This window comes from Enterobacter sp. HMSC16D10 (assembly GCF_001807145.1).
GTDB lineage: Bacteria > Pseudomonadota > Gammaproteobacteria > Enterobacterales > Enterobacteriaceae > Enterobacter > Enterobacter roggenkampii.
This window is the reverse complement of record NZ_KV787865.1, coordinates 1-55,640: the sequence shown is the minus strand read 5'-3', so window position 1 is coordinate 55,640 and position 55,640 is coordinate 1. Positions and strand designations below refer to the sequence as shown.

The 55,640-nt window shown below is 56.1% G+C and carries 58 protein-coding genes, 3 tRNA genes and 1 other annotated feature (1 of these 62 running past the window's edge); of the genes, 33 read left to right on the top strand and 28 right to left on the bottom strand.

Annotated features, from left to right (window positions below; translation table 11 throughout):
* From thrA to yjjY, 4 genes are all read right to left on the bottom strand, one after another.
* Positions 1-2,150, bottom strand: partial view of a bifunctional aspartate kinase/homoserine dehydrogenase I gene (thrA, locus tag HMPREF3143_RS09415; protein WP_070532843.1) — the 5' portion only. It extends 313 nt beyond the left edge of the window; 2,150 of the gene's 2,463 nt are visible here — the first part of the coding sequence; it begins with the start codon at positions 2,148-2,150; its stop codon lies beyond the left edge, outside the window.
* Between the two features lie 24 nt (positions 2,151-2,174).
* Positions 2,175-2,292 (bottom strand) — a sequence feature (Thr leader region).
* The gene (gene thrL / locus HMPREF3143_RS24700) at positions 2,231-2,299 is read right to left on the bottom strand and encodes a thr operon leader peptide (RefSeq protein ID WP_015572623.1); all 69 of its coding nucleotides are present in this window, start codon (positions 2,297-2,299) and stop codon (positions 2,231-2,233) included. Its footprint overlaps the feature before it by 62 nt.
* A gap of 211 nt (positions 2,300-2,510) precedes the next feature.
* Entirely contained in the window at positions 2,511-3,197 is a 687-nt protein-coding gene (locus HMPREF3143_RS09410) for a tRNA/rRNA methyltransferase (RefSeq protein WP_008502053.1), read from the bottom strand.
* Between the two features lie 399 nt (positions 3,198-3,596).
* Positions 3,597-3,737 carry a YjjY family protein gene (yjjY, locus tag HMPREF3143_RS25585; RefSeq protein ID WP_085928893.1) on the bottom strand — a complete coding sequence of 47 codons (141 nt, stop codon included), beginning with the start codon at positions 3,735-3,737 and terminating at the stop codon, positions 3,597-3,599.
* A 95-nt stretch (positions 3,738-3,832) separates the two neighbouring features.
* Here yjjY and arcA point away from each other — a divergent pair, with 95 nt between their 5' ends.
* Entirely contained in the window at positions 3,833-4,549 is a 717-nt protein-coding gene (gene arcA, locus HMPREF3143_RS09405; protein WP_003856501.1) for a two-component system response regulator ArcA, read from the top strand.
* Positions 4,550-4,595: 46 nt separating this feature from the next.
* Here arcA and creA read toward each other — a convergent pair whose 3' ends face one another.
* Positions 4,596-5,069 carry a protein CreA gene (creA, locus tag HMPREF3143_RS09400; RefSeq protein WP_023293322.1) on the bottom strand — a complete coding sequence of 158 codons (474 nt, stop codon included), beginning with the start codon at positions 5,067-5,069 and terminating at the stop codon, positions 4,596-4,598.
* Between the two features lie 211 nt (positions 5,070-5,280).
* On the opposite strand from creA, the gene robA reads away from it, so the two are divergent.
* Positions 5,281-6,150: an MDR efflux pump AcrAB transcriptional activator RobA gene (robA, locus tag HMPREF3143_RS09395; protein WP_008502056.1), complete on the top strand. Its 870-nt coding sequence runs from the start codon at positions 5,281-5,283 to the stop codon at positions 6,148-6,150.
* On the opposite strand, the gene gpmB is transcribed toward robA, so the two are convergent.
* Positions 6,147-6,794 (bottom strand): 2,3-diphosphoglycerate-dependent phosphoglycerate mutase GpmB, encoded by a 648-nt coding sequence (gpmB, locus tag HMPREF3143_RS09390; RefSeq protein WP_008502057.1) that lies wholly within the window; start codon positions 6,792-6,794, stop codon positions 6,147-6,149. The genes robA and gpmB overlap by 4 nt on opposite strands.
* Positions 6,795-6,844: 50 nt before the next feature.
* On the opposite strand from gpmB, the gene yjjX reads away from it, so the two are divergent.
* Positions 6,845-7,360 (top strand): inosine/xanthosine triphosphatase, encoded by a 516-nt coding sequence (gene yjjX / locus HMPREF3143_RS09385; protein WP_008502058.1) that lies wholly within the window; start codon positions 6,845-6,847, stop codon positions 7,358-7,360.
* Here yjjX and trpR read toward each other — a convergent pair.
* Both trpR and sltY read right to left on the bottom strand, forming a co-directional pair.
* Positions 7,357-7,683 (bottom strand): trp operon repressor, encoded by a 327-nt coding sequence (gene trpR, locus HMPREF3143_RS09380; protein WP_021240574.1) that lies wholly within the window; start codon positions 7,681-7,683, stop codon positions 7,357-7,359. The genes yjjX and trpR overlap by 4 nt on opposite strands.
* 55 nt (positions 7,684-7,738) lie before the next feature.
* Positions 7,739-9,676: a murein transglycosylase gene (sltY, locus tag HMPREF3143_RS09375; protein ID WP_070532840.1), complete on the bottom strand. Its 1,938-nt coding sequence runs from the start codon at positions 9,674-9,676 to the stop codon at positions 7,739-7,741.
* A 227-nt stretch (positions 9,677-9,903) separates the two neighbouring features.
* Between sltY and ettA the strand changes: the two genes are divergently transcribed.
* Positions 9,904-11,571, top strand: a complete 1,668-nt coding sequence (gene ettA, locus HMPREF3143_RS09370; RefSeq protein ID WP_021240576.1) for an energy-dependent translational throttle protein EttA — start codon at positions 9,904-9,906, stop codon at positions 11,569-11,571.
* Positions 11,572-11,663: 92 nt separating this feature from the next.
* On the opposite strand, the gene HMPREF3143_RS09365 is transcribed toward ettA, so the two are convergent.
* Positions 11,664-12,563, bottom strand: a complete 900-nt coding sequence (locus tag HMPREF3143_RS09365) for a LysR family transcriptional regulator (protein WP_070532837.1) — start codon at positions 12,561-12,563, stop codon at positions 11,664-11,666.
* 108 nt (positions 12,564-12,671) lie between these two features.
* Here HMPREF3143_RS09365 and HMPREF3143_RS09360 point away from each other — a divergent pair, with 108 nt between their 5' ends.
* Complete coding sequence (locus HMPREF3143_RS09360; protein ID WP_070532834.1) at positions 12,672-13,673, top strand: zinc-binding alcohol dehydrogenase family protein; 1,002 nt, start codon at positions 12,672-12,674, stop codon at positions 13,671-13,673.
* Positions 13,674-13,737: 64 nt separating this feature from the next.
* On the opposite strand, the gene nadR is transcribed toward HMPREF3143_RS09360, so the two are convergent.
* The 3 genes from nadR to serB all read right to left on the bottom strand — a co-directional run bounded on the left by nadR (position 13,738) and on the right by serB (position 17,434).
* Positions 13,738-14,970, bottom strand: a complete 1,233-nt coding sequence (gene nadR, locus HMPREF3143_RS09355) for a multifunctional transcriptional regulator/nicotinamide-nucleotide adenylyltransferase/ribosylnicotinamide kinase NadR (RefSeq protein WP_032643997.1) — start codon at positions 14,968-14,970, stop codon at positions 13,738-13,740.
* A 35-nt stretch (positions 14,971-15,005) separates the two neighbouring features.
* Complete coding sequence (gene radA / locus HMPREF3143_RS09350; protein WP_070532831.1) at positions 15,006-16,391, bottom strand: DNA repair protein RadA; 1,386 nt, start codon at positions 16,389-16,391, stop codon at positions 15,006-15,008.
* A 74-nt stretch (positions 16,392-16,465) separates the two neighbouring features.
* On the bottom strand, positions 16,466-17,434 hold the full coding sequence (gene serB / locus HMPREF3143_RS09345) for a phosphoserine phosphatase (RefSeq protein WP_008502066.1): 969 nt from the start codon (positions 17,432-17,434) through the stop codon (positions 16,466-16,468).
* Between the two features lie 117 nt (positions 17,435-17,551).
* Between serB and HMPREF3143_RS09340 the strand changes: the two genes are divergently transcribed.
* A complete protein-coding gene (locus HMPREF3143_RS09340; protein WP_008502067.1) occupies positions 17,552-18,196 on the top strand; it encodes a YtjB family periplasmic protein in 645 nt (214 codons plus the stop codon).
* A gap of 39 nt (positions 18,197-18,235) precedes the next feature.
* Positions 18,236-19,252 (top strand): lipoate--protein ligase, encoded by a 1,017-nt coding sequence (gene lplA, locus HMPREF3143_RS09335; RefSeq protein ID WP_070532829.1) that lies wholly within the window; start codon positions 18,236-18,238, stop codon positions 19,250-19,252.
* Between the two features lie 85 nt (positions 19,253-19,337).
* On the opposite strand, the gene deoD is transcribed toward lplA, so the two are convergent.
* From deoD to deoC, 4 genes are all read right to left on the bottom strand, one after another.
* Positions 19,338-20,057, bottom strand: a complete 720-nt coding sequence (gene deoD, locus HMPREF3143_RS09330) for a purine-nucleoside phosphorylase (protein WP_003856538.1) — start codon at positions 20,055-20,057, stop codon at positions 19,338-19,340.
* A 103-nt stretch (positions 20,058-20,160) separates the two neighbouring features.
* On the bottom strand, positions 20,161-21,384 hold the full coding sequence (gene deoB / locus HMPREF3143_RS09325) for a phosphopentomutase (RefSeq protein WP_070532826.1): 1,224 nt from the start codon (positions 21,382-21,384) through the stop codon (positions 20,161-20,163).
* A 53-nt stretch (positions 21,385-21,437) separates the two neighbouring features.
* Positions 21,438-22,760, bottom strand: coding sequence for a thymidine phosphorylase (deoA, locus tag HMPREF3143_RS09320; RefSeq protein ID WP_021240582.1), 1,323 nt, complete (start codon positions 22,758-22,760; stop codon positions 21,438-21,440).
* 101 nt (positions 22,761-22,861) lie between these two features.
* On the bottom strand, positions 22,862-23,641 hold the full coding sequence (gene deoC / locus HMPREF3143_RS09315; protein ID WP_003856543.1) for a deoxyribose-phosphate aldolase: 780 nt from the start codon (positions 23,639-23,641) through the stop codon (positions 22,862-22,864).
* 262 nt (positions 23,642-23,903) lie between these two features.
* On the opposite strand from deoC, the gene HMPREF3143_RS09310 reads away from it, so the two are divergent.
* The gene (locus HMPREF3143_RS09310; protein WP_021240583.1) at positions 23,904-25,451 is read left to right on the top strand and encodes a YjjI family glycine radical enzyme; all 1,548 of its coding nucleotides are present in this window, start codon (positions 23,904-23,906) and stop codon (positions 25,449-25,451) included.
* Positions 25,426-26,286 carry a YjjW family glycine radical enzyme activase gene (locus HMPREF3143_RS09305; protein WP_070532823.1) on the top strand — a complete coding sequence of 287 codons (861 nt, stop codon included), beginning with the start codon at positions 25,426-25,428 and terminating at the stop codon, positions 26,284-26,286. Before HMPREF3143_RS09310 ends, HMPREF3143_RS09305 begins: the two co-directional genes overlap by 26 nt.
* Here the strand turns inward: HMPREF3143_RS09305 and HMPREF3143_RS09300 are convergent.
* From HMPREF3143_RS09300 to HMPREF3143_RS09265, 8 genes are all read right to left on the bottom strand, one after another.
* Positions 26,281-27,063: a TatD family hydrolase gene (locus tag HMPREF3143_RS09300; protein ID WP_139145861.1), complete on the bottom strand. Its 783-nt coding sequence runs from the start codon at positions 27,061-27,063 to the stop codon at positions 26,281-26,283. The two genes, HMPREF3143_RS09305 and HMPREF3143_RS09300, sit on opposite strands and share 6 nt — an antisense overlap.
* Positions 27,060-28,112, bottom strand: coding sequence for a patatin-like phospholipase family protein (locus HMPREF3143_RS09295; protein WP_008502074.1), 1,053 nt, complete (start codon positions 28,110-28,112; stop codon positions 27,060-27,062). The genes HMPREF3143_RS09300 and HMPREF3143_RS09295 overlap by 4 nt, the downstream gene beginning before the upstream one ends.
* A gap of 120 nt (positions 28,113-28,232) precedes the next feature.
* Positions 28,233-28,394, bottom strand: a complete 162-nt coding sequence (locus HMPREF3143_RS09290) for a DUF1328 domain-containing protein (protein WP_003856556.1) — start codon at positions 28,392-28,394, stop codon at positions 28,233-28,235.
* A 127-nt stretch (positions 28,395-28,521) separates the two neighbouring features.
* Positions 28,522-29,139 (bottom strand): molecular chaperone OsmY, encoded by a 618-nt coding sequence (gene osmY, locus HMPREF3143_RS09285; protein WP_008502075.1) that lies wholly within the window; start codon positions 29,137-29,139, stop codon positions 28,522-28,524.
* A gap of 299 nt (positions 29,140-29,438) precedes the next feature.
* Positions 29,439-31,028, bottom strand: a complete 1,590-nt coding sequence (gene prfC / locus HMPREF3143_RS09280) for a peptide chain release factor 3 (protein WP_008502076.1) — start codon at positions 31,026-31,028, stop codon at positions 29,439-29,441.
* A 91-nt stretch (positions 31,029-31,119) separates the two neighbouring features.
* Complete coding sequence (gene yjjG / locus HMPREF3143_RS09275; RefSeq protein WP_070532817.1) at positions 31,120-31,797, bottom strand: pyrimidine 5'-nucleotidase; 678 nt, start codon at positions 31,795-31,797, stop codon at positions 31,120-31,122.
* A 20-nt stretch (positions 31,798-31,817) separates the two neighbouring features.
* Complete coding sequence (rimI, locus tag HMPREF3143_RS09270; RefSeq protein ID WP_008502078.1) at positions 31,818-32,261, bottom strand: ribosomal protein S18-alanine N-acetyltransferase; 444 nt, start codon at positions 32,259-32,261, stop codon at positions 31,818-31,820.
* The gene (locus tag HMPREF3143_RS09265; RefSeq protein ID WP_021240586.1) at positions 32,230-32,643 is read right to left on the bottom strand and encodes a DNA polymerase III subunit psi; all 414 of its coding nucleotides are present in this window, start codon (positions 32,641-32,643) and stop codon (positions 32,230-32,232) included. The genes rimI and HMPREF3143_RS09265 overlap by 32 nt, the downstream gene beginning before the upstream one ends.
* Positions 32,644-32,745: 102 nt before the next feature.
* On the opposite strand from HMPREF3143_RS09265, the gene rsmC reads away from it, so the two are divergent.
* From rsmC to HMPREF3143_RS09245, 4 genes are all read left to right on the top strand, one after another.
* Complete coding sequence (gene rsmC, locus HMPREF3143_RS09260) at positions 32,746-33,774, top strand: 16S rRNA (guanine(1207)-N(2))-methyltransferase RsmC (RefSeq protein ID WP_008502080.1); 1,029 nt, start codon at positions 32,746-32,748, stop codon at positions 33,772-33,774.
* Positions 33,775-33,946: 172 nt separating this feature from the next.
* Positions 33,947-34,032 (top strand) — tRNA-Leu (locus HMPREF3143_RS09255).
* Positions 34,033-34,074: 42 nt separating this feature from the next.
* Positions 34,075-34,160, top strand: a tRNA-Leu gene (locus tag HMPREF3143_RS09250).
* A gap of 28 nt (positions 34,161-34,188) precedes the next feature.
* A tRNA-Leu gene (locus tag HMPREF3143_RS09245) sits at positions 34,189-34,274 on the top strand.
* 39 nt (positions 34,275-34,313) lie between these two features.
* On the opposite strand, the gene HMPREF3143_RS09240 is transcribed toward HMPREF3143_RS09245, so the two are convergent.
* The gene (locus tag HMPREF3143_RS09240) at positions 34,314-34,583 is read right to left on the bottom strand and encodes a DUF1435 domain-containing protein (RefSeq protein WP_175441116.1); all 270 of its coding nucleotides are present in this window, start codon (positions 34,581-34,583) and stop codon (positions 34,314-34,316) included.
* 215 nt (positions 34,584-34,798) lie between these two features.
* On the opposite strand from HMPREF3143_RS09240, the gene HMPREF3143_RS09235 reads away from it, so the two are divergent.
* Both HMPREF3143_RS09235 and fhuF read left to right on the top strand, forming a co-directional pair.
* Positions 34,799-35,863, top strand: a complete 1,065-nt coding sequence (locus HMPREF3143_RS09235; RefSeq protein ID WP_023293335.1) for a GGDEF domain-containing protein — start codon at positions 34,799-34,801, stop codon at positions 35,861-35,863.
* 95 nt (positions 35,864-35,958) lie between these two features.
* Complete coding sequence (fhuF, locus tag HMPREF3143_RS09230; RefSeq protein WP_021240589.1) at positions 35,959-36,747, top strand: siderophore-iron reductase FhuF; 789 nt, start codon at positions 35,959-35,961, stop codon at positions 36,745-36,747.
* A gap of 81 nt (positions 36,748-36,828) precedes the next feature.
* On the opposite strand, the gene HMPREF3143_RS09225 is transcribed toward fhuF, so the two are convergent.
* On the bottom strand, positions 36,829-38,175 hold the full coding sequence (locus tag HMPREF3143_RS09225) for a PTS cellobiose transporter subunit IIC (protein ID WP_008502084.1): 1,347 nt from the start codon (positions 38,173-38,175) through the stop codon (positions 36,829-36,831).
* Between the two features lie 328 nt (positions 38,176-38,503).
* On the opposite strand from HMPREF3143_RS09225, the gene HMPREF3143_RS09220 reads away from it, so the two are divergent.
* Complete coding sequence (locus tag HMPREF3143_RS09220; protein WP_008502085.1) at positions 38,504-38,962, top strand: YbaK/EbsC family protein; 459 nt, start codon at positions 38,504-38,506, stop codon at positions 38,960-38,962.
* A gap of 38 nt (positions 38,963-39,000) precedes the next feature.
* Here the strand turns inward: HMPREF3143_RS09220 and bglJ are convergent, their stop codons facing one another.
* Together bglJ and HMPREF3143_RS09210 are read right to left on the bottom strand one after the other, a co-directional pair.
* Complete coding sequence (gene bglJ, locus HMPREF3143_RS09215; RefSeq protein WP_070532814.1) at positions 39,001-39,636, bottom strand: DNA-binding transcriptional activator BglJ; 636 nt, start codon at positions 39,634-39,636, stop codon at positions 39,001-39,003.
* A complete protein-coding gene (locus tag HMPREF3143_RS09210) occupies positions 39,633-40,370 on the bottom strand; it encodes a helix-turn-helix transcriptional regulator (protein WP_008502087.1) in 738 nt (245 codons plus the stop codon). The genes bglJ and HMPREF3143_RS09210 overlap by 4 nt, the downstream gene beginning before the upstream one ends.
* Before the next feature lie 417 nt (positions 40,371-40,787).
* On the opposite strand from HMPREF3143_RS09210, the gene HMPREF3143_RS09205 reads away from it, so the two are divergent.
* The 17 genes from HMPREF3143_RS09205 to HMPREF3143_RS09125 all read left to right on the top strand — a co-directional run bounded on the left by HMPREF3143_RS09205 (position 40,788) and on the right by HMPREF3143_RS09125 (position 55,606).
* A complete protein-coding gene (locus HMPREF3143_RS09205) occupies positions 40,788-41,564 on the top strand; it encodes a threonine/serine exporter family protein (RefSeq protein ID WP_021240591.1) in 777 nt (258 codons plus the stop codon).
* The gene (locus tag HMPREF3143_RS09200) at positions 41,555-42,028 is read left to right on the top strand and encodes a threonine/serine exporter (RefSeq protein ID WP_020885295.1); all 474 of its coding nucleotides are present in this window, start codon (positions 41,555-41,557) and stop codon (positions 42,026-42,028) included. Before HMPREF3143_RS09205 ends, HMPREF3143_RS09200 begins: the two co-directional genes overlap by 10 nt.
* Positions 42,029-42,095: 67 nt before the next feature.
* Positions 42,096-42,737 (top strand): TetR/AcrR family transcriptional regulator, encoded by a 642-nt coding sequence (locus tag HMPREF3143_RS09195; protein WP_008502090.1) that lies wholly within the window; start codon positions 42,096-42,098, stop codon positions 42,735-42,737.
* Between the two features lie 41 nt (positions 42,738-42,778).
* Positions 42,779-43,231 (top strand): MarR family winged helix-turn-helix transcriptional regulator, encoded by a 453-nt coding sequence (locus HMPREF3143_RS09190; RefSeq protein ID WP_008502091.1) that lies wholly within the window; start codon positions 42,779-42,781, stop codon positions 43,229-43,231.
* Positions 43,232-43,315: 84 nt separating this feature from the next.
* Positions 43,316-43,744 carry an organic hydroperoxide resistance protein gene (locus tag HMPREF3143_RS09185; protein WP_008502092.1) on the top strand — a complete coding sequence of 143 codons (429 nt, stop codon included), beginning with the start codon at positions 43,316-43,318 and terminating at the stop codon, positions 43,742-43,744.
* A 148-nt stretch (positions 43,745-43,892) separates the two neighbouring features.
* Positions 43,893-44,438 (top strand): primosomal protein DnaT, encoded by a 546-nt coding sequence (gene dnaT, locus HMPREF3143_RS09180; protein WP_008502093.1) that lies wholly within the window; start codon positions 43,893-43,895, stop codon positions 44,436-44,438.
* Positions 44,435-45,172, top strand: coding sequence for a replicative helicase loader DnaC (gene dnaC / locus HMPREF3143_RS09175; RefSeq protein ID WP_008502094.1), 738 nt, complete (start codon positions 44,435-44,437; stop codon positions 45,170-45,172). Before dnaT ends, dnaC begins: the two co-directional genes overlap by 4 nt.
* An 83-nt stretch (positions 45,173-45,255) precedes the next feature.
* On the top strand, positions 45,256-45,738 hold the full coding sequence (locus HMPREF3143_RS09170; protein ID WP_084832164.1) for a YjjA family protein: 483 nt from the start codon (positions 45,256-45,258) through the stop codon (positions 45,736-45,738).
* A gap of 270 nt (positions 45,739-46,008) precedes the next feature.
* Complete coding sequence (gene opgB, locus HMPREF3143_RS09165) at positions 46,009-48,300, top strand: phosphatidylglycerol--membrane-oligosaccharide glycerophosphotransferase (protein WP_063616380.1); 2,292 nt, start codon at positions 46,009-46,011, stop codon at positions 48,298-48,300.
* A gap of 180 nt (positions 48,301-48,480) precedes the next feature.
* Positions 48,481-49,293: an EAL domain-containing protein gene (locus tag HMPREF3143_RS09160; protein ID WP_252909238.1), complete on the top strand. Its 813-nt coding sequence runs from the start codon at positions 48,481-48,483 to the stop codon at positions 49,291-49,293.
* A 4-nt stretch (positions 49,294-49,297) separates the two neighbouring features.
* Entirely contained in the window at positions 49,298-49,792 is a 495-nt protein-coding gene (locus HMPREF3143_RS09155) for a Csu type fimbrial protein (protein ID WP_023293340.1), read from the top strand.
* 2 nt (positions 49,793-49,794) lie between these two features.
* Positions 49,795-50,571 carry a fimbrial biogenesis chaperone gene (locus HMPREF3143_RS09150; RefSeq protein ID WP_070532808.1) on the top strand — a complete coding sequence of 259 codons (777 nt, stop codon included), beginning with the start codon at positions 49,795-49,797 and terminating at the stop codon, positions 50,569-50,571.
* Positions 50,492-52,780 (top strand): fimbria/pilus outer membrane usher protein, encoded by a 2,289-nt coding sequence (locus HMPREF3143_RS09145; RefSeq protein ID WP_254668427.1) that lies wholly within the window; start codon positions 50,492-50,494, stop codon positions 52,778-52,780. Before HMPREF3143_RS09150 ends, HMPREF3143_RS09145 begins: the two co-directional genes overlap by 80 nt.
* Positions 52,771-53,727, top strand: a complete 957-nt coding sequence (locus HMPREF3143_RS09140; RefSeq protein ID WP_065102012.1) for a Csu type fimbrial protein — start codon at positions 52,771-52,773, stop codon at positions 53,725-53,727. Before HMPREF3143_RS09145 ends, HMPREF3143_RS09140 begins: the two co-directional genes overlap by 10 nt.
* A 126-nt stretch (positions 53,728-53,853) precedes the next feature.
* On the top strand, positions 53,854-54,594 hold the full coding sequence (locus HMPREF3143_RS09135) for a winged helix-turn-helix domain-containing protein (RefSeq protein ID WP_039023930.1): 741 nt from the start codon (positions 53,854-53,856) through the stop codon (positions 54,592-54,594).
* A gap of 2 nt (positions 54,595-54,596) precedes the next feature.
* A complete protein-coding gene (locus HMPREF3143_RS09130; RefSeq protein WP_032635519.1) occupies positions 54,597-55,070 on the top strand; it encodes a hypothetical protein in 474 nt (157 codons plus the stop codon).
* Between the two features lie 29 nt (positions 55,071-55,099).
* The gene (locus tag HMPREF3143_RS09125) at positions 55,100-55,606 is read left to right on the top strand and encodes a GNAT family N-acetyltransferase (RefSeq protein WP_070532977.1); all 507 of its coding nucleotides are present in this window, start codon (positions 55,100-55,102) and stop codon (positions 55,604-55,606) included.
* Positions 55,607-55,640: the final 34 nt, after the last annotated feature.

The window sequence follows — 55,640 nt, the reverse complement described above, 5'->3', positions numbered from 1 at the left end:
GCGCTGACGTCACCGCTGCTGTCAAATTCTGCCGGCAGGAACGGCTCAATCACGATATCGGAAAGCTCAAGCTCACGGCCCGTTTCGCGCGCGAGGATCAGCAGCTTGCGCGCCACGTCCATACCGGAAAGGTCGTCACGCGGATCCGGCTCGGTATAGCCCAGCTCGCGCGCGGCGCGGGTGGCCTCCGAGAGGCTCATTCCCTCATCCAGCTTGCCGAAGATAAACGACAGCGAGCCGGAGAGAATGCCGGAGAAACGCTGCAGCTCATCGCCCGCGTTAAGCAGGTTCTGCAGGTTCTCGATAACCGGCAGGCCTGCCCCCACGTTGGTGTCGTAGAGGAACTTGCGGCGCGACTTGCTCGCTGCCAGACGCAGCTGGTGATAGTAATCCATCGACGAGGTGTTGGCCTTTTTGTTCGGCGTCACCACGTGGAAACCTTCGCGCAGGAAGTCCGCGTACTGGTCGGCCACCGCCTGGTTCGAGGTACAGTCGACGATGACCGGGTTAAGCAGATGATACTCTTTTACCAGACGGATCAGGCGACCCAGGTTGAACGGCTCTTTTGCCTCATTCATCTCGGCCTGCCAGTTTTCCAGGTTCAGGCCGTGGACGTTGGTCAGCAGCGCTCTGGAATTCGCGATCCCGCAGACGCGCAGGTCGATGTGTTTCTTCTTAAGCCATTCCTGCTGACGCTTCACCTGCTCCAGCAGCGCGCCGCCGACGCCGCCCACGCCAATCAGGAACAGCTCGATGACCTGATCGGTGTTGAACAGCATCTGGTGAACCACACGAACGCCGGTGGTGGCATCGTCGTTATCCACAACAACAGAAATTGAACGCTCTGACGAGCCCTGGGCAATCGCCACGATATTGATATTGGCGCGCGCCAGCGCGGCAAAGAATTTGGCGGAGATACCGCGCAGGGTGCGCATACCGTCGCCCACCACGGAGATGATCGCCAGACGCTCCTGAATCGCGAGCGGCTCCAGCAATTCTTCTTTCAGCTCCAGATAGAACTCTTCCTCCAGCGCGCGGCGGGCGCGAAGGCAGTCAGCCTGCGGCACGCAGAAGCTGATGCTGTACTCTGAAGAAGACTGGGTGATCAGCACCACCGAAATACCGTTGCGGGACATGGCCGCAAACACGCGTGCCGCCATGCCGACCATCCCTTTCATCCCCGGACCCGAGACGCTGAACATCGCCATATTGTTCAGGTTGGAGATGCCTTTCACCGGCAGTCCGTCCTCATCGGTACTCGCGCCAATCAGCGTACCCGGCGCCTGCGGGTTACCGGTGTTTTTAATCAGGCAAGGGATTTGGAACTGGGCAATCGGGGAGATAGTACGCGGGTGAAGTACTTTGGCGCCGAAGTAGGAAAGCTCCATCGCTTCCTGGTACGACATCGACTTCAGCAGCCTGGCGTCCGGTACCTGGCGCGGATCGCAGGTATACACGCCGTCAACATCAGTCCAGATCTCACAACAGTCTGCGCGTAAACAGGCGGCCAGCACGGCGGCGGAGTAGTCGGAGCCGTTACGGCCCAGCACCACCAGCTCGCCCTTCTCGTTACCGGCGGTAAAGCCAGCCATCAGGATCATGTGGTCAGACGGAATTTTGCTGGCGGCGATACGGCGGGTTGATTCGGCAATATCAACGGTGGATTCGAGGTAGTGGCCCACCGCCAGCAGTTTTTCAACGGGATCGATCACGGTCACGCTATGGCCGCGCGCTTCCAGCACGCCGGCCATGATGGCGATAGAGAGTTTTTCACCGCGACAAATCAGCGCTGCATTGATGCTGTCCGGGCATTGGCCGAGAAGGCTGATGCCGTGCAGGACGTGTTTAATTTGCGCGAATTCTTGTTCAACAAAAGACTTCAGCTGCGCATGCGGGAAGCCAGGCAGCGCTTCTGCCAGGCCTTGCAGTAAGTCAGCGAAGATACGCTCTGCGTCGCTGATGTTCGGAAGTGCATCCTGGCCACCGATGGTTTTTTCAATCATCGCCACCAGATGGTTCGTGATTTTTGCCGGGGCAGAGAGCACGGTCGCAACCTGCCCCTGCCTGGCGTTGCTTTCCAGGATATCGGCAACACGCAGAAAACGTTCTGCATTTGCCACTGATGTACCGCCGAACTTCAACACTCGCATGGTTCTACCTCGTTTCCTTTAGCCGAAAAAAAAGCCCGCACTGTTCAGGTGCGGGCTTTTTTCTGTTTTTCCTGTACGCGTCAGCCCGCATCGTTACCTGTGGTAATGATGATGGTTGTGGTAATGGTGGTGATGCTGATGCGTTTCATGGATGTTGTGTACTCTGTCATTATTATCTGTCTGTGCTGTATTCTTTTAGGGTTAAAGGATCGGGCCCCTTAAGTCAATGGATTTTTAATTTGATCACATTTTGGGAGACTCTCAGGTCCCGCTGCGTGCCGCTTTATTTTCATCCGATTACCCCAAACGCAACCCGTTCAGACAGACTTATTCGCCATAGTAAAAACTTATGGCAGTATTTTACTCGGCCAATTTTTTTTCAATATCGTGCAGCAAACGATGCAACATGGCGGTGTCCCGTTGCTCAAGACGACCAAGACGCTGCTGCAGCCAGTCGGCCATTTTCTGATCGTCCGCGACGCCAAGGCTCGATAACAGCCCCTGCACACGAGTTCGCAGCGCGGCCAGCTGATTTTCATTTGCCGCTTCTGGCTGAGGTTGAGGGATTTGCATTAGGGAGGCTAATTGATAGCAATAGACCATGACCGCCTGGCCCAAATTCAGGGAAGGATAATCGGCCACCATCGGCGCACCGGTAAGAACGTCCGCCAATTCCAGCTCTTCGTTGGTTAATCCGGAATCTTCACGTCCAAATACCAGCGCGGCTTTCTCCAGCCACTGGCTTTTCTCTTCGAGCATGGGTACCAGTTCAGCAGGCGTGGCGTAATAGTGGAACTTCGCCCGGCTGCGCGCGGTGGTTGCAACGGTAAACGAAATGTCATGCAGCGCGTCGGCAAGCGTAGCGTAAGTGGTTATATTATCGAGAATATCTCCCGAACCGTGCGCCACCCACCGGGCGGCTGGCTCCAGATGGGCCGTGCTGTCCACAATACGTAAATCGGTAAAACCCATGGTCTTCATCGCACGCGCCGCTGCGCCTATATTTTCTGCTCTGGCTGGTGCAACCAGTACAATCGACAGATGCATTTATGCTCTCTTTTTAATCAGTTAGCCGGTAAAAATGTGATGCACTTCAACATATTACGCAGCGCGAATTTACAAAATTGCAACACAAATCACCGAAATAGCGTTTCATAACAAATTAAAAACGCTAAACTATTCTGTGTCTGAACAATCAGTTAGAATGTTAACAGAACACTATTATCCCTATGTTTTATAATGATAATAGTAACATGAATACTCTATTCTGATTGGATTCGCTTCGTTTATAAATCAATGTCCGCAACTAGTTGGTTTATTGAAAAATTGTGACAAAGGCTAGCATTCGGCTACGATGATTTCATCAAACTGTTAACGTGCTACAATTGAACTTGATATATGTCAACGAAGCGTAGTTTTATTGGGTGTCTGGTGTCACTTAGCCTGTTATGTTGCTGTTAAAATGGTTAGGATGACAGCCGTTTTTGACACTGTCGGGTCCAAAGGGAAAGTACCCAAGACCAAGCTAATGATGTTGTTGACGTTGATGGAAAGTGCATCAAGAACGCAATTACGTACTTTAGTCACGTTAAGCCGATCATGTTAATTTGCGACATGCATCAGGCAGGTCAGGGACTTTTGTACTTCCTGTTTCGATTTAGTTGGCAATTTAGGTAGCAAACATGCAGACCCCGCACATTCTTATCGTTGAAGACGAGTTGGTAACACGCAACACGTTAAAGAGCATTTTCGAAGCAGAAGGCTACGATGTCTTTGAAGCGACCGATGGCGCAGAGATGCATCAGATCCTTTCTGAAAATGATATCAACCTGGTGATCATGGATATTAACCTGCCGGGCAAAAACGGTCTTCTTCTGGCGCGCGAACTGCGCGAGCAGGCGAACGTCGCGTTAATGTTCCTGACGGGCCGTGACAACGAAGTTGATAAAATTCTTGGCCTGGAAATCGGTGCGGATGATTACATCACCAAGCCGTTCAACCCTCGCGAGTTAACCATTCGTGCACGCAACCTGCTGTCCCGCACCATGAACCTGGGCACGGTCAGCGAAGAGCGTCGTAGCGTCGATAGCTACAAATTCAACGGCTGGGAACTTGATATCAATAGCCGTTCGCTGATTAGCCCGAACGGCGAGCAGTATAAACTGCCGCGCAGTGAATTCCGCGCGATGCTGCACTTCTGCGAAAACCCGGGCAAGATCCAGTCCCGTGCAGAGCTGCTGAAGAAAATGACCGGCCGTGAGCTGAAGCCGCACGACCGTACCGTAGACGTCACCATCCGTCGTATTCGTAAGCACTTCGAATCTACGCCAGATACGCCGGAAATCATCGCCACGATCCACGGCGAAGGGTACCGTTTCTGCGGTGACCTGCAGGAGTAATCCCGCAGTTAACGCATTAAAAAACGGCGCATTTGCGCCGTTTTTTTTATTCCCGCCACGGCATAATCGGCACCGCGCTAATCGCGTTTTTCGGTGAACCTTCTACCACTTTATCGGAATAGGCCAGGTAAGCCAGCGTATTGCGTTTGGCATCATAGAAACGCACAACCTGCAGCTTTTTGAACACCAGCGAGGTTCGTTTCTGGAATACCACGTCGCCCTGCGCTTTGCCGTTTTTAATTTTATCGCTCAATTCAACCGGGCCCACCTGCTGACAGGAGATCGCCGCATCGGAGGTGTCTTCCGCCAGCCCCAGACCGCCCTTGATACCGCCCGTTTTCGCACGGCTGACATAGCAGGTGACGTTTTTCACGTCCGGATCGTCAAACGCCTCCACCACGATTTTGTGGTCCGGGCCAAACATTTTGAACACGGTGTCGACAGAACCAATCTGTTCCGCCTGTGCGACGCGCCCGGCCATCAACATCAGCGCGGTGAAGAGCAAAGTCTTGTATTTCATATTGTTACCATTCTTTAAAATTACACTGAGCGATTATTCAACACTTTAGACAAAAATGTAGCAAGATCACAGGATTAGAATATATTTACCCATAATGCCCTACAAAAAGCATGAAAGCGCAAAAAAAACACTGAATGCTAAAACATCAAAAAATGCTATTATCCGCTAACCTGTTATCAGGCACCTGCTGTTTTAAGGATGAGGATAGTATATGGATCAGGCTGGAATTATTCGCGACCTGCTCACCTGGCTGGAAGGTCATCTCGACCAGCCTTTGTCACTGGATAATGTGGCGGCTAAAGCAGGCTATTCCAAGTGGCATCTGCAAAGGATGTTCAAGGATGTCACCGGTCATGCTATCGGGGCCTATATTCGCGCACGTCGTTTATCGAAATCTGCTGTGGCTCTGCGCCTGACCGCGCGCCCGATTCTGGATATTGCCCTGCAATATCGTTTCGATTCGCAGCAGACCTTCACCCGCGCCTTTAAAAAACAGTTCTCGTTGACGCCAGCGCTGTATCGTCGCTCGCCTGACTGGAGCTCGTTTGGCATGCGTCCGCCGCTGCGTCTGGGCGAGTTCGCGATGCCGAAGTATGAAATTATTACCCTGCCGGAAACCCATCTGATCGGCACGACGCAGAGCTACTCCTGTTCGCTGGAGCAGATTTCCGAGTTCCGTCATCAGATGCGCGTCCAGTTCTGGCGCGACTTCCTGAGCCACGCACCGGCGATCCCGCCTATTCTGTATGGTCTCAACGAAACGCACCCAAGCCAGGAAAAGGACGACGAGCAGGAGGTGTTCTACACCACCGCGCTGACTCCAGAGATGGCCAATGGCTACATTCAAGGTTCAAAACCTGTCGTGCTGGAAGGCGGTGAATACGTGATGTTCGCCTATGAAGGGCTGGGAACGGGCGTTCAGGAGTTCATCCTGACCGTTTACGGAACCTGCATGCCGATGCTGAATCTGAATCGCCGTAAAGGTCAGGACATTGAGCGCTACTACCCGGCGCAGGATGCCAAACCGGAAGAAGGCCCCATCAATCTGCGTATGGAATTCTTGATTCCAATACGTCGTTAACGCTGCAGTTCGTCAAGCGCAGGGGCATCGAGATGCGAAATGTCCCCTGCCATCTCCACCACCCAACCTGACGCCAGCCATGCGCTCTCCTGATAATCAATTCGGGAAATAGAGCAGTTGCGCAGACGCAAACGGCGCTCAGCGTAAGCCGGTAGTCCCAGAATGGTGCTCACCAGGCATCCCAACGCAATCCCATGACTCACCAGCAGCGGACGGCTTCCCGCCGGGAGCTTCAGGCATTCCGCCAGGGCGGCATGCATACGTACGCTGAGCTCCTGCATGGATTCGCCCTCAGGAATACGGCCATCTTCGGTACCGTTTACCAGCGTGCGGCGCCAGCCCTCTTCCGTTTCCGTCAGCGTATCGATATGGCGTTTTTCCAGCACGCCCATATCCAGCTCGCGCAGGCGCGGCTCAAGCATGACGTCACAGCCGCAGGCGTCCGCGATGATGCGCGCCGTCTGTTGTGTGCGACCTAAATCGCTGGTAATCACGTGGGTAATGCCCAGCGTTCTGGCGCGTTCCGCCACCTGCCACGCTTGCTGCACACCCTTCTCAGTGAGAGGACTGTCTGACTGGCCTTGAATACGTCGCTCGGCGTTCCACTGCGTTTCACCGTGGCGAACAAGGTATACCTGTAACATGCTTTTTTTCCGTTATACTGCGATGAATTTTTTTTGAATCGAGCTTAATTATGCACCATGTTGTCTCTGCTACCACTAATCCTGCCAAAATTCAGGCAATTCTAAGGGCATTTGACGAGATCTTCGGCGCAGGATCCTGCCATATTGAGGCCATCGGCGTCGAGAGTGGCGTTCCTGAACAGCCGTTTGGCAGCGAGGAAACGCGCGCTGGCGCACGAAATCGCGTGGCAAATGCCAGAGCTGCGGCCCCGGATGCGGACTTTTGGGTGGCGATTGAAGCCGGTATCGACGAAGGCGCAACCTTTAGCTGGGTGGTGATCGAAAGCCGCGAGCAGCGCGGCGAGGCGCGTTCGGCCACCCTGCCCCTGCCGGAGATCATTCTGGAAAAAGTGCGTGCGGGTGAAGCGCTCGGGCCGGTGATGTCGCAGTACACCGGCATTGATGAGATTGGCCGTAAAGAAGGAGCGATTGGCGTCTTTACCGCCGGTGCGCTGACGCGTTCAGGCGTTTATCACCAGGCGGTGATCCTGGCGTTAAGCCCGTTCCATAACGCGATCTATCGTTAGGCGTTTTTCAACAACACCGCTTCCAGCCACTGGCGCAGCTCAACGGGCGCCGACTTTAGGCTGTTCGATCCGCGGGTAATCGTCGCGATGCCCGCGCCGAGCTCATTTTTCAGCTCGCGCTGGCTCATCTCGCCGCGCAGCAGCTCTTCAATGATGCGCACGCGCGTGCCCAGCGCCTCACGCTCGTCTGGCGTGAGCATTAGCTGCATCAGGGGTAAATGCAAATCCTGCTCGTAAGACTGGCGAAGCAGCTCCACAAAACGAAGCCACTCCTGATGACGTTGTTCGGCCATTGCCGAGGAATACGGGGAATGCTGGGTCATGTTATGCTGCCTCTTGTACTCTTTAGCGAGTACAGCATAACACAACCCACGCCGATCAGTAACGTCTCTGCCACTCGGCATCGCTCATCAGGGTGTCTTTCTGCCCCATGAAGTAGCGATAGTAGGCGTCATAAGCCAGCACGTTCTTCACGTAGCCGCGCGTTTCCGAGAACGGGATGCTCTCGACAAACGCCACGGCGTCGATGCGTCCGGCGCTGTTGCCGAGCCAGGTGCGCACGCGACCCGGCCCCGCGTTATACGCCGCCGACGCGAAGATGCGGTTATTGCCGAACTGCTGATACACATACTGCAGGTAGCTGGTACCGATGTTGATGTTGGTATCCGGATCCAGAAGCTGTGACGGACTGCTGTAGCCAGGAATATTAAACATCTTCACCGTGTGCGTCGCCGTGCCCGGCATAATCTGCATCAGGCCGCTGGCGCCCACCGGGGAACGGACTTTCGGGTTCCATGCGCTCTCCTGACGGGCAATTGCCATCGCGTAGCTTTGCGGGATATCTTTGCCGCTGGTGTAGCGATCGAACAGATCCTTGTAAGCCAGCGGGAAACGCTCTTCGAGATGATCCCAAAGCTTACCGGCGATCGTCGCCTGCACGCTCAGATCCCACCAGCGATTATCAAACGCATAGCGGGCAAGCTGAGCTTTTTCATCGGTAGTGCGGCTGGTCACCAGATTCGCCCACTCGCTGCGCGCGGTGTTGTCCATATTCCAGTACATCAGCTCGCGAACGCGCGCCATTTCTGGCCCCTGGGTCAGCGCCGGATTCGCGTTAGCGGGCGCTTTATCGATGCGGAAGGTGTACTCCTCGCCCAGGCGCTGCGCGGCCGCCATCGGGTAGAACCCGCGCTGCTGCATCAGCGTATGAAGAATTTCTTTGGCCTCATCATCACGACCGCGCTCCAGCAGCAGATCGGCCTGCCAGTAACGCCATTCATCTTTCTCTTTGGCCTCCATAGGCAACCGGGCGAGCCAGGTATTGAGCCCACGACGGTCGCCCGTACCCAGCGCCATTCGCACGCGGCGCTCCACCAGCGACGTGGAGTTCGAACGCATAATCGCATCGTCTCGCCAGCGCGCCTGCTCGTCGGTCACATCGGTGCCCATCAGTCGCCACGCCACGATATCGCGCAGCTCCTGCGTTTGCTCCTCATTAAGCTGCTGCGCCTGCACCAGCTGCGGGATCATCAGCCGCGCGTTTTCCACATCGTCACGCGCCACGCTGGCAAAAGCCACCGCCGCCATCTGGCGGGTAAAATCGGTCGCGCCCGTACTGCGGGCAAAGGTCAGCACGCTGTTGGGATCGTTTGCCAGCGAAATAACTGCCGTGGAGATCGTCTGGTAATCGGACGGCATCTGCCCCGCCAGCGCAGTCACCAGACGCGTATTACCGGCTTTCATCGCCAGGCGGATACGCTCAAGGTAGGACAGCGGATCCTGCTTGCCGGAAGCACGCCACGCGCCGAACAGGGAATCACAGGCGTTCGGCTGGTTTTTCCCGGTCAGCCAGAGCTCTTTCGCCCCGGCCCAGGCCTCTTCCTGCTGGCCGGTCGCCCATTTTGCGTAGTAGTAGTTACACTGCGCTTCGGTGGTATTCGGCTTTTCAGGGCTAAACGCCAGCAGCCCGCGCCAGTCTTCGCGACGCGCCAGTTCGTTCACAAAACGAGACTGAAGATTCCGGGCTGGCGGCAGGGTCGGGTTCGCCTGAATGAAGTTATTCACGGTAACGGTGGGTTGATTCATGAGATCGTCCGTAATTTGACGATACTCCAGATACGGATACAGCGGATAATCCTTGAGCGTCGGCATCAGCGCCTGCACGGTATCCATCTGCTTGTTGTCCCATGCCTGTTTAATCTGGGCATACCGGTTACGTTGTTCATCCAGTGAATCGGCATGCACCGCCTGGCTTACCGCCATTACGCATACGCTGGCAGCCAGCAGACGCCAGACCACCCGTTTGGCTTTTTCCACAAGCTCTTCCTCATTGTTTTTTCGTCAATTGCAGCGTCTTGCCACGTCAAAGTCTCATTAACTTATGCTAACCAGGCATCCTGCAACGCGCCACGTCATGGACACTTTTTTACCTTTCTTGCGCGTTTTAACACTCCCGACGTTCCTGGCTGGGATTAGGGCGGGAAAAAGGCTACACTTCGAGGCTGAAATTCCTTCTCATTACGATAAAAGAGGCGAAGTCCAACGTGGCTCAATTCGTTTATACCATGCATCGTGTCGGCAAAGTTGTCCCGCCGAAACGTCATATTCTTAAAAATATCTCGCTGAGCTTCTTCCCGGGCGCAAAAATCGGTGTTCTGGGTCTCAACGGTGCCGGTAAGTCCACCCTGCTGCGCATCATGGCCGGCATTGATACAGACATCGAAGGTGAAGCCCGTCCGCAGCCTGGCATCAAGATTGGCTACCTGCCGCAGGAACCTCAGCTGAACCCGGAACACACCGTTCGCGAATCCGTTGAAGAAGCGGTGTCCGAAGTGGTTAACGCCCTGAAAGGTCTGGATGAAGTGTATGCCAAATATGCCGAACCGGATGCGGACTTCGACAAGCTGGCCGCACAGCAGGGCAAGTATGAAGAGATCATCCAGGCGCACGACGGTCACAACCTGAACGTGCAGCTGGAGCGCGCGGCGGATGCCCTGCGTCTGCCGGACTGGGATGCAAAAATCGCGAACCTCTCCGGGGGTGAACGCCGCCGCGTGGCGCTGTGCCGCCTGCTGCTGGAAAAACCAGACATGCTGCTGCTCGACGAACCGACTAACCACCTGGATGCGGAATCCGTGGCGTGGCTGGAGCGCTTCCTGCACGACTTCGAAGGCACCGTTGTGGCGATTACCCACGACCGTTACTTCCTCGACAACGTCGCCGGCTGGATCCTGGAGCTGGACCGCGGTGAAGGTATTCCGTGGGAAGGCAACTACTCCTCCTGGCTGGAGCAGAAAGATCAGCGTCTGGCTCAGGAAGCGTCTCAGGAAGCGGCGCGCCGTAAGTCTATCGAGAAAGAGCTGGAGTGGGTGCGTCAGGGCACGAAAGGCCGTCAGTCTAAGGGCAAAGCCCGTCTGGCACGCTTCGAAGAGCTGAACAATACCGAATACCAGAAACGTAACGAAACCAACGAACTGTTTATTCCACCTGGAGCTCGTCTGGGGGATAAAGTGGTTGAAGTGACCAACCTGCGTAAGTCCTACGGCGACCGCGTGCTGATCGACGATCTGACCTTCTCCGTACCGAAAGGCGCTATCGTGGGCATCATCGGTCCGAACGGCGCGGGTAAATCGACCCTGTTCCGCATGATGTCCGGTCAGGAACAGCCAGACAGCGGCTCTATCACCCTGGGTGAGACCGTGAAGCTGGCCTCCGTTGACCAGTTCCGCGACGCGATGGATAACAGCAAAACCGTGTGGGAAGAAGTCTCCGGCGGTCTGGATATCATGCGTATCGGCAACACCGAGATGCCAAGCCGCGCCTACGTTGGCCGCTTTAACTTCAAAGGCACCGACCAGGGCAAACGCGTGGGCGAACTGTCCGGCGGTGAGCGCGGTCGTCTGCACCTGGCGAAGCTGCTGCAGGTGGGCGGTAACGTTCTGCTGCTCGATGAACCAACCAACGACCTGGATATCGAAACCCTGCGCGCGCTGGAAAACGCCCTGCTGGAGTTCCCGGGCTGTGCAATGGTTATCTCGCACGACCGCTGGTTCCTCGACCGTATCGCGACCCACATCCTGGACTACCAGGACGAAGGTAAAGTGGAGTTCTTCGAAGGTAACTTCACCGAATACGAAGAGTACAAGAAACGCACGCTGGGCGCCGACGCGCTGGAGCCGAAGCGTATTAAGTACAAGCGTATTTCTAAATAAGTGCCCAAAAGCCGGGTGGCGCTAACGCTTACCCGGCCTACGGTTCTGCGCTGTTTGTAGGCCGGGTAAGGCGAAGCCGCCACCCGGCTTTTTTATTTACCCACGTAATACCGCTTCACCTCGTCAAACTGCATTGCAAAGTCGATATAGCTCATCAGCGCGGGTGAGTTGAGCTTACGGCTCGGATAGGCCAGCCACAGGTCGTTTCCTTCAACATTCCACTCCGGCAGTACCTGCACCAGCGCCCCTTTCTCGACCTTATCTTCCAGCAAAAAAGCCGGAAGGAGCGTAATCCCCGCACCGGCAATCGCACATTCGCGGGCGTATACCAGGTTATCGGTCATGTGCGCGTTATCCGGCAGGTAGCGATAGTCCTCATTCTCGCTTCGCAGAAGCCACTCCGACCAGGCTCTGTGCGTAATGCTGCGGTGCTCCACCAGCTGACGGGGATGCGTTAGCGGCCCACGGCGCGCCAGATAGTCCGGCGAGGCCAGCATGTAGCGCGGACAGTGCCCGATCATGCGGCCAATCAGGGAGGAGTCCTGCGGCTTGCCGGTACGCAGCGCCACGTCAAAGCCGGCCTCGACCAGATCCACCACGTCATCAGAGATCGACACGTCCAGCGAAACCTCGGGATAGCGAAGCTGGAACTCGGCATTCATATGCGCCAGCAGCGTCGCGCCAATCCCCGCCGGGCAGGTGATGCGCAGCCGCCCGCTGGGGTTTTCGCGCAGGCGCTGGATGGCGTACTCCGCCCGCTCGCTGGCCGCCAGCATTTCACGGCAGTGCACCAGATAGTGCTCGCCCGCAAACGTCAGGTTCAGCCTGCGGGTGGTGCGGTTCAGCAGGCGGATACCCACCTGCTGCTCCAGCTGGCTAATCCGCTGGCTCACGCTGGATTTTGGCAGCTCCGCCTTCTGGGCTGCCGCGGTAAAGCTGCCCATCTCGGCCACCAGCGCGAATAGCGCCATATCCTGCAGCTGTTTAAACATGATTGTTCATCCTGTACGAACGCTGAGTTCTTGATTGTCCATCTTATCACGCAGATGGCCACTTAATAGACTAGCCTCAACAAAACGCATGCCATTGAGGAGCACACCATGTCAGTTAAAGCCATCGCAGTTAACCCTGAAAATCCCTCTACTTTCATTGAAATCACTCCACCGATGCCGCAGCCCGGCGAGCACGATCTGCTGGTGGAGGTGAAAGCCGTCTCCGTTAACCCGGTCGATACCAAAGTCCACACGGGCATTGCTAAGAACGGGCTGAACGAGCCGCGTATTCTCGGATGGGATGCCAGCGGGATCGTCAAAGCCGTTGGGGCTGGCGTGACCGGATTCAAACCGGGAGATGAAGTGTGGTACGCAGGCGACATCACCCGTCCGGGCAGCAACGCTACGCATCAGCTGATCGATGCGCGCATTGTCGGGCACAAACCGTCAAGCCTCAGCTGGGCGGCTGCCGCTGCGCTACCGTTGACCGCGCTCACCGCGTGGGAGGGACTGTTTGAACGGCTGAATATTCAGGATGCCGGTACGGACAAAACCCTGCTGATCATCGGCGGTGCGGGCGGCGTGGGATCGCTGGCGATCCCGTTTGCGAAGCACAACAGCAAGGTAAAGGTCATCGCAACGGCGTCCCGTGAAGATTCCGCCCGGTGGTGCCGCGATCGCGGTGCAGATGTGGTGGTGAACTACCGCGATCTGAAAGGCGAACTGGCGAAGCACGGGCTGACCTTTGTGGATTACATTTTCATCCTCAACGACACCGACGGGCACTGGGATGCGGTCAGCGACCTGATTGCACCGCAGGGGCATATCTGTTCTATCGTGGAGAATGAACACCCGCTGAACCAGGACAAGCTGAAGTCCAAATCCGCCGCGCTGCACTGGGAATTTATGTACACCCGCAGCATGTATCAGACGGCGGATATGGCGCGTCAGGGTGAGATCCTCAATGAGGTGGCGAAGCTGGTGGATAACGGCGTGGTGGAAAGCTCACTGAGTGAAACGCTGCATGGGCTGAGCGTGGAAAGCATTACCGAGGCGCACCGTAAGGTGCTGGACGGGCATATGCGCGGAAAAGTGGTGGTGGAGTTCTGAGTGGACTGATTCCCTCATCCCGGCCCTCTCCCATTGGGAGAGGGTTAGCGTGAGGGGAAAGTTATTAACCCTGCTCCCCCATCATCTCCTTCACCAGCTCGACGCAGCGCAGGAAACGGGAGTCGTAGTCCGACTCTTCCACGTGCACAAACTCAACGTTGTTTTCGTTGAGCATATCCACCAGCATGGTCTGGAATTCACGCCTGTCGACGGAGCTGCCGAGGCTGCGCATGCCGTCGGCCACCCACGGGGTGTTGTTTTCCAGCAGGATCACCAGGTCAAAGCGATATTCGTCAATCAGCGCCTGCACGAACGGGTGCTCGCGCCCTTCGTATTTTTTGCAGAACGCCTGGGTGGTGACAAAATCGGTATCGATGAACGCCACCTTGTTGGCGTATTTCACCGCGAAATCAATGTACTGAGCGTGACCGAGCGCGATTTTGTCGTAGTCGGAATACTGCAGCGCCATCTCGTCGCCGCCCAGGTGCGAGAAGACATAGTCACGGCCGTACTCCCACGCGCTGGTGGTGTTGAAGATGTTAGCGAGCTTGTTGACCAGCGTTGATTTACCGCTCGACTCGCCGCCCAGAATAGCTACCGTGCGCACGAAGAACGGCTTCACTTCGGTCGGAATGTAATCCCAGTAGCGGAACGGGTTTTCGCGGATCTGCGCTCCGCTGATGTTCATGAAGGTGCGTTTCGGATCGATCAGCACCGTCTCGATGCCCAGATGCTCGCGGAACTGCGGCGCGTCGGACTCTTCAGAGGTGTAGATCCAGTTAGGCGCAATGCCCTTCTCTTCCATAAACGCTTTGATGCCGTTGCTCCACACGTCCCAGCCGTGCGGGTACGGCTCCATACCCTCTTCGTTAAAGGCATGAATGCGAATGTTTTTCTGGTACTTGAAGGTCTGAAGCAGCCAGCGCAGACGGTCCGGCACGGTCGGCTGCTGCGACATGGCGCTGTCTTCAAACAGCTGACGATCGCGGGTTTCGTCGTACCCCATGATGATGTGCAGCTCGTCCACCTGGCTACAGGCGCGCTGGATCAGATAGATATGCCCGGTATGCAGCGGGTAAAACTTGCCGAACACCACGCCGATGTTCTTTTGCATACGCGGGAATTCCAGCCCCAGAAAGCGGTGCAGCGCTTCCAGCTTCTGCGCGCTGGGGCTTTTGATTTTGGCGTTCAGCAGTTGGCTCAGGTAGCCTTTGGTCATGCCGCTGGCGTCTGCCACCTGCTGCAGCGTGCAGCCTTTCTGGCGGATAGCGGTCTTGATGTAGTCAAATGATGACATAAATTACGGTGCCTCCTGCAAAATCGAATACGTAATTATAAGTCGTCAAAGACATTTAACGCATCTGCGAGTTTCTTCACGCCAAAAACCTGCATCCCTTCCGGGATTTTTTTCGGCACGTTGGCAGCGGGAACGATAGCCCGACGGAAACCGTGTTTTGCCGCCTCGGAGATTCGCTCCTGCCCGCTCGGCACCGGACGGATTTCCCCGGCAAGGCCCACTTCGCCGAAGACGACCAGATCCTGCGGCAGCGGTCTGTCGCGCAGGCTGGAGACCATCGCCAGCAGCAGCGCCAGGTCTGCGCTGGTCTCGGTGACTTTGACGCCGCCGACCACGTTCACGAAGACGTCCTGATCCGCCATCTGCAGCCCGCCGTGACGGTGCAGCACCGCCAGCAGGATTGCCAGGCGGTTCTGTTCCAGACCGACCGCCACGCGCCGCGGGTTGCCCATCATCGAGTGATCCACCAGTGCCTGAATTTCGACGAGCAGCGGGCGCGTCCCTTCCCACAGCACCATCACCGAGCTGCCGGAGGTGATCTCATCTCCCCGGCTCAGGAAGATGGCCGACGGGTTGCTGACTTCGCGCAGCCCCTGTTCGGTCATGGCAAAGACGCCTATCTCATTCACCGCCCCAAAGCGGTTTTTATGGCTGCGCAGGGTACGGAAGCGAGAGTCCGCGTCGCCGTCGAGCATCACCGAGCAGTCGATACAGTGTTCGAGCACCTTCGGTCCCGCCAGCGAGCCGTCTTTGGTCACGTGCCCCACCATCACAATCGCCACGCCGCGCGTTTTGGCAAAGCGCGTCAGGTAGGCCGCGGTTTCACGCACCTGCGCGACGCTGCCCGGCGAGGACTGGATGTCCGCCATGTGCATCACCTGGATGGAGTCGATCACCATCAGCTTCGGCTGCTCTTCTTCGGCGATCATGCAGATCTGCTCGATGCTGGTTTCCGACAGCATATTCAGGTTGCCGGTCGGCAGGCCGAGACGGTGCGCGCGCATCGCCACCTGCTGGAGTGATTCTTCGCCCGTGACGTACAGGGTTTTCATCTGTTCGGCGAGCTTGCAAAGCGTTTGCAGCAGCAGAGTCGATTTACCCGCGCCCGGGTTACCGCCGATCAGGATCGCGCTGCCCGGCACCACGCCGCCGCCGAGCACGCGGTCAAATTCCTTGAAGCCGGTGGAGAAGCGCGGCAGCGCCTCCAGGCTGATGTCTGAAAGTTTTTGTACCTTCGACACGCCTGCATTGCCCGCATAGCCACTCAGGCGTTCATTGCGCGCCACGCTCGGCGAAGCCGCCACACCACGCACTTCGGTGATGGTGTTCCAGGCATGGCAGGCGCTGCATTGCCCCTGCCAGCGCGGATAATCCGCACCACATTCATTACAGACAAATGCGCGTTTTGGAGCTTTCGCCACGGTTTACCTCGTTATTTCTCTGCGGCCTGCGAGCCGGGTGGCGCTTACGCTTACCCGGCCTACAAAGCAGACCGTTATTTCTGATTAAGGCTGCCGGAGAGAATGCAGAACACCCCCATCAGGTCAGCGTGACGGATAGTCACTTCCGTCTTTTCATTCACTTTTGGCTTGGCATGGTAGGCAATGCCCAGGCCGGCCGCTTTGATCATCGGCAGGTCGTTCGCGCCGTCACCGATGGCGACGGTCTGGACAACCGGAATTTCATATTTTTCCGCGAGGCGCGTCAGCGTATTGGCTTTGTACTGGGCATCCACAATATCGCCGATCACCTGGCCGGTCAGCTTGCCGTCCATGATCTCCAGCTCGTTGGCCACCACCGTGGTCAGATGCAGTTTTTCCCGCAGATAATCCGCGAAGAAGGTGAAGCCACCGGAGGCGATCGCCACCTTCCAGCCGAGGGACTGCAGCTTCAGCACCAGCTGCGTCAGCCCGGGCATCAGCGGCAGCACGTCGCGCACCTGGCGCAGAATGTTGGCATCGGCCCCTTTCAGGGTCGCCACGCGCTGTCTCAGGCTGGCGGTGAAATCCAGCTCGCCGCGCATCGCACGCTCGGTGACTTCCGCCACCAGCTCGCCGCTGCCCGCCAGCTTCGCAATTTCGTCGATACACTCGATCTGAATGGCGGTAGAGTCCATGTCCATGACCAGCAGGCCAGGCGTTTTCAGGTGCGGAATTTTACCCAATGGTGCGACATCCAGCCCGGCGTCATGCGCCAGGCGCGTGGCGCGCTGGGTCAGAGATCCCGCCAGGCGAATGACCTGGTAGTCTTCCACGCACCAGGCGGCGACGATGACCATCGCGGCTCCCAGTTTGGTTTGATACTGGGTCAGGCGTTGCTTATCCAGACCGCGTCCATACAGCAGCCAGCCGCTACGACCGGCGTGGTAATCCAGAGGCATCACCTCATCGCCACTTAAAGAGAGCGGCAATCCTGGCCATAAAGAGACATCCGTTGGCAGGTCACACCAGGTAATGTTCGGCATTAAAGCTCCTGTAATTTCGTTCGCGCCGGAAGGTTGCAGAGGGAAAATAACGCATGAGGCTACCCTGTAACCATCACTTCTGGCAACATTAAGCCGTAAATTTTCAGCAGGTGGAATATGGCTCGCGCAAAACTGAAATTCCGGCTCCATCGCGCCGTGATTGTCCTTTCCTGTCTCGCACTCTTAGTGGTGCTGATGCAAGGGGCATCGTGGTTTAGCCAGAACCATCAACGGCAACGCAACCCGCAGTTTGAAGAGCTGGCCCGCACGCTGGCACGCCAGGTCACGCTCAACGTCGCGCCGTCCATGCGTAACGAAACGCCTGACGAGAAGCGGATAGGCCAGGTTTTACGCCTGCTCACGGAGAACAGCCGCATTCTTGATGCCGGTGTCTATGATGAGCAAGGCAACCTGATTGCCCGCGCGGGTGAGCACGTCGACGTGCGCGACAGGCTGGCGCTGGACGGCAAAAAAGCCGGCGGCTACTTCAACCAACAGCTTGTTGAACCTATTCAGGGGAAGAATGGCCCGCTGGGCTATCTGCGCCTCACCCTTGATACCCACACCCTGCCCACTGAAGCCAAACAGGTCGATAATACCACCAATATTCTGCGCCTGATGCTGCTGCTTTCACTCGCCATCGGCGTTGTGCTGGCACGCACTCTGCTTCGGGGCAAGCGCACGCGCTGGCAGCAATCCCCGTTCCTGCTGACCGCCAGCCGGTCAGTCCCCGAAGACGAAGAGAGCGAGAAGAAAGAATAGTGATAAAGTAGGCGGATGATTCGGAAAAGGAACTCTGCCATGTCGACGTTACGCCTGCTTATCTCTGACTCTTACGATCCCTGGTTTAACCTGGCAGTGGAGGAGTGCATCTTCCGCCAGATGCCTGCCACCCAGCGCGTACTGTTTCTCTGGCGCAATGCCGATACGGTGGTTATTGGTCGTGCGCAAAACCCGTGGAAAGAGTGCAACACCCGCCGTATGGAAGAGGACAACGTCCGTCTGGCGCGCCGCAGCAGCGGCGGCGGCGCGGTATTCCACGATCTGGGCAATACCTGCTTTACCTTTATGGCGGGCAAACCGGAATACGACAAAACCATCTCAACGTCCATCGTCCTCAACGCGCTCAATTCGCTCGGCGTGACGGCGGAAGCCTCCGGACGTAACGATCTGGTGGTCAAAACGCCCGACGGCGACCGCAAGGTATCCGGCTCTGCCTATCGCGAAACGATGGATCGCGGATTCCACCACGGCACCCTGCTGCTGAACGCCGATCTCAGCCGTCTGGCTAACTACCTTAATCCAGATAAGAAAAAGCTACAGGCTAAGGGCATCACCTCCGTGCGCGGGCGCGTGGCGAATCTGGTGGAACTGCTGCCCGGGATTACTCACGAGCAGATTTGCGATGCGATTCGTGAAGCCTTCTTCGAACATTACGGCGAGCGGGTAGAAGCTGAAGCGATCTCCCCTTACAAAACACCGGACCTGCCCAACTTCGCGGAAACCTTTGCGCGCCAGAGCAGCTGGGAGTGGAACTTCGGTCAGGCCCCTGCCTTTTCCCATCTGCTGGACGAACGGTTTACCTGGGGCGGCGTGGAGCTGCACTTCGACGTGGAGAAAGGCCATATCACCCGCACGCAGGTCTTTACGGATAGTCTCAATCCGGCACCGTTAGAGGCGTTAGCCGCTCGTCTGCAGGGCTGTTTGTATCGGGCGGATATGTTGCAGCAGGAGTGTGATGCGCTGATCGGCGATTTTCCGGAGCAGGAAAAAGAGTTAAGGGATTTGTCAGCATGGGTTGCACAGGCCGTGCGCTAGTAAAAAAGCCCGCTTGCGCTGCGCTTAGCGGGCTTACAAAACCGTAGGCCGGGTCAGGCGAGGCTGCCACCCGGCACAACAGCGCTTACTCTTTATCGCCCAGCAGAACGGATTCCAGCGCGATTTTGATCATGTCGTTGAAGGTGGTCTGACGCTCGGCAGCGGTAGTCTGCTCGTGGGTACGGATATGGTCAGATACGGTGCAGATGGTCAGCGCTTTCGCACCGAATTCAGCCGCTACGCCGTAGATACCGGCCGCTTCCATTTCCACGCCCAGGATGCCGTATTTTTCCATCACGTCGAACATGTCGCCTTCTGGCGAGTAGAACAGATCGGCAGAGAACAGGTTGCCCACGCGCGCGTCAACGCCCAGCGCTTTTGCCGCGTCAACCGCGTTACGCACCATGTCAAAGTCAGCGATGGCCGCAAAGTCATGATCTTTAAAGCGGATGCGGTTGACTTTAGAGTCGGTACACGCGCCCATGCCGATCACCACGTCACGCAGCTTAACGTCCATACGCACCGCACCGCAGGAGCCTACGCGGATGATTTTCTTCACACCGAAATCGGTGATCAGCTCTTTGGTGTAGATGGAGCAGGATGGGATACCCATGCCGTGGCCCATAACGGAGATTTTGCGGCCTTTATAAGTACCCGTGAAGCCCAGCATGCCGCGAACGTTGTTCACTTCACGCACGTCTTCCAGGAAGGTTTCTGCAATGTGCTTCGCGCGCAGCGGGTCGCCCGGCATCAATACGACGTCAGCGAAATCACCCATTTCTGCATTAATGTGAGGAGTTGCCATCTTCAGTTCCTTTTAACTTGTTTTTTTTGCCGGGTGGCGGCTACGCCTTACCCGGCCTACAAAACCGTAGGCCCGGTAAGCGAAGCGCCACCGGGCAATGACATCAGAACATGGCCTTGCCATATTCCATGTCAGACGTACCAAAGTATTTCGCCAGGGTCTGGCCAATGTCCGCGAAGGTTTCACGATGACCCAGCGAACCCGGCTTCACTTTCGGGCCGTACACCAGCACCGGAATGTGCTCACGGGTGTGGTCGGTACCGGTCCAGGTTGGATCGCAGCCGTGGTCCGCGGTCAGGATCAGAATGTCATCTTCACCCACCAGCTCCATCAGCTCCGGCAGGCGGCGGTCGAACAGCTCAAGACCCGCAGCATAACCCGCGACGTCGCGACGGTGACCCCAGGAGGAGTCGAAGTCGACGAAGTTGGTGAAGACAATGGTCTTGTCGCCCGCTTCTTTCATCTCTTTGATGGTGGCATCGAACAGCGCATCGAGTCCGGTCGCTTTGACCTTTTTGGTGATGCCGCAGTTAGCGAAGATATCCGCGATTTTGCCCACGGACACCACGTGGCCGTCTTTCTCATCGACCAGCTTCTGCAGCACGGTTGGCGCCGGCGGCTCAACGGCCAGATCGTGACGGTTACCGGTACGCTGGAAGTTACCCGCTTTGTCGCCGATAAACGGACGCGCGATCACGCGGCCAATGTTGTAGCCGCCTTCGGTCAGCTCTTCACGGGCGATTTCGCACAGCTCGTAGAGTTTATCCAGGCCAAAGGTCTCTTCGTGGCAGGCAATCTGGAACACGGAGTCAGCAGAGGTGTAGAAAATCGGCTTGCCGGTTTTCATATGCTCTTCGCCGAGCTGATCCAGAATTACGGTACCGGAGGAGTGGCAGTTGCCGAGGTAACCCGGCAGGTTGGCACGCTTCACCAGCTTATCGAGCAGCTCCTGCGGGAAGCTGTTCTCGTGATCGGAGAAGTAACCCCAGTCGAACAGCACCGGCACACCGGCGATTTCCCAGTGACCGGACGGGGTGTCTTTACCGGAGGAGAGCTCGTGCGCCCAGGCGTAGGCGCCCACGACTTCCGCGTTAGCATCCATACCGGCTGCGATTTTACCGGTAGAACCTTCATGCGCTTTCACCAGCCCAAGGCGGGTCAGGTTGGGTAGAGTCAGAGGGCCTTTACGACCGTTATCCGCTTCGCCTTTCGCACAGGCTTCCGCGATGTGACCCATGGTATCGGAACCCACGTCACCAAAACGTTCTGCATCTTCGGTTGCGCCGATGCCGAATGAGTCCAGCACCATAATAAATGCACGTTTCATAATTGTTCTCCGTACGTAGTGCTTCAAAAATTATCGATCAGATCAGTATACCGCTATTCGGTGATACGGCGATAGACAGTCGGTGTGGTTTCCGGCGCTTTATTGTCAAGCGTAATAGCCGCCTTCACCGCTTTCGCCGCTTCCTGCCAGCTGGCTTCATCTTTGGCGTGGATCACCGCCAGCGGACGTTGGCCGTCAACGCTGTCGCCCAGACGGGCCATATCGGTAAAGCCGACGCTGTAATCAATAGTATCTGATGCCTGACGACGGCCGCCGCCCATAGACACGACCGCCATACCCAGCGCGCGGGTATCCATTGCCGAGACAAACCCTTCGCTGTCGGCATACACCGCTTTGCTGAGCGTCGCGGTCGGCAGGTACTTCGCATAGTTTTCGACGAAGTCGGTCGGGCCTTTCTGCGCCGCCACCATGCGGCCAAAGATCTCCGCCGCTTTGCCGTTGTCCAGTACCGCCTGTAGCTTCGCGCGGGCGTCGGCGTCGTCTTTGGCAAGCTTGCCGGAGATTAACATCTCCACGCACAGCGCCATGGTGACGTCGAACAGACGCGGGTTGCGGTATTCGCCCGTCAGGAACTGGACGGCTTCACGCACTTCGACGGCGTTACCGGCGCTGGAAGCCAGCACCTGGTTCATGTCGGTGAGCAGTGCGGTAGTGCGCACGCCCGCGCCGTTGGAGACGCCAACGATCGCTTCGGCCAGCGCCTCAGAGAGTTCATAGGTTGGCATAAACGCGCCGCTGCCTACCTTCACGTCCATCACCAGCGCGTCCAGCCCTTCTGCCAGCTTCTTCGCCAGGATAGAGGCGGTGATCAGCGGGATGGAGTCAACGGTCGCGGTGATGTCGCGGGTCGCGTAGAAACGCTTGTCTGCCGGAGCAAGAGAGCTGGTCTGGCCGATAATCGCCACACCAACGTCTTTAATAATGTCGCGGAAGCGGTTGTCATCCGGGAAGATATCGAAGCCCGGAATAGCTTCCAGCTTGTCGAGCGTACCGCCGGTGTGGCCCAGGCCGCGCCCGGAGATCATCGGGATATAACCGCCACAGGCGGCCACCATGGGGCCAAGCATCAGGGAGGTCACATCGCCCACGCCGCCGGTGGAGTGTTTATCCACAATCGGGCCGTTAAGGTTGAGGCTTTTCCAGTCCAGAACGGTTCCTGAATCTCGCATCGCCATGGTCAGCGACACGCGCTCAGGCATCGACATATCGTGGAAGAAAATGGTCATCGCCAGAGCCGCAATCTGCCCTTCTGAGACGGTGTTATCACGAATGCCGTTGATGAAGAAGCGGATCTCTTCGTCGCTTAATGCATGACCATCACGTTTTTTACGAATAATTTCTTGTGCGAGAAACACGGTAACCCCCATGAGGAATCGGGTGAATGGTGGCGGGTACGGTTTACCCGACCACGATCCGGGTAGGCCGGGTAAGCGTAGCGCCACCCGGCAATTCAAACTTAATAGCTGCTTGCGCTCTTACCGTCGCCGTGACCCAGCGCTTTCAGCAGGCTGGCCAGCAGGCTGGAGGCGCCGAAGCGGTAGTGACGGGAATCGGCCCAGTCGGCGCCAAACAGCTCGTCGGCAATCGCCAGGAACTGCTGCGCGTCTTCCGCGGTACGCACGCCGCCCGCAGGTTTGAAGCCCACGGTTTTGGACACGCCCATGTCGCGGATCACTTCCATCATGATGCGCGCGCTTTCCGGGGTCGCATTTACCGGTACTTTACCGGTAGAGGTTTTAATGAAATCCGCACCGGCTTTGATGGAGATTTCAGAGGCTTTACGAATCAGCGCCTCTTCTTTCAGCTCGCCGGTTTCGATGATCACTTTCAGCAGCACGTTTGCCGCCGCACACGCGTCTTTACAGGCCTTCACCAGGTCAAAACCGACCTGCTCGTTGCCGGCGATCAGCGCGCGGTACGGGAACACCACGTCCACTTCGTCTGCGCCGTAGGCAATCGCCGCGCGGGTTTCTGCCAGCGCAATCTCGATATCATCGTTGCCATGCGGGAAGTTAGTGACGGTTGCAATGCGCACGTCCGGGGTGCCCTGCTCTTTCAGCGTCTTACGGGCAATCGGGATAAAGCGCGGGTAGATACAGACGGCTGCGGTGTTGCCCACCGGCGTTTTCGCCTGATGGCACAGAGCGATGACTTTCTCATTGGTGTCGTCATCGTTCAGGGTAGTCAGGTCCATCAGTTTCAACGCGCGCAGGCTGCTTGCAGTTAAATCGGTCATAACATTCTCCAACGGCAGTGCCGTATAAATTTTACCTTGCGGGTCTGTGAGTATTCTAACATCCACCCGCATCCACACATCGACATTCATCACAGTTAATGAAAACTGCGTGCAAATTTGCATTACTGTAATGAGATCTTCTTCAAACTTTAGCGCGCATATTGCCGACTAAAGCAGCGATACCCCCTGTCGGATCAAAAGTGCCGACAGGCAGGCTTTCTACAATCCGTTCATCATCCGCAGAACACTCAAGGAAGCGAACATGTCCCACTCCAGCCCCGACGCCCTGCAGCAACGTTGCCAGCAGATTGTGACAAGCCCGGCGTTATCCCCGGAACAAAAACGTCATTTTCTGGCGCTGGAAGCGGAAAACAACCTGCCGTATCCGGCACTTCCTGAAGCTGCGCGCGCCGCGCTGGACGAGGGGTTCATCTGCGACATGTTCGAAGGCCATGCGCCTTACAAACCCCGTTACGTTCTGCCGGATTACGCAAAATTTCTGGCTAATGGTTCAGAATGGCTGGAGCTGGAAGGGGCAAAAGATCTCGACGACGCCCTCTCACTGTTAACCATCCTCTACCACCATGTTCCGTCCGTCACATCGATGCCGGTGTATCTCGGTCAGCTTGATGCGTTGCTGCAACCTTATGTTAGAATTCTAACACAAGAAGAAATCAATAGCCGAATAAAACGTTTCTGGCGCTATCTCGACCGTACGCTGCCCGATGCCTTTATGCATGCCAATATCGGGCCGGAAGATACCCCCGTCACGCGCGCCATTCTGCGTGCCGATGCAGAGCTGAAGCAGGTCGCGCCGAACCTGACCTTTATTTATGATCCAGCGATCACCCCGGATGATTTGCTGCTTGAGGTGGCAAAAAACATATGTGAATGCAGCAAACCGCATATTTCTAATGGCCCGGTGAATGATAAAATTTTCACAAAAGGCCATTACGGCGTAGTGAGCTGTTACAACTCCCTGCCTCTGGCAGGCGGTGGCAGCACCCTGGTGCGCCTCAACCTCAAGGCCATCGCCGAACACAGTACGTCAATGGAAGACTTCTTCAGCCGCGCCCTCCCGCATTACTGCCAGCAGCAAATGGCCATCATCGATGCCCGCTGCGATTTCCTGTATCAACAATCCGGCTTCTTTGAGAATAGCTTCCTGGTGAAAGAGGGGCTGATTGATGCCGATCGGTTTGTGCCGATGTTTGGCATGTACGGCCTGGCAGAAGCGGTAAACGTGCTCTGTGAGAAAGCCGGGATGACTGGACGTTACGGCAAAGACGAGCAGGCCAACGCGCTGGGCTATCGCATCAGCGAACAGCTTGCGGCGTTTGTCGAAAACACGCCGGTGAAACACGGCTGGAAGCAGCGCGCGATGCTGCATGCGCAGTCGGGGATCAGCTCCGATTCGGGCACCACGCCGGGCGCGCGCCTGCCCTACGGCGACGAGCCGGATCCCATCAGCCACCTGCTGGCGGTGGCGCCGCACCACAAGCACTACGCTTCCGGGATCAGCGATATTTTGACGCTGGATGAGACGGTAAAACGTAACCCGCAGGCGGTGGTCCAGCTCTGTCTCGGCGCGTTCAGGGCGGGGATGCGCGAGTTTACCGCCAACGTCGCGGGTAACGATCTGGTGCGCGTCACCGGTTATATGGTGCGGTTGTCGGATCTGGAGAAGTACCGGGAAGCCGGATCGCGCACCAATACCACCTGGCTGGGTGAAGAAGCCGCGCGCAATACCCGTATTCTGGAACGTCAGCCGCGCGTGATAAGCCATGAACAGCAGATGCGCTTTAGTTAGTCAGGTCATCCCTTTTTCCTGCGTGGACGGGCCGGGCAGCCGCCTGGCCCTGTTCCTGCAGGGCTGCAACCTGCGCTGTAAAACCTGCCACAACCCGTGGACGATCGGCCGCTGCAACGACTGCGGGGACTGCGTGCCCCACTGCCCGCACGACGCGCTGACCATACAGGCGGGACGCGTCTGGTGGCAGGAGAGTGACTGCCAGCAGTGCGACACCTGCCTGCACCTGTGCCAGCAGCAGGCAACGCCCATGGCGCACCGCCTGAGCGTGGAGGAGATCCTTTCACAGATCCGCAAATCCGCACCGTTTATCGAGGGGATCACAGTGAGCGGCGGTGAGGCCACAACGCAATTACCGTTTTTAGTGACGCTGTTCACCGCGATCAAAGCCGATGCCGCCCTGAATCATCTGACCTGCCTGGTCGACAGCAACGGTTTGTTAAGCGAAACCGGCTGGCAAAAGCTGCTGCCGGTACTGGATGGCGCGATGCTGGACCTGAAAGCATGGGGGAACGAACACCACCGCTTCCTGACCGGGCGCGAAAACCCGCAGATCAAGCAGAGTATCCGCTGGCTGGCAGATCGTAATCGTTTAACGGAGCTCCGCCTGCTGGTGATTCCGGAACAGTGTGATTATCTGGAACATCTGAAGCCGCTGACGGCGTTTATCCACGGGCTGGGAAACGTGCCGGTGCGCCTCAACGCGTTTCATGCGCATGGCGTGTACGGCGAGGCGGCGTCATGGCGCAGCGCCACGTCGGAAGACGTTGAACCGCTGGCGCGGGCGCTGGAAAAACAGAAGATAACGGTGATTCGCCCGGCGCTTTATCTATAGCGTGATGCCAAATACCGAACGCGTATTTTCCAGCAGCGCACTGGCTATGGCCTCTTCAGTCTCTTTTCGCAGTTCGCACAGGGTGGCAAACACGCGCGCCGCCTGTTCCGGACGATTCGGCTGGCCCTGAAAACCGTTCAGCGGCATGTCCGGCGCGTCGGTTTCCAGCAGAAGCGCCGACAGCGGCAGCTGTGCCATCACGTCCCGGGTTTTGCTGGCGCGCGGATAGGTGATGGTGCCCCCAACGCCGATTTTGTAGCCCAGCGCGATAAAACGCTGCGCCTGCTGCAGGCTGCCTGAGAAACCATGAACGACGCCCTTACGCGGCAAATCGATACGCTTCAGATGCATTGCCAGCTTATCGTGTGTGCGTCTTGAATGAAGGATCACCGGCAGATCGTGACGCTTCGCCAGCCTGAGCTGCGCGTCGAGGATCGTCTGCTGGCGCTCAAAATGCGGATCCTCGCGATAAAGATCGAGGCCGATCTCACCGATGGCGACAAGCTTGTCGCCTGCGGTCTGCACTATCTCATCAAGTCGCTCAATGTCCTCATTCCGATGCCGCTCAATCACGATCGGATGCAGGCCGAGCGCCGCATAGAGCGCAGGGTGACGCGTGGAAAGATCCAGCACGCGGGAAAAGTAAGCCGCTTCCACTGAAGGCACAATAATGGCCTGAACGCCTGCCTCGGCCGCTTTCGCAATGCTTTGCTCTTCATCTCCCGTAAACGGCGGGAAATCAAAGTGGCAATGGGTATCGACAAAGCGGTGCATCACGCCAGATCCTCGTTATCCAGTAAAGCGTCATTCGCCTGCGGAATGTCCACCAGGGGCACCGTCAGGGCGTCGTTGGCGACAATCGCAGGCGGCGTAATAATGCGTTTATGACGATGAAGCGGCGGCTGCTCCGCCAGCATTTTACCCACCGTCGCCAGGAAGTAGCGCCCACACAGCCGCCCCGTTTTGTAATCCATGCGCAGCGCAGGAACGCGACTGCCCAGCGCCATGCTCAGCAGCGGCTTAGGCGGATAGATTTCAAAAATACGCAGCTTGCCCGGCGGTTTCTCAATGAAGCGCTGCATCGCGCCGTAGGTGGTTTCATGCTGCTTCGCGATGTTCACCAGCGGCTGCAGGCTGCTGTCGCCCAGCCAGCGCTCCATCCGCTTAAACCACTGCGGGGTGTAATACATTTGCGACGGTACGGTACGGATCACCACAATGGTTTTCGCCCCGCGACGGGCGGCTTCCTGCACCGGCACCGCGTCACTGATCCCCCCGTCCAGATAGCTAATGCCGTCCAGCAGGGCGCCGGTACGATAAAAGCCGGGGATCGCGCTGGAGGCGCGGATGATGTCCAGCCAGTTCTCTTTCTGAGGCGAAAAATAGCCCGGGGAATAGTCATCGCCCCGGCTGGCGCACATCCAGAATTCTTTACCGCTATCAAACAGACGGGCGGCAGTATCCATGGCCAGCGGCATCTGGCTGGAGGTTGACTCCAGCAGCCAGTCGAGATCGATCAGGTTGCCGCCGCGCACAAACCGCACCGGGTTAAAAAATTCTTTCGCCGTGGTGTAGCGCATGATGACCTTTCGCGCGTAGCCGGGCTGGTTACAGACATAGGCAGAGAGGTTCTGCGCCCCGGCAGAGGTGCCGAAGTAAAGGTCAAAGGGGTTGAACTGCGCGCGCATAAATTCGTCCAGCACGCCAGCGGTGAAAATGCCGCGCTGTCCGCCACCCTCGCAGACCAGCGCGAGTTGACCCGCGCGAAACGGTTTTAACGTCAGCGGCGCAATATTGCCGAGCGTAACGGGAATTCGTTGCCCCACCTCTGCTTTCCTGTTTTGATTATTTTATAACACCACAGTAACGCACCCGACCTGTTACGCAAATAAGAAAAAGCCAGTCACAGTGACTGGCTTTATTTTGTTGACGGAATATTGCGTTTGCTATGGACGTCGACGCCCTGTAAACAGGCTGACCAGGAACAGAATAATACCCACAACGAAGACAATTTTAGCTGCCCATGCCGCTGTACCTGCCAGTCCACCAAAGCCCAATGCGGCGGCAATTAACGCGATAACCAGAAATATAATGCCCCAACGAAACATAAGCTTCTCCTTTACCATAGTTAATGTCGGCCGCTAAACGTGAGCGCTCAGGTCACTCACCGGCGTTTTTCCAGAGTCGTTCTTATTTCGCCCGCAGGGTTTAGCCAGACGGGCGAATGGTCGAGATTTACTTCGTTTTCAGATCGTTTTTAACGCTTTTCACACCATCAATCGCCTTCGCGATGGACTCGGCACGTTCACTTTGCGCCTGCGAATCTACCGTACCGGAAAGCTGAACCACGCCATCGGTGGTTTCCACTTTCACCTTACGGGACGGCACGATGTCATCTGCTAAAAGTTTAGCTTTGATTTCGCTGGTGGTGGCTGCATCACCGGCATAACCTTTCACCGACGCGTTTTTGCCGTCACGGACGTGCAGCTTATCGCTGACGGAGGCGACGCCTTCGACGCCTTTCGCCACTTTCACCGCCTGTTCAGCCTGAGCCTGGCTTTCAACAAAGCCGCTCAGCGTGACCACTTTCTTGTCGGTCTTAACGGAAATATCGGTGCTCTTGATGGCTTCATCATCCACCAGTGCGGCCTTCACTTTTGCTGTGATAGAGCTGTCATCCATGAAATTGCCGACTTTATTCATAGAGCTATCGATTTTTTGCCCTGCGCTATCGGCCGTGGATTGTGCTTTATCCATGGTGCTGCTTTCCGCCAGGGCGGAGCCGCTCACCAGAACGCTACCCAGTGTTACAGCCAGCAGAGTTTTAGAAATCTTCAGTCTTGTCATATTCATCGATCTATTCCTGTGTTGACCCGTTATTCGGGCTACATACTTCCTTAGTAGTGATATATATTGCGAATAAACACACGGGCAAAACGGATAACCTAAAGTCATGCATTGAACAGTTAATTTATCCACACCCGGTGTTAAACACTGAGTTAAATATAGATCACTCTCACAGAGCCGCTTTCAGAATTGGGTAAAAAATGGGCGAATAGCGTGAAATTGCGTTGAATTAAGAACATTCCGCAAGGGATTAATAAGACAGGAAATAAAGAAGAGCACGGCGAATGCCGTGCTCTGAGAGGGGATTAGTGCTCGCGGGTTTTACGGAACTGAACGTCCGGATAACGTTCCTGCGTCAGGTTCAGGTTGACCATCGTTGGCGCGATATAGGTCAGGTTATCGCCGCCATCCAGCGCCAGCTGAACTTCATTCTTACGCTTAAATTCTTCGAATTTCTTCACGTCAGAACACTCAACCCAGCGCGCGGTCGCGACGTTCACCGATTCGTAAATCGCTTCTACGTTGTATTCGCTCTTCAGGCGCGCAACGACCACGTCAAACTGCAGCACGCCGACCGCACCCACGATCAGATCGTTGTTCGCGATTGGGCGGAAGACCTGCACGGCGCCCTCTTCGGAGAGCTGAACCAGGCCTTTCAGCAGCTGTTTCTGCTTAAGCGGATCGCGCAGACGAATGCGACGGAACAGCTCCGGCGCGAAGTTCGGAATACCGGTGAACTTCATCATTTCGCCCTGGGTGAAGGTATCACCGATCTGGATGGTGCCGTGGTTGTGCAGCCCGATGATGTCGCCCGGATAGGCCTCTTCAACGTGCGAACGGTCACCCGCCATAAAGGTGAGCGCGTCGGAGATGACAACGTCTTTCCCGATACGCACCTGGCGCAGCTTCATGCCCTTTTCATACTTACCGGACACCACGCGCATAAAGGCCACGCGGTCACGGTGTTTCGGGTCCATGTTGGCCTGAATCTTAAACACGAAGCCGGTGAACTTCTCTTCTTTCGCTTCCACTTCACGGGTGTCGGTTTTGCGCGGCATCGGCTGCGGCGCCCACTCCACCAGACCGTCGAGCATGTGGTCAACGCCGAAGTTACCCAGTGCGGTACCGAAGAAGACCGGGGTAATTTCGCCGCTCAGGAACAGCTCTTTGTCGAATTCGTGAGACGCGCCCTTGACCAGCTCCAGCTCGTCGCGCAGCTGCGCGGCCAGCTCTTCGCCGACCGCCGCGTCCAGATCCGGGTTGTCCAGACCTTTCACGATGCGCACTTCCTGAATGGTGTGGCCTTTACCGGTCTGATACAGGTAAGTTTCGTCTTTATAGAGGTGATAAACCCCTTTGAACAGCTTACCGCAGCCAATTGGCCAGGTGATTGGCGCACAGGCGATCTTCAGCTCGTTTTCCACTTCATCCATCAGCTCCATCGGATCGCGGATGTCACGGTCGAGTTTGTTCATAAAGGTGAGGATCGGCGTATCGCGCAGACGGGTAACTTCCATCAGCTTACGGGTACGATCTTCTACACCTTTCGCGGCGTCGATCACCATCAGACAGCAGTCCACCGCCGTCAGGGTACGGTAGGTATCTTCGGAGAAGTCTTCGTGACCCGGGGTGTCCAGCAGGTTCACCAGGCAGTCATGATACGGGAACTGCATCACGGAGGTGGTAATCGAAATACCACGCTGTTTTTCCATCTCCATCCAGTCGGATTTTGCATGCTGGCTGGAGCCACGGCCTTTAACGGTACCCGCAGTCTGAATCGCCTGTCCGAACAGCAACACCTTCTCAGTGATGGTCGTTTTACCGGCATCCGGGTGCGAGATAATGGCAAAAGTGCGGCGCTTGGCCACCTCTTGCAGATAAGGAGACAACGTCATAATTAAATCTTCTTTTATAAGCGCGGCAGCACGCCACGCATCATGGAATACAAAATTGCGGCTATTTTACCCATCAACGGGGGGCAGGCAATCATTGTTTACACAGGAGTTGCTCCAGTTCGTTCAACGACGTCACGGTCCAGGTCGGCTCGATGCCTTCAGGCTTCACGCGGCCATGTGCATTGAGCCAGACGGTCGACAGACCAGCCTTCATGCCGCCCAGAATATCTGACTCTGCGGTATCCCCCACCATCAGGACACGATCGCGGTCGGGATTGCCAGCCTGCGCCAGCGCGTAGTCGAAAATTCGCGGATCCGGCTTCGGCACGCCCACATCTTCCGAGATCACCAGCGCGTCGAAATGATCGCGCAGGCCGGTGCGCTCAAGGCGGATCTGCTGCAGGGCGGTAAAACCGTTGGTGATGATCCCCAGTTTCACCTTACCTTTCAACGCATTCAGCAGGGAAACCGCGCCCGGCAGGGGCGCACAAATATCGGCCATGGCGTTGAGAAAAGCCTCGTTCAGCGTTCCCGGACTGACCTTTAAGCGTTCCGCCCAGACGTCAAAGCGCTGGTGCTGAAGCTGTAACGCGGTGATGGCACCGTTCTGGTAATCCACCCACAGCGGTTTGTTGACCGCCTGATAGTCCTGAAAATCTTCAGCGGTGAAGGTTACGCTATAGTCGAGAAACATCCGCTGCAGGCCGCCGAACGAGTCGAACGTAAACAGCGTTTCGTCGGCATCAAAGAAAATCCAGTCCCATTTCATCGTTACAACCTTATTTTTTATTATCCAATCGGCAGAGCCATTATGATGGCGTCTTCACGTCCCTCTGCGGTGGGGTAGTAGTTACGGCGGATTGTCGCCTCGTTAAAGCCTAAGCTTTCATAGAGCGCGATGGCGGCGACATTCGACGCGCGCACCTCCAGCCACAGGGTGAAAACGTCACGGGTTTCGAGCTCACGGATGAGGTGCTCAAGCAGTTCTCTTCCCAGCCCGCGGCGCTGAAACGCGGGATCAACCGCGATATTAAACAGCGTCGCTTCATCAAGAACAACCTGCGTGATCGCGAAAGCGGCCATGGTGCCGTCAACGTCCAGGCGGTAGTTCAGATACCGTTCGCCCTGATTGCTGGCGAAGGTTTTTTCGCTCCACGGAAACGCGTGGGCGCGTGTTTCAATCGCGAACGCGGTGGACAGGTCAGGCGTCGTGAGGGAAGAAATCGTGTTCATATTCGCAGATTTGTTGCCATAGCGCGCTGCGCGCTTTTGGGTTGGCTTTCAGTTCGTCCAGAGCTGGCGTGCAGATCTGGCTCCCCTGAAGAGAGATCTCATTTGCCTCTCCGATACGCCAGCTGTTACAGCGGCTATCAGGAGGCAGCATCGCGACACGCTCTGGCGTCAACGGTAAAACCTGGTCGGCCGTCAGCTTCAGGCTGCGAAGAACATCACCGATCAGGGGGTCATTCAGGGCAGGCAGTTCTTCCGCCACCATCACCAGGCGAACGTGCGCCGGGATGGAGATAGCGATTTCGCCCTGCAACGCCGTCGGGCGACGCAAAGCCCACTGGGTAATGCCCAGCTGCTGCAACTGCCAGTCTCGTCGGGATGTCATAGGGAAAACTCCTGTCTCTCAGGCGCGCAAATATAGCAAATGTGTCGAAAGTGCGCCATCTACCTACTATAATCCCCGCCTGAGTTTATTGAGGAACAATTCATGTCTGCATTTACCCCGGCAAGTGAAGTCTTGCTGCGTCACAGTGATGATTTCGAAGAAAGCCGTATTCTGTTTGCCGGAGATATGCAGGATGACCTGCCCGCGCGTTTCGACTGTGCTGAAAGCCGTGCCCACACCCAATACTACCACCACTGGCAGGTGCTGAGCCGCCAGATGGGCGAGCGCGCGCGCTTTAGCCTGGTGGCAGAGCAGAGCGATATCGCCGACTGCGATACGCTGATCTACTACTGGCCGAAGAATAAACCGGAAGCCCAGTTCCAGCTGATGAACCTGCTCTCCCTGCTGCCGGTCGGCTGCGATATTTTCGTGGTCGGTGAAAACCGCAGCGGCGTGCGTAGCGCAGAACAGCTGCTGGAAGGCTACGCGCCGCTGAATAAAGTCGACAGCGCTCGCCGCTGTGGTCTGTACCATGGCCGTCTGGAAAAACAGACAACGTTTGATGCGCAGGCATACTGGGACGAGTACCAGCTTGACGGCCTGACCATCAAAACCCTGCCGGGCGTGTTCAGCCGCGATGCGCTGGATACGGGCAGCAAGCTGCTGCTTTCCACCCTGACGCCGCACACCAAAGGCAAAGTGCTGGACGTGGGCTGCGGCGCGGGCGTGCTCTCTACCGTGCTCGCCAGCCATTCGCCAAAAGTGCGCTTAACCCTGTGTGACGTGAGCGCCCCGGCGGTTGAAGCCAGCCGCGCAACGCTTGCCGCAAACGGCATTGAAGGCGAAGTCATTGCCAGCAACGTCTTCTCCGACATCACCGGTCGCTTCGACATGATCATCTCTAACCCGCCGTTCCACGACGGTATGGAGACCAGCCTGGAAGCGGCACAAGCGCTGATCCGTGGCGCAGTTCGTCACCTCAACAGCGGCGGTGAGCTGCGTATCGTCGCGAACGCCTTCCTGGCGTACCCGAAAGTGCTGGATGAAACTTTTGGCTTCCACGAAGTTATCGCCCAGACCGGCCGCTTTAAGGTCTACCGCACCGTGATGACGCGTCAGGCCAAAAAGTAATCGCCTCCCTTGTAGGCCGGATAAGCGAAAGCGCCATCCGGCTATACACGGCGCGTCCATCGGACATTTTTGCATCAATCAAGGCATCACGCGCACTTTTCTGTTGACGTAAAGCTGAAAACATCTAGAATGCGCCTCCGTGGTTACGATACTTTTACAGTATCGATGGTATGCGAAGGTGGCGGAATTGGTAGACGCGCTAGCTTCAGGTGTTAGTGTCCTTAGGATGTGGGGGTTCGAGTCCCCCCCCTCGCACCAACGAGGCGATATCAACATAGCAATAAAGAGTAAGATGACTGTGCGAAGGTGGCGGAATTGGTAGACGCGCTAGCTTCAGGTGTTAGTGTCCTTAGGATGTGGGGGTTCGAGTCCCCCCCCTCGCACCATACATCACGATGATATTGCTCGCACTGGGCGAAGGTGGCGGAATTGGTAGACGCGCTAGCTTCAGGTGTTAGTGTCCTTAGGATGTGGGGGTTCGAGTCCCCCCCCTCGCACCAATTATCTTACAACCCCTCTGAATTTCTTCTTTTTTCCTGTTATTTCAAACTCATCAGTATCACCAGAATTCCGCTGACCAGCGCGACACAGGATGGCAGTAAAACAAAGTGACGCAGTTGCTTATGCCAGATCATGCCTGACGTGACTAACAGTCCTGACGCGATGATGACTTTCCAGGTATCGAGAGAGAGATCGGCAAACGTCAAACCGCCGAGAATGGCTCCCGGTAGCAGTACCCCCCAACCACTGCCCAGCGCTCTGTTCAACATGCTTTTCCCTCTATCAACGATAATGATAACCAATATCATATAACAAAAATTATCATTTGCCAGCTGAATGAATCAAAATCCATCGACCTTTACCTTTCCCGTAATGACAGGAATTGTCTAAGGTGATAAATTGCGCACCTGTTAACAACGTCTAAAGATTTTCTGATAATTACTCTTTGAGTTTTTTGCATATTTTATTGCGAAATAACACCTATTTATCTGTTTTAATTAAATTTTAATAAAAACACGCGACTATGACATCACAATCCTGGCGGTCTTTGGTTCACAGAAAATATCAATTATCGTTACGTTTATTTTTATTTCTGAACGCAACCTCGGCAGTGTTCTCGGTAACAAATCCGCTCAATTCTGTACGCCTGTTTTCCGCCCCTCTGATTGCTATTTTCGCCATCAGTACTGGCCTGTTCGTCTGGCACTGGAGAAAGCGCGCGCGGAAGATAAATATTCCTGTCGTTTCAGCGATCTTCGGTATTTTATGGGCCTGGCAAATTGTCTCCAAATTCGCCTTAATTACTCAGGACCATGCGACGTATTTGCTAATTGCTCTTTTAACGGTACTTTTTATCGGCACGCTGGCGTTCGCCAGTAATATCAAAGCGTTTACGCTGCATTCATTGCCCACCTTTATTGTCTGCCTGTGGTTAAGCGATCACGATATATGGCTGCGAATGACCTATTCTTTCGCACTTCCTGTGGTGGCAATTGCTATTCATAACATTTTGCAAAGACGCAACGACCGTTTCGCTCAGGAGCTGCTCTCTCGCCTTCTGGAAGAACGAGAAACCCTTACCGACCTCAGTATGATGGACCCGCTTACCGGGCTCTATAATCGTCGCGGTCTGCAAAGCCGTCTGGAGAATCTGCCCACGGTAGAAAATGGCGAACACTTTGTCCTGCTGATGGATATCGACCACTTCAAAGCCTATAACGACCATTACGGCCATATGATGGGCGACCAGGCGCTGAAGCGCGTCTCTGCGGCAATCCGCGACGCCGTGCGTTCTCGCGATATTGTGGCGCGTTTTGGTGGGGAAGAGTTTATGGTGCTGCTGACCAACATTTCACTCGAACACGCTCGCCAGACGGCCGAGCGGATCCGTCAGAAAGTGTATGATTTGAAAATCCCGCATCTGTTTAACGAAAGCGTCGCGACAAACGTCACTATCAGCATTGGCATCGCCATTTTTGAGGATGAAGACGTGGAAGGCGCGCTGGAAAAAGCGGACAAAGCCCTCTATGAAGCAAAGCATATGGGACGCAATAACATTCTGTTAAGCGAAGAGATTCAGACGGCATAAACCTACCGACGAGGTCACCAGGACAAAAGTCTTGCCATTGGTATGAGCAATAGTTAGGATTGGCAATCATTATCATTTAGATTTCTATCTATACTATGGCCACGCATACCGCACACATCGTCGAACCTCTCCTCTGGCGAGCGCCGCTCACCAGCGGGAATGCTTCGCTTGCAGATGCGATACGGGAAAAGATTGCGGAAACGCGCGCCCACCTGCTGGACTTTATCCGGCTTGATGAAGCGCCCCCGTCCCACGCGATGACGCTCTCAGAGTGGCGCCAACCGTCTAAGCTACAATCGCTGCTGGCCACCTATTCCGACCATATCTATCGCAACCAGCCTACCCTTACGCGGGAAAATAAACCCCTGCTCTCCCTCTGGGCGCAGTGGTATATCGGGCTGATGGTGCCTCCGCTCATGCTGGCGCTGTTAACACAGAAGAGCATGCTTGAACTTTCGCCGGATAATTTCCACGTCGAGTTTCACGAAACCGGACGAGCGGCCTGCTTCTGGATTGATCTCCACGAAGACCACAGCGCTGAACGCCTCACTGCTCAGGAACGTATGGAGCGGCTCATCACGCAGGCTCTGATCCCGGTGGTGGAAGCGCTGGAAGCGACGGGAGAGATTAATGGGAAGCTTATCTGGAGCAATACGGGCTATTTAATCCACTGGTATTTAACGGAAATGAAGCCGCTTCTCGGTGATGAGAACGTTGAGGCCCTGCGTCAGTCCTGTTTCTTTGCAAAGCAGCTTTCCGATGGCCGTGACAACCCGCTATTCCGTACCGTCGTGCTCCGTGATGGGCTTCTGGTTCGCCGCACCTGCTGCCAGCGCTATCGCCTGCCGGACGTTAAGCAGTGTGGGGATTGCACGCTGAAGTAGAGCAGTGATTTGCCCGGTGGCGCTTCGCTTACCGGGCCTACAAAAACAAAACGGCAACCTTCGTTGCCGTTTTGCTTTTACCTAGGCCACCTGCTGATTGTCCTCTTCCGCGCTACGCTGCGCTTCTTCCGCTTCCTGCTCCAGCAGCTGCTTCTCATACACTTTGAAGAACGGGAAGTAGATGATCGCCGATACGCAGGCCAGAACCACAACCAGAATCGCCGCGCGGAAATCCCAGCCCAGGGCCCACGCTGCGCCTATCGGTGCCGGTGCCGTCCAGGGAACCACGGAGATGACGCGTCCAATCAAATCAAAGGTCATCGCCGCCCACGCCAGAACGGCGTTAACCATCGGTGCCAGCAGGAACGGGATAAAGAACACCGGGTTCATCACGATTGGCGTACCGAAAATGACCGGCTCGTTGATGTTAAAGAAGCTGGGTACCACGCTCAAACGCCCGATAGAGCGTAAATGCGCTGAACGGCTGCGCAGATAGCAAATCACCAATCCCATCGTGGCGCCCGACCCGCCAATCACGATAAAGAACGTCCAGAACGCTTCCATAAAAATATGCGGCAAAGGCTGACCGGCGGCCAGCGCGGTCTGGTTTGCGCCCAGGTTCGTCAGCCAGAACATCTGCAGCATCCCGGAGACGATAGCGGCACCGTGGATCCCGGCGAACCAGAGCAGATGACCAATCAACACGGCCAGCAGGATCGCAGGCAGGGAATCTGCCGCGGAAACCAGAGGTTTAAAGACCGACATAATGGCCTGCGGGATCAGCATGCCAAACTGAGACTGAATCACCAGGCTCAGAGGATAAAGGGTCACCACCACCACCAGCACCGGGATCAGCAGATCAAAAGAGTTTTTGATCATCGGCGGGACCTGGTCCGGCAGACGAATGCCGATGTTATGCGCTTTGAGGAAACGCATCATCTCAACGCAATAAATCGCCACCAGAATCGCGGTAAAAATGCCCGTTCCCCCCAGACTGTCGACAGGGAGCGTGCCTTTGGTTTTCGGTGCCGCGACCAGCAGAAACGCCATCAGCGACAGCATGGCGCACATAAAGGGGTCCAGCTGGTGAGATTTGACGTAGTGTTTGCCAAGGTTATAGGCAATGGCGGCACAGATATAAATGGACATGATGCCCATCGTCATATCAAACGGCGTCAGGATTTGGCCTTCAAACTGCTTCGCCATATCCAGCCAGGCGCGGGCGAAACCCCAGGTGGTATCAGGCGAAAAAGGTGGGTAAGCGAACACTAACAAAAACGAACCCACAATCATAAACGGCATCGCGGAGATGAACCCGTCACGAATCGCCATAACGTGACGCTGGGAAGAGATCCGCCCGGCTATCGGGCTGACGTAATTTTCGACGAAACGGAATATCAGATTAAACGCAGCATGGTTGGCAGACATGGCAGATCTCCTGTCAGACGTTTGTTACGGGCACATACGCGCCGCACGTTGTTCCATACATCAGCTTCACAACCTTGCTGGCTTGCCAACCAGCGGTACTGCTCAGACGAAATGGTTTCATATTTGGCTCTTATTATTGGATACAGGGGACGTTACGTACTCAGTATTAATCTACGCTCCGCGCTCTGCAACCGGTTACTGTAACCGGTTTCTGTGATTGTGAAGAGGATCCAGAAATCAGCCGTTTGGGGTATTTGTTACTCAAGAGATATTTACAGAGCATAAATTCTTATGACAGATTACGCAGGATATTTGTCAGGAGGAAACAATGAGTTTGCAGTCTGTACAGCAGTTTTTTGCCGACAACGCGCCGGATATAGACGTTATTGAGCTTAGTCAAAGTACTGCTACCGTTGCGTTGGCTGCTGCCGCCCATCGTGTCGAGCCGGGACAAATCGCCAAGACCCTGTCACTCAAGGTTAAAAATGAGGTGATCCTGGTGGTGGCGAAAGGCGACGCGCGTCTGGATAACAAAAAGCTCAAAGACACGTTCGGTGCCAAAGCGCGCATGCTCAGCAGTGATGAAGTGGTGACCATTACCGGTCATCCCGTTGGCGGTGTATGTCCGTTCGGACTGGAAAACCCGCTCGCGGTATATTGCGATATCTCTTTGAAGCAGTACGCCGAAGTGCTGCCCGCCGCAGGCGCAATTCACAGCGCTGTGCGCATTTCACCTGACAGAATGGCAGAACTGACTTCCGCAAAATGGGTGGATGTCTGTATCTGATTGACGCGCCAGAGTGTATCTGGCGCGCAAAAGACGGGTTATAAAAATGTGGGCGTGAGGAGAGCCAAACATTGCGGCTCTCTTGCAGGAAGATGCGTAATAATATCCGCCGCATCAAGCAACCCTACGTCTGAATTCACGCCCAGTTTCACCATCGCATTAAACTTATGTGCCCGAATGGTCTTAATATTCCGTTCAAGCTGTGCCGCGATTTCAGGGATGGAATACCCGCAGGACATATAACGCAATATTGCCCGTTCTGTGGGGCTTAGCATCCTGTTCTGACTCCGGTACCAGTGATTCAGCATATTGTCATTGATGCGCAGCGTTTCGCTGAGCAACTCCACAAGTTCCTTCTGCAGATGCTCAAGCGTCACCGATTTACTGACTACTCCGTGCAGGCGCGATGGCGAAAGATGGCTAATTAACCGTGCTTCCATCTCGTCAGAAACCAAAATGATGCGCTGGATATGACCGTGCGAAAACGCCAGATCCCGCAGGTGCGCCAGGCAGTTACGGCGCTCCTCTCGCGCATCGGAAAGGGAGTAGATCAGCGAGAAAAAATTAACGTGATGAAGTGCATTCTTAAAACTGTCAAATTCACTAAACAGGTGTAGCTGATAATGGCTCAGGCCGGGCATCGCAAAAAGATGCTGTAGCCCGACGGCACTCATCGCGCAATTTTCGATGATGGCGATATGTCTTGTTGAATCGGTTTTTTCCATTCCTCGAACTCTCCATAGGCTGATAGCAAACTCAGCTCTCTCATTCCCTGTGTACTGTTGATCCAGGCATACATATCCGCATTACTTCGTAATGACAGCCGTCGCATCGCACTGTTTTTCTGCGCACTGATGGTTTTATTGCTCTTCTTGAGCAATGTGGCGATTTGGTTAATCCCCCATCCTTTCCCTAACAGACGCAGGACCTTACGTTCGGAGTGCGTGAGCGCGATGACGTGTTCATTTTCATTCTCCGTACTCTGAGGTTCCGGAGTTAATAACGTCTGGCTAATCCGCTCTGCCCGCTCGCTACCGGCCCGAATAGCGTTAACCACGCCTTCAATAGGCTCCATGTCAGAAAGCAACGTGCTTTCCGGGCGCATAAGTAACTCAACCGCAATAGGGTAAAGCGGCCGCGAGACTAAAAAGATCCAGTGAATATCCCGGTATTGATTCAATAAACCGTAATACTCTTCAAGCGCACCCCGAGGGTTTCTGTATTCGCCTGAAATATCGGCAATAATGACGTCCGCGCGGCGCAACTGGAGCAGCGTTAATTCCTGCAATGAGCGGCAATAGCTCAATTCAAATTCGGGGAAATGACGTGCCATCAGGCCCCCTAACCCGTTTTGCATCACGGGCATCCGGCTAATGACAACGCCATGCTTACCATGCAATGACAACATAGACCCTCCGTGTCCATTTTTCATTTGATGAGTAACGTTAAAACGCATCAACGTATGAGTATTTTCGTCCCTGAGTGTAAGACTGGTTAATACAAGCAGAAGATGAGATGTATGCTTAGTTTAAGAAATGCCTAAACAGCAGTAATATCTCACAAAGCGAAACAAAAATTAATTGTGGATACATTAAAATAACGACAATATAAAATTAGAATAACTAAATATAAATATTTTATATTTTGGTATTTATAATTCATGGTATTGATAAATTAATCCCTTCCCCCTTCCCCCTTCCACGACACGGACTGCAACTGTTTGCACAAACCTTGATCTGGCCCACAGCAAGAGGGACTGCACTCTGTGCTAAAAGTACCCACTATGGGTTAACAGATTGCTATCCATCTTTTTTCAGGACAATACATGCAGGCAGAGCGGTCAACGCAGCGTGCTATCACGCGGCTATGTATTCAGTGCGGTCTTTTTCTGCTCCAGCACGGCGCGGAAAGCGCGCTGGTTGAGGAGCTTTCCACCCGGCTGGGGCTGGCGCTAGGGATGGACAGCGTCGAAAGCGCAATCTCATCCAACGCCATTGTGCTGACCACAATCAAGGACGGTCAGTGCCTGACCTCCACGCGCAAAAACCATGACCGCGGCATCAACATGCACGTCGTGACCGAAGTGCAGCATATTGTCATCCTTGCAGAACATAAGCTTCTCGATCTCAGTGACATTGAAAAACGGTTCAACCAGATCAAGCCATTACGTTATCCGCGCTGGCTCGTCGTGGTGATGGTAGGGCTCTCGTGCGCCTGCTTTTGTAAGCTCAACAAAGGCGGCTGGGACGGTGCAATCATCACCTTTTTCGCCAGCAGTATCGCCATGTATGTTCGCCAGCTGCTGACGCATCGGCAGCTGCATCCGCAAATTAACTTCTGCATTACCGCATTTGTCGCCACCACGGTTTCCGGTCTGCTGCTGCGCCTGCCGCAGTTTGCCAACACGCCGACCGTTGCCATGGCCGCCAGCGTGCTTCTGCTGGTCCCGGGCTTTCCGTTGATCAACGCCGTCGCCGACATGTTTAAAGGGCACATCAATACCGGCCTGGCTCGCTGGGCTATCGCCAGCCTGCTGACGCTGGCGACCTGCATCGGCGTGGTCATGGCCATGACACTTTGGGGGTTACGCGGATGGGCGTGATCGATTTTCTGCTGGCGCTGGCTCAGGACATGCTTCTGGCCGCCATTCCTGCCGTCGGCTTCGCGATGGTATTTAACGTACCGCAACGCGCGCTGCCGTGGTGTGCGCTGCTGGGCGCGATTGGCCATGGCTCGCGAATGGTGATGATGACGGCGGGTTTTAACATCGAATGGTCAACATTTATGGCCTCCATGCTGGTCGGCAGTATCGGCATACAGTGGTCGCGCTGGTACCTGGCGCATCCCAAAGTATTCACCGTTGCGGCCGTGATCCCCATGTTTCCGGGGATATCGGCCTATACCGCGATGATTTCCGCGGTGAAAATCAGCCATTTCGGCTATACCGAGCCTCAGATGATCCTTCTTCTCAGCAACTTTCTTAAGGCGTCATCCATCGTCGGCGCGCTCTCCATCGGGCTGTCGATCCCCGGCCTGTGGCTGTACCGTAAACGCCCACGCGTTTGATATTTGTGTTATTTCGCTGCCGTGGAGATAATCCGTCTGGTCCGTTTGGTGAAAATAAGGAAAGGATGTGGCTAACCCTGGCAGCGAACACCCCGAGCACAGTGAAGAATCCAGTCTGAAAGAGAAAATCTTTCAGAGCGCCATCGCGCTTTTTGCCGAGTATGGATTGAACGGTGCACGGATGGAGCAGATCGCAGAGAAAGCGGGCACCACCAAACGCATGGTGGTTTACCATTTCAAGAATAAAGAGAACCTCTATCTCCTCGTACTTGAACATGTTTACACCCAGATTCGCGCCAGCGAAAAAGCGCTAAGCCTGACGGGAATGCCCCCGGTCGAAGCGCTGGTCAATCTGGTTGAAGCCACCTTTGACTATCATGCCGACCACCCTGACTACATCCGGATTATCTGCATGGAAAACATGCAGCGCGGCCGCTTTATGCAGCAGTCGAGCTATCTCCGCCAGGTCAACCGCAGCGCGCTCGACCTGCTGGAGGAGATCCTGCGCCGGGGGAAAGAAAAACAGCTCTTCAGTGAGACGGTTGACGCCCGCGATCTTCATCGTCTGATAAGCAGCTTCAGCTTTCACTACGTTGCCAACAGCTACACCTTTACGCTGCTGTTTGAAGAAGGCGCAGACGAGCAGGCGCAGCGCCAGCACTACCGTAAAATGGCCGTTCAGGTGGCGCTCCGTTACACCTGCCCATAAAATTGCTTGCAATTAAATCGTACACTATCTATATTCATCTCATGAACGCGAAAACGAACGATGCAACCGCTGCGCTCAAGCTGGATAACCAGCTCTGCTTTGCCCTCTATTCGGCAAACCTGGCGCTTAACAAGCTGTACCGGCAGCTGCTGGCACCACTGAACCTGACCTACCCGCAATATCTGGTGATGCTGGTGCTGTGGGAGCAGGATGATATGACGGTGTCGGACATCGGTGAACGGCTGTTCCTTGACTCTGCGACCCTGACGCCGCTGTTGAAACGTCTGGAAAGCGCCGGGCTCATCAACCGCCACCGTTCGCGCAAAGACGAGCGTCAGGTCGCCGTCACCCTGAGTGAAGCGGGACGTGATCTCCAGCAGCAGGCATTGGGTATCCCCCATGCGGTAGGTTGCGCAGCGCAGTGTGATACAGACACCTTGCTGGCACTCAAACAGCAGCTCGAACTTTTGCGACAACAGCTACACCGCGCGTAACGCTATACTTTACGCGTCATTATTTACCTATATATATCGCACGCTATTTAATAGTACGCATCTAAACAAAATGAGGAACCTGCCATGTCTTTAGAAAAAGTTGTTTATACCGCCAAAGCAAAAGCCACCGGTGGCCGTGACGGCCGTGCCACCTCCTCCGATGGCGTACTGGACGTCAAACTGGGTGTGCCAAAAGAGATGGGCGGCATGGGGGGAGACGTGACCAACCCTGAGCAGCTGTTTGCCGCGGGCTACTCTGCCTGCTTCCTGGGCGCGATGAAGTTCGTGGCGGCACGCGACAAATTTACCCTGCCAAAAGATGCCTTTATTGAAGGCGAAGTGGGTATTGGTCCGCTGCCTACCGGTTTTGGTATCGAAGCAAAACTGAACATCCATGTTGAAGGTATGGATCCTGCGGAAGCTAAAAAGCTGGTCGATGCGGCACACATTGTTTGCCCGTACTCTAACGCGACCCGCGGCAACATCGACGTCACGCTGAACATCATTGCGTGATAACTGCCTGATGGCGCTGCGCTTATTCGGCCTACGACTGTAGCCCCGGTAAGCGCAGCGCCACCGGGGAAATCCCCTCCTTTCCTTTCCCCTCTCTGTGCTACCATAAGCCCATATCACGCCCGTAGTCATCAGTAGAGTAAGCGTTATGTCCTCCAGAATTCTGACCACCAGCATTGCTGGTATTGATGCCTTTATGCGCGACCCACGCGGTGTGTTGACCCACGCCGAAGGCGGCACGGTTGCGGTTTTTGCCGACAACGCGCCAGCGTTTTACGCAATCACACCGGAACGTCTGGCACAGCTTCTGGAGATCGAAGCGCAATTGGCACGCCCGGCAAGCGATGTCACGCTGGATACCCAGTTCTTTGATGAACCGGTTAACGTTCCCGTGACCGTTCCGATGGGTAAATTTGCCCTCTATGCGGGCTGGCAGCCGGATGCAGATTTTCAGCGGCAGGCCGCGCTGTGGGGCATTTCGTTAACCCAACCCGCCACCGCGGAAGAGCTTGCCGCGTTTACCGCCTGGTGGCAGGCGGAGGGTAAAGTGTTCACCCATATTCAGTGGCAGCAAAAGCTCGCGCGTCATCTTCAGATTACCCGCGCCGGCAACAACGGCCAGCCAAAACGTGATATCAATGCCTTTTCAGAACCGGATAAACAGATCCCCAGCGGATTCCGAGGTGCGAAATGAAGAACGTCGGCGACCTGATGAAACGTCTGCAAAAAATGATGCCTGCCAACGTAAAGCCTGCTTTCACTACCGGTGAAGAGCTGCTGGCGTGGCAAAAAGAGCAAGGCAAGATCCGCGCCGCCGCGCTCGCCCGCGAAAATCGGGCGATGAAAATGCAGCGCACCTTTAACCGTTCCGGTATTCGTCCCCTGCACCAGAACTGCTCGTTCGATAACTATAAAATTGAGACCACCGGGCAGATGAACGCGCTCGCCGCCGCGCGGCAGTACGTGGATGAATTCGACGGCAATATCGCCAGCTTCATCTTTAGCGGCAAGCCGGGCACCGGCAAAAACCACCTTGCTGCCGCCATCTGCAACGAGCTGCTTCTGCGCGGTAAATCGGTCCTCATCATCACTGTGGCCGATATCATGTCCGCGATGAAAGACACCTTCAGCAACCGCGAAACCAGCGAAGAACAGCTGCTTAACGATCTGAGTAACGTCGACCTGCTGGTCATCGATGAGATTGGCGTTCAGACGGAATCCCGCTATGAAAAAGTCATCATCAACCAGATTGTCGATCGCCGCTCCTCGTCCAAACGCCCCACCGGCATGCTGACAAACCACAACATCGACGAGATGACCCGCCTGCTGGGGGAACGCGTCATGGACCGCATGAAGCTGGGTAACAGTCTCTATGTCATCTTCGACTGGGACAGTTACCGCAGCCGCGTCACCGGGAAAGAGTATTAAGACAGTTCCAGGAATCGCCGACAGGTCGCAGGTATATACTGGAATCCCTTCGGCCCAAAACGGACCTTTTTGAGAGAGCCATGATGAAAAAACAGATTCTAATCAGCACCTTTTTAGGCGCGCTGCTGGTAACCGGCGCAGCGCAGGCGGCGTCCTGGCAGAAGTCCCTGTCAAGCGCAGCAAATGAGCTGACCAAAGAGAGCAGCAGCACGCAGGGCGGACTCTCCGCCTCTTCCCTCACCAGCCTGCTGGGCAACAGTTCCCAGAGCCTGAGCGCGGGGACGATGAACAACGCGGCGGGGATTCTGGAATATTGCGCGAAGCAAAAGCTGGCCTCCGTGACCGACGCGCAAAATGTAAAAAACCAGGTGCTGGGTAAACTGGGTCTGGATACCCAGGAGCAAAAAGCGGACACCAACTACATGGACGGCATTCAGGGCCTGCTTAACGCGCAGAACGGTCAGCAGCTTAACCTGAGCACCCTCGGCAACTCTTCTCTGGCCAAACAGGTGAAAACCAAAGCCTGCGATCTGGTGCTGAAACAAGGCGTTAATTTCATCTCCTGATCCACACCATTTTCTGCCACAACACGCCGCGTTTAGTGCGATAGTCTTGCAGCGCGGCGCTAAATGAGCGTTTTTCCTGCCTGCCACCGTCTCAGCGTCCGTTTGTCAGGATGTGCACATCTTCATAAAAACGATTTTCTAAACCAAATCCTAACAACAGCACACTTTCGTGACACTAAAATTGCAGCTTAACGACATCGCAATTACATTGTATCACCCAAAAAATAAACAGTTAGCCAGCGAAGCACCTGGCGTCATGAGGATATGCTGTTGTCAGAATTCTTGTCTCTTATCCTTTTTCTGGCTTCTGTCGGCGTTTACGCCTGGAAAGCCGGCCGTCACACCTGGTGGTTTATCGCCACGCTGGTGGTGCTCGGCATTTTTATTATTTTAAACATTACCTTATACGCCAGCGATTACTTTACCGGTGACGGTATTAACGATGCGGTGCTCTACACCCTGACGAACAGCCTGACGGGCGCAGGTGTGGGTAAGTACATACTTCCGGGGCTCGGCCTTATCGTCGCGCTGGTGATGATTTTTGGCGCGCTGGCCTGGGTGCTGCGTCGCCGTCGCCATCATCCACACCATCATGGCTACAGCCTGCTGGCGTTATTCCTGGCGCTGGCCTCCGTCGACGCCAGCCCGGCGTTCCATCAGATCACCGAGCTGGTGAAATCCCAGTCGCGCGACGGCGATCCGGATTTCGCGGCTTACTACAAAGAGCCGTCGAAAACGATCGCCAACCCGACGCTCAATCTGGTCTATATCTACGGTGAAAGCCTGGAGCGCACCTACTTTGATAACGATGCCTTCCCGGACCTGACGCCAGATTTGGGCGCGCTGAAAAATGAAGGTCTCGATTTCAGCCACACCATGCAGCTGCCCGGCACGGATTATACGATTGCCGGGATGGTTGCCTCCCAGTGTGGTATCCCGCTGTTCGCGCCTTTTGAAGGTAACGCCTCAGCCTCCATGTCGACCTTCTTCCCGCAGAATATTTGCCTCGGCGATATCCTGAAAAACTCCGGCTACGAAAACTATTTTATGCAGGGAGCAAACCTGCGCTTCGCCGGAAAAGATGTGTTCCTGAAATCCCACGGTTTTGACCACCTGTACGGCTCAGAAGAGTTAAAAACGACGGTTGCCGATCCGAGCTACCGCAATGACTGGGGCTTCTATGACGATACGGTACTCGACGAAACCTGGAAGAAATTCGAGGAGCTGTCCCGCGCGGGCAAGCGTTTCTCTCTCTTTGCGCTGACGGTGGACACCCACCATCCGGACGGGTTTGTCTCGCGCACCTGCAAGCGCAAAAGCTATGAGATTGATGGCAAAAACAACAAATCGTTCAGCGCCGTCACCTGCAGTCAGGAGCACATCGCCGCACTGGTCGAGAAAATCAAAGCCTCGCCCTGGTTTAAAAACACCGTCATCGTCGTCTCATCTGACCATCTGGCGATGAAAAACAGCGCGTGGGATCAGCTCAACAAGCAGGATCGCAGCAACCTGTTCTTCGTCCTGCGCGGCGACCAGCCGCAGCAGGAGGAGATCGCCACCAAACGCAACTCCATGGATAACGGCGCCACCGTGCTGGACATTCTGGGCGGCGACAACTTTATTGGCCTGGGCCGCAGCACGCTGTCGGGGCAATCCCTGTCGGAAGTGTTCCTCAACATGAAGGAAAAAATTCTCGCCTGGAAGCCAGACATCATCCGCCTGTGGAACTTCCCGAAAGAGATGAAAGACTTCACCGTCGATCGGGATAAAAACACCATTGCCTTCTCGGGCAGCAACTTCCGTCTGCCGCTGCTGCTGCGCGTCTCGGAAGGACGCGTTGAGCCGTTGCCGGAAAGCGAGTATTCCGCGCCGCTGCGCTACCAGCTGGCCGATTTTGCGCCACGCGATAACTTCGTCTGGGTCGACCGGTGCTACAAAATGGGCCAGCTCTGGTCGCAGCCGCTGGCGCTCTCGACCGACTGGTGCGTCTCGCAGGGCCAGCTTGGCGGAGAGCAAACCGTTCAGCACGTGGATAAGGCGCAGTGGAAGGGCAAAACCGCCTTTAAAGATACGGTGATTGATACCGTGCGCTATCAGCGTAACGTCGACATGCTGAAAATCGTCGACAACGATATTCGCTACAAAGCGGACAGCTTTATCTTTAACGTGGCCGGCGCGCCGGAAGAAGTGAAACAGTTTAGCGGCATCTCGCGGCCGGAGTCCTGGGGACGCTGGTCCAACGCGCAGCTGGGCAATGAGGTGAAAATTGAGTACACCCATCCCCTGCCTGAACAATTTGATCTGGTGATCACCGCCAGGGCTTATGGGCCTAATGCTAACAAGCCCGTACCCGTGCGCGTGGGCGATCGGGAGCAGACGTTAACGCTTGGAAACGACGTGAGCACACAAACGCTGCATTTTGAGAATCCTTCGCGCAGCAATACCCTGGTGATTGTACCGCCGGACCCGCAGTCCACGAATGAGGGAAATATTCTTGGGCATTCGCCGCGCGAGATCGGAATTGGCATGGTCGAAATCAAAATCATCAGCAAAGCGGGTTAATGCGCGTCGCGCCCGGCGTTCTGCCGGGCGCTTATGAAAATAAATAATCCTTTATAAATCTTATAAAATAGATAAAAACACTTTATATAAGCCATTTTTATCTATAAATATCCTGTCAAAATCCAAATACATAAAATGTGCAGCTCCTGAAATCACCACGGAGCGTTACGCACTTTTATCATGCTAACCGGCTATAAGTTCGAATCCATCCGGGCACTGCGCAGTGAAAATGTGATTGCCTGGGAGGTATTGTCCACGGCAAAGCCCCACGTCAATCTTGAAGATTACTTTGGCTCGATGACCGCGACCCAGCGTAAAGCGCACTTCTTTGCGCAGCTTCGTCACGCCATGTTTTGCAAGGATGGCGACAAGTATTACCTCAATGCGACATCGGATTTACTGCTGGACACGGACTTCCTCGACAGGCTCAAAGAAGAAACCCCCTGCCCGGAGAGACTTGCTATCGAGGTCACCGATCTCCATTCGATGGTACAACTCGACGATACGCAAAGCCGGGCGCTGCGGAAATGCATCGCAACGCTCCATCAGTGGGGGATAGAAGTGTGGGCAGACGATGTTTGCGAAGACCTTCTTCCCGAACTTCTGACCAGCCAGATCCGCTTCTGCGGCATCAAAATTGACAAACATACCTTCTGGAACGGACGGACCGAGCAGGCGAAGTTTCTGCATCTCACCCGCCAGTGCAAGCGCGTCGCCAGCAAGGTGCTGATCGAAGGCATTGAAACCGCGGGTGATTTCGCGCTGGCCCGCGCCAGCGCGGCCGATTACGGCCAGGGCTATCTGTGGGGCAGAAAATGCCCCCTCTCATTCCGAATGCTGGCGATAAGGTCATCGTTCTGCGCGGCAATGCCTGCTTATGGCCTTGCCCCACTTGTTGCTGCCACAACCTGGCGGCATTCCATCAAAAACGCTGCCTGCTGGACGCTCAGTCATTCGCTTTGTAATTGCACTGTTACTCACGTCAGGAAATAAGATCATGAAAATTATTCCCACCGTTGTATGTTGTTCCGTTCTCCTGCTTCCTGCTGCTGCGATCGCCGCAGACAGCACCGCAAGCGCGACGATGCACGTATCACTTGAGGTCGTGAAGTCGTGCACCCTCAAAGCCAACGACCTCAACTTCTCGCGTCACGGCTCCGATGAGTCGAGCGAAATCCAGGCCAAAACGCAGGTCGATATCGTCTGCACCAACGGCACGCCGTTCACTCTGACCGCCACCAGCAACGACGGCGAAAATGGAACCTTCTGGCTGAAGCCGGAAAACGGCGACACGGGCGCGCAGAAGATTGCGTGGAAACTCTTTGCTGACGAAGGCAAACAGACGCAAATCACCGGCACGAATGGGCTGGACGATACCGGCAACGGTGCGGAACAGGAAGAAACGCTGTATGGCGTGATTGACGCCGGGGCGCTGACAACCGCCCAGGCAGGTACCTACAGCGACGATATCACGTTAAAACTGGAGTACTGATCGTGCGTCGCTATCTTTCCTGCTTCATTCTGTGGCTCATGATGCTGGCGCTGCTGTCACGCTACGCGCTGGCCGCCACGCTTCAGGTGGCCCCGGTAACGCTCGATCTGCAGAGCGACCAGCGGGCAGCGGCTATCTATCTCACTAACAGTGGGAAAGCGGCCATCCATGCGCAGATTCGGGTGTACGAATGGACGCAAAAAAACGGTAAAGATGTGCTGGTGGCCACCGGGGAGGTGGTCAGCAGCCCGGCGATGACATCACTGGCGCCGGGCCAGCAGCAGCTGGTGCGTATTATCGTCATGCAGCCCGGCATCCGTGCACAGGAGCAAAGTTACCGGCTGGTCATCGACGAACTGCCGGACGCCACGTCCCGTGCCGCCAATCCCACCGCGGTGCACTTCCTGCTGCGCTACTCGATTCCGGTGTTTATTGCCGGGAACCAGAGCGCGCCCGTCAGCCACGATGCCCTGAGCTGTGAGCAGTCTGAAATACCGGCCACCCTTCGCTGCTTTAATGCCGGAACCCGCCACATCCGTCTGAGCCACCTTGAGGCCCTGACGGCCGATGGGCAGGTTGTAGGGTCGATTAAAGGCCTGGCGGGCTATGTGCTCCCGGGACAAACCGCCCTTTTGCCGCTTAAACACGCTTCACGTCACGCGCTCAGCACGCTGCGCGTCTATCTCAATGATGACCACCATGCCAGCCAGATACCCCTGCGCCCGCTCGCTTCTCGCGCTCCTGTTTTGGCTACCGCTCATGCTGTCAGCCCGGACTGAACCCGCCGACACCGTACAATGGCTGGCCATTACCGTGAACCACGCCCCGCGAGGCGAGCTCTGGGCCTGCCGGGTGGTGGATAATGCGTTATGGATAAGCCGCAGCGACATGAAAAAGCTGGGGCTTCACGCCCCGGACGATCGCGCCGAATGGGTTGAGCTGACGTCCCTGCCGGGCCTGAAGGTTAATCTCGACGTGCTGTCCCAGCAGGTGTCGATTACCGCTGAGGCAGAGGCGCTCGAGGGCCAGCAGCATCTCACCGCCTCAAAGCCCGCGCCGATGTATCGCTACCCTGATGCGCAACCCGTCAGCGCCTATACGCTCGGATACGCGCTCTACGCCAGCGATGTGCAGGGGAAGCGCCAGCTCAACGCCCAGACTATGCTGACCGCATCCGGAGGATTACCCGGAACGTTCAGCAGCAGTTTCTCAAGCCATGCCGGGGAGGAAAACAGCGCCGGTCGACCGACCCACACGCGTCTCGAAACCCGCTGGCAGTGGGACAACACCGACTCGCTGACCACGCTGGCGCTGGGCGACAGCATCACCACCGGCGCCCGCTGGAGCCGGCAGGTGCGCTTTGGCGGGCTGCACTGGGCACGTAATTTTGAGCTCAATCCGCAACTCAATACTGAACCGCGCAGCCGCTACAGCGACACGGCCGTACTGCCTTCCACGGTCGATTTGTATATTGACGGCCTTAAGCAGAGCAGCCAGCGCGTCACGCCGGGTGACTTTCTGCTGGATACCCTGCCCTCCTTCACCGGAAGCGGGCAGGCGGAGGTGGTCATTACCGATATCAACGGCCAGCGTCGCACCGTACAGCTCGATCTCTACGGCGCGCCGGGCATGCTGGCGGAAGGGCTCAGCAGCGGTTCGCTGGACATCGGCTGGATGCGGGAAAACTACGCCCTGCACTCCGACGACTATGCCGCCTCGCCGCTGCTGGACGCGGGCTGGCGCTATGGGGTGAATAATCACCTGACGCTGGCGCTGCATACGGAGCAGCAGCGCAGGCTGCACAACGTGGGCACGGGCGCTGACTGGCTGGTCTCTCCCGCCGTAGGGGTGGTTAGCCAGCACGTTGCCGTGAGCGACAGCCCTTACGGTCAGGGCGTTCAGTGGGGCCTCGGCTGGCAGTGGAACGGCAGAGGAACGGGCATTTCTGCCAGCACCGTCCGCACCGAGGCGGATTTCGCCGACAACGCCCGCATGAGCGGTGCCGCCCCCGTCAGGCGCAGCGACAGCGTGTGGGTAAGCCAGTCCATCCCCCATTTCGGTACCGTGGGCGCGGGCTGGGTACAGCAGAACATTCAGGGCAGCACAGAGCGTTACCTCAACGCCTCCTGGTCGGTATCGCTGCCGGCACACATCTCCATCACGCTGAGCTACACCCGCTCGTTTACGGATGCGTCGAGTCACGTTCAGCTGCTGTTTTCCGTCCCATTGGGTCGCGAGGACACGCTCTCCGCTCAGGCCAGCCGGGATACGCCGCGCATGGATTATCGCCACCAGCCGGACGATGAGGCCGGCGGCTGGTCATGGGAGCTGGGCCAGGGCTTTGGCGAACGACGTGAAAAATATGCGGACGTAGGCTATCTGGGCCGCGCGGGCGAATGGCACGTTGGGCTGCAGCAAGGTGCCAGCCAGGGCAACCAGTATGCCTCAGCCGAAGGTAGGCTGACGCTGCTGGACGGCAGCCTGCACGCGCTGCGCTACATCCAGCAGGGCATGGCGCTGGTGTCCACGCACGGTATTGGGCACGTACCGGTGATGCTGGAAAACCGCCCGGCCGGTGAAACGGATGAGAACGGTTATCTCCTGCTGACCGACCTGCCGCGCTACCACAACAGCAAAGTCAGCATTAACCCGCTCGATCTGCCCGCCGATGTGATCGCCCCCGTCACCGACATGCATGCCAGGCCGGGCAATAACAGCGCGGTCAAAGTCGATTTTAACGTCCATCACGCCGTCACGGTTCAGGCCCGGCTGGTCGACAGCCGCCGCAGGCCGCTCCCGCTGGGCAGCGTCGTGTCAACGCCGCAGGGTGCCACCATCGTGGGCCGCGATGGCTTTATCTGGCTTGAAGATCCGCCCCTGCCGGGTGAACTGGTGGTGAAGACCGGTGAGGGAGAGTGCCGGGTCGCGCTTCCGGCGCCCCGTACCGCGTCATCTATACAGAATATGGGAGAACAACTGTGTCATTAAGAGCGCCGTTATTATTGCTGCTCGTCCTGTCCGTAAAGGCGATGGCGGCAGCCTGCTGGATAACCTCCATGCCCGCCATTAACTTTGGCAACGTCGTGGCGGGCAATACCACCTCCGTCAACACCGAGGTCAAGTTTAGCTGCCAGGCCGACAACGAGGGCAGGACGGAATATCTCAACGTCTGCCTGAGCAGCGTAGACGCCCCGCCCTTTGAGATGATCTCGCCGGGGGACCAGGAGGGAAAACAGTACACCCTCCTCTTCCGCCTGCTGAACGGCGCAGCACGCTCTCAGGAGCTGGGGCCTGCCAGCAGCGGGAACCTGATTCAGCAGACTCTGGCCGCGCAAAGCAATGCCAACGTCAGCAGTACCTTTCCGCTTATCGCTACCATTCCGGCAGGGCAAAGCCAGCTTCCGGCCTACCACTATTACAACTACAACATGAATCTGCGCATCGCCTGGCACAGCGCCCTGCGTCAGGATGCCCTGCAAAACTGCTCGGACGGTTCCGCAGAGGGGGAGCAGGTGCAGGGCGGCACCAGCGCGCAGGCCGAAATCAGCCAGGGATGCTACATCGAGCGCGTGACGCCCCTTAACTTCGGCACCCTGACCAGCACCGCGACCCTGCGTCCGACGCGTTCCACCGCCACCCTGACCACGCGCTGCCCGGCTGGAACCGCATTCACCCTTGCCATGGGCAAAGGCAACCATGCCAGCGGTAATCAGCGGCAGCTCTGCAACAACGAGGGCCAGTGCCTGCGCTACGGGCTCTGGCAGGATGAGGCGGCCACGCAACGCTGGGGAGATCAAAGCAGCGGCGATGCGCTGCAGGTCACCAATCCCGCTGGCGGCACCCAGAACTACACCGTTTACGGCGAGGTCCCGGCACAGCCGCTAACCGGTACCGGGGAATTTATTGATGACGTGATTATCACGCTGACTTATTAAATCACCCAAAAACCTGTCTGGATCAATGTTATCGGTAACAGTGGCGTTAAAATAGCCAGCAATGCAGCCCGGAAGGCGTAGACCTTCTCTTTTTATTTTTTATCTCTGTTTTTATTACAACAACTTATGAAATACCTGCTTGCTGACGCCATCGTCTATAACGACGAGGACGGTTCTGTTTCTCTTATCAATGCGCCGGATGAGGATGCGCAGCTCCTCACCTGTACGGCCAATACCATCATGAAGCTGCTGGTTCAGCATCATGGGAACGTGGTTGAACGGGAAACCTTTCTCCAGGAAGTCTGGGATCGGCGAGGGCTTCAGGGGTCTAACAACTCCTTAAACCAGTACATCAGCATTCTGCGCAAGATGCTGGCGGCCCTGCTTCCCGACGCGCTGCTTATCGTTACCGTACCGAAAACGGGCTTTATGCTCAGCGCGGACGTTACGGTCACTCCGCTGGAGGAGGCTCCACCGACCGCCGAAACGGCGAAACCTGCATGGCGCGTTCGCCCGGAATGGCTGTTCTGCGGCGCGCTCACGCTGGTCGTCGTTGCGCTATGCCTCTGGATCGCGCTGATCAAGCCAGAAAATTCACAAAGGGAGATCCATCTGCTGACGCATATCGGCACCTGCCCGGTCTACACCTTTACGCCGCTGGCGGACGTATTTCACGGGAAGGCAATAACGCTGGCGCAAACGCTTCAGAAGGACGGCCATCTTCCGTGCCTGAAAAATTCAATTTTCTACATGCACATTCAGAGAACGCTTTTCTACGGCCACGAAGGGCGGCTGGTGCTCTCCCAATGTTCCCTCACGCAGGGTAAAGCCAGCGCCTGTCGTACGCTTTACTATTACGAGTGGTGATGATGAGACACAAAAAAGTTTGGCTAATCCTGATCCTCAACCTGCTGCTGCTGGGCACCGTGCTGGCGTGGTACTTTCACACGCCCCCGCTGTCGGTGGCCTGCGACGGAAACCTGACCTTTTCCGACCGGCGCGACAACCACGATTTCACCTTTGACGGTGAGATCATTATGCGTTTTCATCCCGACAAAACCGGGTACATCACGGTTAACGGCAGCGTGGTAAATGCCCCACGCAGCTGGGAGGTTTCCCGCCAGGAGATGTTTAAATGGCGTCACGTGGAGGGCGAACTGTATGAGATCGCTATTCAAAAAGTGGAGCGTTTTAGCCATGACGCCATGCCGCCCGGGGTCTTTGAAAAATACGTTGCCGGCCTGACGCTGGGCAATAAAAGGCTTCTGACGATCGAGCGCACGCCGGAAGACGCGCTGGTGATCAGCAATTTCTATTCGCCGGTGCTGATCTGCTCGGAATAATGTCGACGGGTCAGGCTATACTTGCCGCCATGACTCTTCGCATTCGCCCCACCACCCTCAACGACATTGCCGCCCTGCCCGCCATTGAACGCGCGGCGGCCGGGCGCTTCCGTGACTTCCCGGCACTCGCCTGGCTTGCCGATGGCGAGGTCATTTCCGCTGAGCAACACCTCGACTATGTCGAACGCGGGTTAAGCTGGCTGGCGCTGGCAAACGACCAGCCCGTCGGGTTTATCCTTGCCGAAGCCCATCCGTCTTCACTGTTTATTGTCGAACTCTCGGTTGATCTGGACTGGCAGGGAAAAGGGATCGGCAGGCAGCTCATCGCCTGCGTGGCAGATTGCGCCCGTAAAAGGGGGCTGACCGCGCTGACGCTGACGACGTTCAGGGACGTCCCGTGGAATGCGCCGTTCTATGCGCGGCTGGGGTTTGAAAAAATGACGACGCTGACGCCTGAACTGCGTCAGAAAAGGGAAGAAGAGACGGCGCACGGTTTCGCGTATGAAACGCGCTGCGCCATGCGCCTGCCTCTGTAATATCGCCCGGTGGCGCTGCGCTTACCGGGCCTAC

What these genes read in the sequence shown, in the direction of transcription:
- HMPREF3143_RS09410 (WP_008502053.1), bottom strand. Translation starts at nt 3,197, where the DNA reads ATGCATCTGTCGATTGTACTGGTTGCACCAGCCAGAGCAGAAAATATA.
- arcA (WP_003856501.1), top strand. Translation starts at nt 3,833, where the DNA reads ATGCAGACCCCGCACATTCTTATCGTTGAAGACGAGTTGGTAACACGC.
- creA (WP_023293322.1), bottom strand. Translation starts at nt 5,069, where the DNA reads ATGAAATACAAGACTTTGCTCTTCACCGCGCTGATGTTGATGGCCGGG.
- robA (WP_008502056.1), top strand. Translation starts at nt 5,281, where the DNA reads ATGGATCAGGCTGGAATTATTCGCGACCTGCTCACCTGGCTGGAAGGT.
- gpmB (WP_008502057.1), bottom strand. Translation starts at nt 6,794, where the DNA reads ATGTTACAGGTATACCTTGTTCGCCACGGTGAAACGCAGTGGAACGCC.
- yjjX (WP_008502058.1), top strand. Translation starts at nt 6,845, where the DNA reads ATGCACCATGTTGTCTCTGCTACCACTAATCCTGCCAAAATTCAGGCA.
- trpR (WP_021240574.1), bottom strand. Translation starts at nt 7,683, where the DNA reads ATGACCCAGCATTCCCCGTATTCCTCGGCAATGGCCGAACAACGTCAT.
- HMPREF3143_RS09365 (WP_070532837.1), bottom strand. Translation starts at nt 12,563, where the DNA reads ATGTTTAAACAGCTGCAGGATATGGCGCTATTCGCGCTGGTGGCCGAG.
- HMPREF3143_RS09360 (WP_070532834.1), top strand. Translation starts at nt 12,672, where the DNA reads ATGTCAGTTAAAGCCATCGCAGTTAACCCTGAAAATCCCTCTACTTTC.
- nadR (WP_032643997.1), bottom strand. Translation starts at nt 14,970, where the DNA reads ATGTCATCATTTGACTACATCAAGACCGCTATCCGCCAGAAAGGCTGC.
- serB (WP_008502066.1), bottom strand. Translation starts at nt 17,434, where the DNA reads ATGCCGAACATTACCTGGTGTGACCTGCCAACGGATGTCTCTTTATGG.
- HMPREF3143_RS09340 (WP_008502067.1), top strand. Translation starts at nt 17,552, where the DNA reads ATGGCTCGCGCAAAACTGAAATTCCGGCTCCATCGCGCCGTGATTGTC.
- lplA (WP_070532829.1), top strand. Translation starts at nt 18,236, where the DNA reads ATGTCGACGTTACGCCTGCTTATCTCTGACTCTTACGATCCCTGGTTT.
- deoD (WP_003856538.1), bottom strand. Translation starts at nt 20,057, where the DNA reads ATGGCAACTCCTCACATTAATGCAGAAATGGGTGATTTCGCTGACGTC.
- deoB (WP_070532826.1), bottom strand. Translation starts at nt 21,384, where the DNA reads ATGAAACGTGCATTTATTATGGTGCTGGACTCATTCGGCATCGGCGCA.
- deoC (WP_003856543.1), bottom strand. Translation starts at nt 23,641, where the DNA reads ATGACCGATTTAACTGCAAGCAGCCTGCGCGCGTTGAAACTGATGGAC.
- HMPREF3143_RS09310 (WP_021240583.1), top strand. Translation starts at nt 23,904, where the DNA reads ATGTCCCACTCCAGCCCCGACGCCCTGCAGCAACGTTGCCAGCAGATT.
- HMPREF3143_RS09305 (WP_070532823.1), top strand. Translation starts at nt 25,426, where the DNA reads ATGAACAGCAGATGCGCTTTAGTTAGTCAGGTCATCCCTTTTTCCTGC.
- HMPREF3143_RS09290 (WP_003856556.1), bottom strand. Translation starts at nt 28,394, where the DNA reads ATGTTTCGTTGGGGCATTATATTTCTGGTTATCGCGTTAATTGCCGCC.
- osmY (WP_008502075.1), bottom strand. Translation starts at nt 29,139, where the DNA reads ATGAATATGACAAGACTGAAGATTTCTAAAACTCTGCTGGCTGTAACA.
- prfC (WP_008502076.1), bottom strand. Translation starts at nt 31,028, where the DNA reads ATGACGTTGTCTCCTTATCTGCAAGAGGTGGCCAAGCGCCGCACTTTT.
- yjjG (WP_070532817.1), bottom strand. Translation starts at nt 31,797, where the DNA reads ATGAAATGGGACTGGATTTTCTTTGATGCCGACGAAACGCTGTTTACG.
- rimI (WP_008502078.1), bottom strand. Translation starts at nt 32,261, where the DNA reads ATGAACACGATTTCTTCCCTCACGACGCCTGACCTGTCCACCGCGTTC.
- HMPREF3143_RS09265 (WP_021240586.1), bottom strand. Translation starts at nt 32,643, where the DNA reads ATGACATCCCGACGAGACTGGCAGTTGCAGCAGCTGGGCATTACCCAG.
- rsmC (WP_008502080.1), top strand. Translation starts at nt 32,746, where the DNA reads ATGTCTGCATTTACCCCGGCAAGTGAAGTCTTGCTGCGTCACAGTGAT.
- HMPREF3143_RS09240 (WP_175441116.1), bottom strand. Translation starts at nt 34,583, where the DNA reads ATGATATTGGTTATCATTATCGTTGATAGAGGGAAAAGCATGTTGAAC.
- HMPREF3143_RS09235 (WP_023293335.1), top strand. Translation starts at nt 34,799, where the DNA reads ATGACATCACAATCCTGGCGGTCTTTGGTTCACAGAAAATATCAATTA.
- fhuF (WP_021240589.1), top strand. Translation starts at nt 35,959, where the DNA reads ATGGCCACGCATACCGCACACATCGTCGAACCTCTCCTCTGGCGAGCG.
- HMPREF3143_RS09225 (WP_008502084.1), bottom strand. Translation starts at nt 38,175, where the DNA reads ATGTCTGCCAACCATGCTGCGTTTAATCTGATATTCCGTTTCGTCGAA.
- HMPREF3143_RS09220 (WP_008502085.1), top strand. Translation starts at nt 38,504, where the DNA reads ATGAGTTTGCAGTCTGTACAGCAGTTTTTTGCCGACAACGCGCCGGAT.
- bglJ (WP_070532814.1), bottom strand. Translation starts at nt 39,636, where the DNA reads ATGAGTGCCGTCGGGCTACAGCATCTTTTTGCGATGCCCGGCCTGAGC.
- HMPREF3143_RS09210 (WP_008502087.1), bottom strand. Translation starts at nt 40,370, where the DNA reads ATGTTGTCATTGCATGGTAAGCATGGCGTTGTCATTAGCCGGATGCCC.
- HMPREF3143_RS09205 (WP_021240591.1), top strand. Translation starts at nt 40,788, where the DNA reads ATGCAGGCAGAGCGGTCAACGCAGCGTGCTATCACGCGGCTATGTATT.
- HMPREF3143_RS09200 (WP_020885295.1), top strand. Translation starts at nt 41,555, where the DNA reads ATGGGCGTGATCGATTTTCTGCTGGCGCTGGCTCAGGACATGCTTCTG.
- HMPREF3143_RS09190 (WP_008502091.1), top strand. Translation starts at nt 42,779, where the DNA reads ATGAACGCGAAAACGAACGATGCAACCGCTGCGCTCAAGCTGGATAAC.
- HMPREF3143_RS09185 (WP_008502092.1), top strand. Translation starts at nt 43,316, where the DNA reads ATGTCTTTAGAAAAAGTTGTTTATACCGCCAAAGCAAAAGCCACCGGT.
- dnaT (WP_008502093.1), top strand. Translation starts at nt 43,893, where the DNA reads ATGTCCTCCAGAATTCTGACCACCAGCATTGCTGGTATTGATGCCTTT.
- dnaC (WP_008502094.1), top strand. Translation starts at nt 44,435, where the DNA reads ATGAAGAACGTCGGCGACCTGATGAAACGTCTGCAAAAAATGATGCCT.
- HMPREF3143_RS09170 (WP_084832164.1), top strand. Translation starts at nt 45,256, where the DNA reads ATGAAAAAACAGATTCTAATCAGCACCTTTTTAGGCGCGCTGCTGGTA.
- HMPREF3143_RS09160 (WP_252909238.1), top strand. Translation starts at nt 48,481, where the DNA reads ATGCTAACCGGCTATAAGTTCGAATCCATCCGGGCACTGCGCAGTGAA.
- HMPREF3143_RS09155 (WP_023293340.1), top strand. Translation starts at nt 49,298, where the DNA reads ATGAAAATTATTCCCACCGTTGTATGTTGTTCCGTTCTCCTGCTTCCT.
- HMPREF3143_RS09145 (WP_254668427.1), top strand. Translation starts at nt 50,492, where the DNA reads ATGCCAGCCAGATACCCCTGCGCCCGCTCGCTTCTCGCGCTCCTGTTT.
- HMPREF3143_RS09135 (WP_039023930.1), top strand. Translation starts at nt 53,854, where the DNA reads ATGAAATACCTGCTTGCTGACGCCATCGTCTATAACGACGAGGACGGT.
- HMPREF3143_RS09130 (WP_032635519.1), top strand. Translation starts at nt 54,597, where the DNA reads ATGAGACACAAAAAAGTTTGGCTAATCCTGATCCTCAACCTGCTGCTG.
- HMPREF3143_RS09125 (WP_070532977.1), top strand. Translation starts at nt 55,100, where the DNA reads ATGACTCTTCGCATTCGCCCCACCACCCTCAACGACATTGCCGCCCTG.